The sequence below is a fragment of the Salinicola lusitanus genome, assembly GCF_003206045.1.
Classification (GTDB): domain Bacteria; phylum Pseudomonadota; class Gammaproteobacteria; order Pseudomonadales; family Halomonadaceae; genus Salinicola; species Salinicola lusitanus.
In genome coordinates this window covers 1-55884 of record NZ_PZJM01000010.1, presented here as the reverse complement: position 1 = coordinate 55884, position 55884 = coordinate 1, and the positions used below count along the sequence as shown (strand labels likewise).

Annotated in this window: 57 protein-coding genes (1 of these 57 only partly in view); 29 read left to right on the top strand and 28 right to left on the bottom strand. The window is 65.2% G+C overall.

Going from position 1 to position 55884, the window contains the following annotated elements; all coding sequences use genetic code 11:
- From pyrH to rpsB, 3 genes are all read right to left on the bottom strand, one after another.
- A protein-coding gene (gene pyrH, locus DOM45_RS16260; RefSeq protein ID WP_110602227.1) for a UMP kinase crosses the window boundary here: on the bottom strand, positions 1–9 show its 5' end (the start). The gene continues 747 nt to the left of window position 1, outside the view; 9 of the gene's 756 nt are visible here — the first part of the coding sequence; it begins with the start codon at positions 7–9; its stop codon lies off the left edge, out of view.
- Positions 10–163: 154 nt separating this feature from the next.
- A complete protein-coding gene (gene tsf / locus DOM45_RS16255; RefSeq protein ID WP_110602226.1) occupies positions 164–1033 on the bottom strand; it encodes a translation elongation factor Ts in 870 nt (289 codons plus the stop codon).
- A 168-nt stretch (positions 1034–1201) separates the two neighbouring features.
- A complete protein-coding gene (rpsB, locus tag DOM45_RS16250) occupies positions 1202–1933 on the bottom strand; it encodes a 30S ribosomal protein S2 (RefSeq protein ID WP_110602225.1) in 732 nt (243 codons plus the stop codon).
- Between the two features lie 522 nt (positions 1934–2455).
- On the opposite strand from rpsB, the gene map reads away from it, so the two are divergent.
- Both map and DOM45_RS16240 read left to right on the top strand, forming a co-directional pair.
- Positions 2456–3247: a type I methionyl aminopeptidase gene (map, locus tag DOM45_RS16245; RefSeq protein ID WP_110602224.1), complete on the top strand. Its 792-nt coding sequence runs from the start codon at positions 2456–2458 to the stop codon at positions 3245–3247.
- A gap of 42 nt (positions 3248–3289) precedes the next feature.
- Positions 3290–5965 (top strand): [protein-PII] uridylyltransferase, encoded by a 2676-nt coding sequence (locus DOM45_RS16240; protein WP_110602222.1) that lies wholly within the window; start codon positions 3290–3292, stop codon positions 5963–5965.
- A gap of 27 nt (positions 5966–5992) precedes the next feature.
- Here the strand turns inward: DOM45_RS16240 and copM are convergent, their stop codons facing one another.
- Positions 5993–6391 (bottom strand): CopM family metallochaperone, encoded by a 399-nt coding sequence (gene copM / locus DOM45_RS20420; protein WP_110602221.1) that lies wholly within the window; start codon positions 6389–6391, stop codon positions 5993–5995.
- A gap of 214 nt (positions 6392–6605) precedes the next feature.
- On the opposite strand from copM, the gene DOM45_RS16230 reads away from it, so the two are divergent.
- The 5 genes from DOM45_RS16230 to DOM45_RS16210 all read left to right on the top strand — a co-directional run bounded on the left by DOM45_RS16230 (position 6606) and on the right by DOM45_RS16210 (position 10634).
- Positions 6606–6965 carry an ArsC family reductase gene (locus tag DOM45_RS16230; protein ID WP_110602219.1) on the top strand — a complete coding sequence of 120 codons (360 nt, stop codon included), beginning with the start codon at positions 6606–6608 and terminating at the stop codon, positions 6963–6965.
- A gap of 69 nt (positions 6966–7034) precedes the next feature.
- On the top strand, positions 7035–8060 hold the full coding sequence (dapD, locus tag DOM45_RS16225) for a 2,3,4,5-tetrahydropyridine-2,6-dicarboxylate N-succinyltransferase (RefSeq protein ID WP_110602218.1): 1026 nt from the start codon (positions 7035–7037) through the stop codon (positions 8058–8060).
- 31 nt (positions 8061–8091) lie between these two features.
- Positions 8092–9273, top strand: a complete 1182-nt coding sequence (gene dapE / locus DOM45_RS16220) for a succinyl-diaminopimelate desuccinylase (protein ID WP_110602217.1) — start codon at positions 8092–8094, stop codon at positions 9271–9273.
- Positions 9257–9649 (top strand): hypothetical protein, encoded by a 393-nt coding sequence (locus tag DOM45_RS16215; protein WP_110602215.1) that lies wholly within the window; start codon positions 9257–9259, stop codon positions 9647–9649. Before dapE ends, DOM45_RS16215 begins: the two co-directional genes overlap by 17 nt.
- Before the next feature lie 49 nt (positions 9650–9698).
- Entirely contained in the window at positions 9699–10634 is a 936-nt protein-coding gene (locus tag DOM45_RS16210; RefSeq protein WP_110602214.1) for a cation diffusion facilitator family transporter, read from the top strand.
- Between the two features lie 63 nt (positions 10635–10697).
- Here DOM45_RS16210 and DOM45_RS20415 read toward each other — a convergent pair whose 3' ends face one another.
- Positions 10698–11180: a cold-shock protein gene (locus DOM45_RS20415; protein WP_110602212.1), complete on the bottom strand. Its 483-nt coding sequence runs from the start codon at positions 11178–11180 to the stop codon at positions 10698–10700.
- Positions 11181–11299: 119 nt separating this feature from the next.
- Here DOM45_RS20415 and DOM45_RS16200 point away from each other — a divergent pair, with 119 nt between their 5' ends.
- Positions 11300–11578, top strand: coding sequence for a SlyX family protein (locus DOM45_RS16200; RefSeq protein ID WP_110602210.1), 279 nt, complete (start codon positions 11300–11302; stop codon positions 11576–11578).
- A gap of 196 nt (positions 11579–11774) precedes the next feature.
- Here the strand turns inward: DOM45_RS16200 and trxB are convergent, their stop codons facing one another.
- The 3 genes from trxB to DOM45_RS16185 form a co-directional block, all read right to left on the bottom strand.
- The gene (gene trxB, locus DOM45_RS16195) at positions 11775–12725 is read right to left on the bottom strand and encodes a thioredoxin-disulfide reductase (protein ID WP_110602209.1); all 951 of its coding nucleotides are present in this window, start codon (positions 12723–12725) and stop codon (positions 11775–11777) included.
- Between the two features lie 162 nt (positions 12726–12887).
- A complete protein-coding gene (locus DOM45_RS16190) occupies positions 12888–13490 on the bottom strand; it encodes a peroxiredoxin (protein ID WP_110602207.1) in 603 nt (200 codons plus the stop codon).
- A 149-nt stretch (positions 13491–13639) separates the two neighbouring features.
- Positions 13640–13846 (bottom strand): zinc ribbon domain-containing protein, encoded by a 207-nt coding sequence (locus DOM45_RS16185; RefSeq protein WP_110602206.1) that lies wholly within the window; start codon positions 13844–13846, stop codon positions 13640–13642.
- Between the two features lie 392 nt (positions 13847–14238).
- Between DOM45_RS16185 and acnA the strand changes: the two genes are divergently transcribed.
- Positions 14239–17001, top strand: coding sequence for an aconitate hydratase AcnA (acnA, locus tag DOM45_RS16180; protein ID WP_110602204.1), 2763 nt, complete (start codon positions 14239–14241; stop codon positions 16999–17001).
- A 448-nt stretch (positions 17002–17449) separates the two neighbouring features.
- Here acnA and DOM45_RS16175 read toward each other — a convergent pair whose 3' ends face one another.
- The 4 genes from DOM45_RS16175 to ald all read right to left on the bottom strand — a co-directional run bounded on the left by DOM45_RS16175 (position 17450) and on the right by ald (position 23234).
- The gene (locus DOM45_RS16175) at positions 17450–19132 is read right to left on the bottom strand and encodes an NAD-dependent malic enzyme (RefSeq protein WP_110602203.1); all 1683 of its coding nucleotides are present in this window, start codon (positions 19130–19132) and stop codon (positions 17450–17452) included.
- A 278-nt stretch (positions 19133–19410) separates the two neighbouring features.
- Entirely contained in the window at positions 19411–20625 is a 1215-nt protein-coding gene (locus DOM45_RS16170) for a YeeE/YedE family protein (protein WP_110602202.1), read from the bottom strand.
- A 142-nt stretch (positions 20626–20767) separates the two neighbouring features.
- On the bottom strand, positions 20768–21781 hold the full coding sequence (locus tag DOM45_RS16165) for a tryptophan--tRNA ligase (RefSeq protein WP_110602200.1): 1014 nt from the start codon (positions 21779–21781) through the stop codon (positions 20768–20770).
- A 334-nt stretch (positions 21782–22115) separates the two neighbouring features.
- Entirely contained in the window at positions 22116–23234 is a 1119-nt protein-coding gene (ald, locus tag DOM45_RS16160) for an alanine dehydrogenase (RefSeq protein WP_110602199.1), read from the bottom strand.
- Positions 23235–23638: 404 nt separating this feature from the next.
- Between ald and DOM45_RS16155 the strand changes: the two genes are divergently transcribed.
- From DOM45_RS16155 to DOM45_RS16145, 3 genes are read left to right on the top strand one after another with little or no spacing between them, the layout of a single operon-like run.
- The gene (locus DOM45_RS16155) at positions 23639–25030 is read left to right on the top strand and encodes an amidase (protein ID WP_110602198.1); all 1392 of its coding nucleotides are present in this window, start codon (positions 23639–23641) and stop codon (positions 25028–25030) included.
- 53 nt (positions 25031–25083) lie between these two features.
- A complete protein-coding gene (locus tag DOM45_RS16150; RefSeq protein WP_110602196.1) occupies positions 25084–25365 on the top strand; it encodes a hypothetical protein in 282 nt (93 codons plus the stop codon).
- Complete coding sequence (locus DOM45_RS16145; protein ID WP_110602195.1) at positions 25358–26875, top strand: sodium:solute symporter family protein; 1518 nt, start codon at positions 25358–25360, stop codon at positions 26873–26875. The genes DOM45_RS16150 and DOM45_RS16145 overlap by 8 nt, the downstream gene beginning before the upstream one ends.
- Before the next feature lie 72 nt (positions 26876–26947).
- Here the strand turns inward: DOM45_RS16145 and DOM45_RS16140 are convergent, their stop codons facing one another.
- The 7 genes from DOM45_RS16140 to radC form a co-directional block, all read right to left on the bottom strand.
- Positions 26948–27388: an acyl-CoA thioesterase gene (locus DOM45_RS16140; RefSeq protein WP_110602193.1), complete on the bottom strand. Its 441-nt coding sequence runs from the start codon at positions 27386–27388 to the stop codon at positions 26948–26950.
- A gap of 49 nt (positions 27389–27437) precedes the next feature.
- Entirely contained in the window at positions 27438–27767 is a 330-nt protein-coding gene (locus DOM45_RS16135) for a putative signal transducing protein (RefSeq protein WP_110602192.1), read from the bottom strand.
- A gap of 27 nt (positions 27768–27794) precedes the next feature.
- A complete protein-coding gene (locus DOM45_RS16130; RefSeq protein ID WP_110602307.1) occupies positions 27795–28985 on the bottom strand; it encodes a class I SAM-dependent rRNA methyltransferase in 1191 nt (396 codons plus the stop codon).
- A gap of 230 nt (positions 28986–29215) precedes the next feature.
- On the bottom strand, positions 29216–30031 hold the full coding sequence (gene mutM, locus DOM45_RS16125; protein WP_110602190.1) for a bifunctional DNA-formamidopyrimidine glycosylase/DNA-(apurinic or apyrimidinic site) lyase: 816 nt from the start codon (positions 30029–30031) through the stop codon (positions 29216–29218).
- A gap of 124 nt (positions 30032–30155) precedes the next feature.
- Entirely contained in the window at positions 30156–30311 is a 156-nt protein-coding gene (gene rpmG, locus DOM45_RS16120; RefSeq protein ID WP_035472447.1) for a 50S ribosomal protein L33, read from the bottom strand.
- A gap of 11 nt (positions 30312–30322) precedes the next feature.
- Entirely contained in the window at positions 30323–30559 is a 237-nt protein-coding gene (rpmB, locus tag DOM45_RS16115; protein ID WP_110602189.1) for a 50S ribosomal protein L28, read from the bottom strand.
- A 308-nt stretch (positions 30560–30867) separates the two neighbouring features.
- Positions 30868–31542, bottom strand: a complete 675-nt coding sequence (gene radC / locus DOM45_RS16110) for a RadC family protein (RefSeq protein WP_110602187.1) — start codon at positions 31540–31542, stop codon at positions 30868–30870.
- 258 nt (positions 31543–31800) lie between these two features.
- Here radC and DOM45_RS16105 point away from each other — a divergent pair, with 258 nt between their 5' ends.
- The 15 genes from DOM45_RS16105 (at position 31801) to slmA (ending at position 46729) form a co-directional block, all read left to right on the top strand.
- The gene (locus DOM45_RS16105; RefSeq protein ID WP_110602185.1) at positions 31801–32505 is read left to right on the top strand and encodes a GntR family transcriptional regulator; all 705 of its coding nucleotides are present in this window, start codon (positions 31801–31803) and stop codon (positions 32503–32505) included.
- Positions 32506–32534: 29 nt separating this feature from the next.
- Entirely contained in the window at positions 32535–33746 is a 1212-nt protein-coding gene (manD, locus tag DOM45_RS16100) for a D-mannonate dehydratase ManD (RefSeq protein WP_110602184.1), read from the top strand.
- A 57-nt stretch (positions 33747–33803) separates the two neighbouring features.
- On the top strand, positions 33804–34826 hold the full coding sequence (locus DOM45_RS16095) for a Zn-dependent oxidoreductase (RefSeq protein WP_110602182.1): 1023 nt from the start codon (positions 33804–33806) through the stop codon (positions 34824–34826).
- A 100-nt stretch (positions 34827–34926) separates the two neighbouring features.
- The gene (locus DOM45_RS16090; RefSeq protein WP_110602180.1) at positions 34927–35910 is read left to right on the top strand and encodes a TRAP transporter substrate-binding protein; all 984 of its coding nucleotides are present in this window, start codon (positions 34927–34929) and stop codon (positions 35908–35910) included.
- A gap of 79 nt (positions 35911–35989) precedes the next feature.
- Positions 35990–36565: a TRAP transporter small permease gene (locus DOM45_RS16085; protein ID WP_110602178.1), complete on the top strand. Its 576-nt coding sequence runs from the start codon at positions 35990–35992 to the stop codon at positions 36563–36565.
- Positions 36565–37845, top strand: a complete 1281-nt coding sequence (locus DOM45_RS16080) for a TRAP transporter large permease (protein ID WP_110602176.1) — start codon at positions 36565–36567, stop codon at positions 37843–37845. Before DOM45_RS16085 ends, DOM45_RS16080 begins: the two co-directional genes overlap by 1 nt.
- Positions 37846–37849: 4 nt before the next feature.
- Positions 37850–39337 carry a mannitol dehydrogenase family protein gene (locus tag DOM45_RS16075; RefSeq protein ID WP_110602174.1) on the top strand — a complete coding sequence of 496 codons (1488 nt, stop codon included), beginning with the start codon at positions 37850–37852 and terminating at the stop codon, positions 39335–39337.
- A gap of 2 nt (positions 39338–39339) precedes the next feature.
- A complete protein-coding gene (uxuA, locus tag DOM45_RS16070) occupies positions 39340–40512 on the top strand; it encodes a mannonate dehydratase (RefSeq protein ID WP_110602172.1) in 1173 nt (390 codons plus the stop codon).
- Between the two features lie 98 nt (positions 40513–40610).
- Positions 40611–41006, top strand: a complete 396-nt coding sequence (locus DOM45_RS16065; protein ID WP_157958456.1) for a hypothetical protein — start codon at positions 40611–40613, stop codon at positions 41004–41006.
- 105 nt (positions 41007–41111) lie between these two features.
- Positions 41112–42371 carry a bifunctional phosphopantothenoylcysteine decarboxylase/phosphopantothenate--cysteine ligase CoaBC gene (gene coaBC / locus DOM45_RS16060; protein ID WP_110602167.1) on the top strand — a complete coding sequence of 420 codons (1260 nt, stop codon included), beginning with the start codon at positions 41112–41114 and terminating at the stop codon, positions 42369–42371.
- Between the two features lie 83 nt (positions 42372–42454).
- Positions 42455–42931, top strand: a complete 477-nt coding sequence (gene dut, locus DOM45_RS16055; protein ID WP_110602165.1) for a dUTP diphosphatase — start codon at positions 42455–42457, stop codon at positions 42929–42931.
- 45 nt (positions 42932–42976) lie between these two features.
- Positions 42977–43528 (top strand): YaeQ family protein, encoded by a 552-nt coding sequence (locus DOM45_RS16050; protein ID WP_110602163.1) that lies wholly within the window; start codon positions 42977–42979, stop codon positions 43526–43528.
- Positions 43529–43571: 43 nt separating this feature from the next.
- The gene (locus tag DOM45_RS16045; protein WP_110602161.1) at positions 43572–44990 is read left to right on the top strand and encodes a phosphomannomutase/phosphoglucomutase; all 1419 of its coding nucleotides are present in this window, start codon (positions 43572–43574) and stop codon (positions 44988–44990) included.
- Between the two features lie 92 nt (positions 44991–45082).
- Positions 45083–45985: an acetylglutamate kinase gene (gene argB, locus DOM45_RS16040; RefSeq protein WP_110602158.1), complete on the top strand. Its 903-nt coding sequence runs from the start codon at positions 45083–45085 to the stop codon at positions 45983–45985.
- Between the two features lie 123 nt (positions 45986–46108).
- The gene (gene slmA / locus DOM45_RS16035; RefSeq protein WP_110602156.1) at positions 46109–46729 is read left to right on the top strand and encodes a nucleoid occlusion factor SlmA; all 621 of its coding nucleotides are present in this window, start codon (positions 46109–46111) and stop codon (positions 46727–46729) included.
- 125 nt (positions 46730–46854) lie between these two features.
- Here the strand turns inward: slmA and rpoH are convergent, their stop codons facing one another.
- The 4 genes from rpoH to ftsY all read right to left on the bottom strand — a co-directional run bounded on the left by rpoH (position 46855) and on the right by ftsY (position 51101).
- A complete protein-coding gene (gene rpoH, locus DOM45_RS16030) occupies positions 46855–47721 on the bottom strand; it encodes an RNA polymerase sigma factor RpoH (RefSeq protein ID WP_110602154.1) in 867 nt (288 codons plus the stop codon).
- 259 nt (positions 47722–47980) lie between these two features.
- Entirely contained in the window at positions 47981–48961 is a 981-nt protein-coding gene (gene ftsX, locus DOM45_RS16025) for a permease-like cell division protein FtsX (RefSeq protein WP_110602152.1), read from the bottom strand.
- Positions 48958–49626, bottom strand: coding sequence for a cell division ATP-binding protein FtsE (ftsE, locus tag DOM45_RS16020; RefSeq protein WP_110602150.1), 669 nt, complete (start codon positions 49624–49626; stop codon positions 48958–48960). Before ftsE ends, ftsX begins: the two co-directional genes overlap by 4 nt.
- Positions 49623–51101 carry a signal recognition particle-docking protein FtsY gene (gene ftsY, locus DOM45_RS16015; protein WP_110602148.1) on the bottom strand — a complete coding sequence of 493 codons (1479 nt, stop codon included), beginning with the start codon at positions 51099–51101 and terminating at the stop codon, positions 49623–49625. Before ftsY ends, ftsE begins: the two co-directional genes overlap by 4 nt.
- Before the next feature lie 128 nt (positions 51102–51229).
- On the opposite strand from ftsY, the gene rsmD reads away from it, so the two are divergent.
- Positions 51230–51862, top strand: a complete 633-nt coding sequence (rsmD, locus tag DOM45_RS16010; protein WP_110602146.1) for a 16S rRNA (guanine(966)-N(2))-methyltransferase RsmD — start codon at positions 51230–51232, stop codon at positions 51860–51862.
- Positions 51863–51972: 110 nt separating this feature from the next.
- Entirely contained in the window at positions 51973–52176 is a 204-nt protein-coding gene (locus tag DOM45_RS16005; RefSeq protein WP_110602144.1) for a cell division protein ZapB, read from the top strand.
- A gap of 130 nt (positions 52177–52306) precedes the next feature.
- Here DOM45_RS16005 and DOM45_RS16000 read toward each other — a convergent pair whose 3' ends face one another.
- The 5 genes from DOM45_RS16000 to DOM45_RS15980 form a co-directional block, all read right to left on the bottom strand.
- Positions 52307–52801 carry a GNAT family N-acetyltransferase gene (locus DOM45_RS16000; RefSeq protein ID WP_110602142.1) on the bottom strand — a complete coding sequence of 165 codons (495 nt, stop codon included), beginning with the start codon at positions 52799–52801 and terminating at the stop codon, positions 52307–52309.
- 55 nt (positions 52802–52856) lie between these two features.
- Positions 52857–53723, bottom strand: a complete 867-nt coding sequence (locus DOM45_RS15995) for a hypothetical protein (RefSeq protein WP_110602140.1) — start codon at positions 53721–53723, stop codon at positions 52857–52859.
- A complete protein-coding gene (locus tag DOM45_RS15990; protein ID WP_110602138.1) occupies positions 53720–54031 on the bottom strand; it encodes a BolA family protein in 312 nt (103 codons plus the stop codon). Before DOM45_RS15990 ends, DOM45_RS15995 begins: the two co-directional genes overlap by 4 nt.
- A 71-nt stretch (positions 54032–54102) precedes the next feature.
- Positions 54103–55491 carry an MFS transporter gene (locus DOM45_RS15985; RefSeq protein ID WP_110602136.1) on the bottom strand — a complete coding sequence of 463 codons (1389 nt, stop codon included), beginning with the start codon at positions 55489–55491 and terminating at the stop codon, positions 54103–54105.
- 46 nt (positions 55492–55537) lie between these two features.
- On the bottom strand, positions 55538–55884 hold a 347-nt coding region (locus DOM45_RS15980), incomplete at its 5' end, for a hypothetical protein (RefSeq protein WP_110602134.1).

Sequence of the window (55884 nt, the reverse complement as noted above, 5' to 3'; positions counted from 1 at the left end):
TTCAGGCATGACGCTCTCTCCTGGTTTGACGAGTCGGATTCGGCAGGTGGCAGACGATCTTCTCATCCGCCGGATACGCGATGGCGTGCGCTTTCGCGCACGCCATCAGAGGGATCGGCCACAGGCATGAGCCCCGAGCACGGTCCCAGGCACTATCGGAAACTCAGCTACGGCGAGCCTGTTCCATCACTTCCTTGGCGAAATCGACCTCTTCCTTCTCGATGCCCTCACCAACCTCGAAGCGCGTGAAGCCAACCACTTCGCCGCCTGCCGTCTTGGCGTACTCGGCAACGGTCTGGTTCGGATCCTTGACGAAAGGCTGTTCGGTCAGGCTGTTCTCCGCCAGGTACTTCTTGAGGCGACCCTGGACCATCTTCTCGGCGATCTGCTCTGGCTTGCCGGCCATGTCCGGCTGGGCCAGGATGATCGCCTTCTCGCTGTCGAGCTGGGCCTGCGGCATATCTTCAGGACGCGCGACGACCGGGTTGATCGCGGCCACGTGCATGGAGACATCCTTGGCCACTTCCGGGTTGCCGCCCTTGAGCACGCTCAATACACCGATACGATCGCCATGGACGTAGGCACCCACGACGCCGCCTTCCGGTGCATCGACGACGACCGCGCGACGCACGGAGATGTTCTCGCCGATCTTCTGCACCAGCTGGTTGCGCGCATCTTCCAACTCGCCGTCCATGATGGCCGCGACGTCTTCGGACTTGGTCTCGAATACCTTGGCCAGCACCTTGGCGGCGAAGCTCTTGAAGTTGTCGTCACGGGAGACGAAGTCGGTCTCCGAGTTGACTTCCAGCATCGCGGCGTAGCTGCCGTCTTCGGCGACGCGGGTCAGGATCGCGCCTTCGGCGGCCGTCCGGCCCGCTTTCTTGGCGGCCTTCAGACCGGAGTTCTTGCGCAGATCCTCGATCGCGCGATCGATGTCACCGTCGGCTTCGGTCAGTGCCTTCTTGCATTCCATCATGCCGAGACCGGTACGCTCACGCAGTTCCTTGACTAGAGAAGCGCTGATAGCTGCCATGTTCTACCCCTGAGAATCGCTGTTTCGTCTGACGAACGACGCCACGAGAGCGTCGCTCCGGGTGTAAAAAGGGGGCTATGGAGCCCCCTTGTGTCTGCGCCGATACCGGCGAACCGACTGCCGCCCTGCGGGAGCATGCTCAGCGCAGACTCGATGCCGTTTTCTCGATTACTGAGCGGCTTCGCTGGTCTCGCTCACCTCGACGAACTCGTCGGGACGACCTTCCTTCGCCTTGCCGCAGGCGTCGGCGATCGCCTGCACATAGATCTGGATGGCGCGAATGGAGTCGTCGTTGCCCGGGATGACGTAATCGACGCCGTCCGGGTTGGAGTTGGTGTCGACGACACCGATCACCGGAATGCCGAGCTTGTTGGCTTCGTTGATCGCGATGCGCTCATGATCGACGTCGATCACGAACAGTGCGTCGGGCAGACCGCCCATCTCCTTGATACCGCCGATGGAGCGCTCGAGCTTGTCCTGCTCACGAGTCGCCATCAGCACTTCTTTCTTGGTCAGCTTCTCGAACGTACCATCTTCGCGCATGGTCTCGAGTTCGCGCAGACGCTTGATCGACTGGCGGATGGTCTTGTAGTTGGTCAGCATGCCGCCCAGCCAGCGATGGTTGACGAACGGCTGACCAACGCGATTGGCTTCTTCCTTGATGATCTTGCTGGCGGAACGCTTGGTGCCGACGAACAGGATCTTGTTGTTGGAAGAGGCCATCTTCTCGACGATGCTCGTCGCTTCCAGCAGTGCCGGCAGCGTATGCTCGAGGTTGATGATGTGGATCTTGTTACGTGCACCGAAGATGTACTGCCCCATCTTCGGGTTCCAGTAACGGGTCTGGTGACCGAAGTGTGCGCCTGCCTTGAGCAGATCGCGCATGTTGACTTGTGCCATGATGACTCCTGAAGAATCGGGTTAGGCCTCCACACACCCCATGGATCCGACCGCTCGGCTAGACCGTCGCGGCACCCGGGACCATGTGTCGGTGCGTGTGTGTTTTTGATGACGCGACCTTCGTTCGAAGGTCGTCGCCGCTACTGACTCGACCACCCTGGCGACAGCGTAGAGATGCCTGCCGGGAGCCAGATCGGCCATCTTTGCCGGAACCGGTAGACGGGCAATTGCAGTCGAGCGCGCGGATTTATACCATAGAACGCAGGCAAGATGAAGTCGCCGGTCGTCTAAGGAAGCGCTGAATGAATCGGCGAGCGGGATGGACCACTGGGCGAACGGAGCACGGAAACCGGAGCCTGCGGGGTATAGTGAGGATTCCGATCGGACCGGCACCGCCCAGCGCAGTGATTCGCCCGCGCCACCATTCATGCAGTGTTTCCCTGAAGCCCGGCAACACCGGGGACAGCCGACCGCTGCCCGAGACACGCCATCGCCCCTATCGACCCCCCATTGCGAGAGCGCATGAACATTCCACGCAAGACGCCCGACGAGATCGAAAAAATGCGCGAAGCCGGCCGCCAGGCCGCTGCAGTATTCGAGATGATCATCCCGCACGTGCAGGTCGGCGTTTCCACCGGCGAGCTCGACCGCCTGTGTCACGACTTCATCGTCAAGGAACTGGGTTCCACCCCGGCCCCCCTGGACTACCACGGCTTCCCCAAGTCGATCTGCACCTCGATCAATCATGTGGTCTGCCACGGCATTCCCGACTTCGACAAGAAGCTCAAGAGTGGCGACATCATGAACATCGACATCACCGTGAAGACCGCCGACGGTTACCACGGCGACAGCAGCATGATGTTCGTGCTCGGCGACACCATTCAAGGGGAGCGCCTGAGCCGGGTCACCCAGGAGAGCCTGTATAAAGGTATCGCCGAAGTGAAACCGGGCGCCAGGCTGTCGACCATCGCCCGGGTGATCCAGAACCATGCCGAAAAGGCTGGCTACTCCGTGGTCCGGGATTTCTGCGGTCACGGTATCGGCGCAGGCTTCCACGAGGAGCCGCAGGTCCTGCATTATGACGGCTACGCACCGGAAGCCGATGCCGAACTCGCCGAAGGCATGTGCCTGACCATCGAGCCGATGCTCAACGCCGGCGGCTACCGTACCAAGGTGTTGAAGGACGGGTGGACGGCAGTGACCAAGGACAAGAGCCTGTCGGCACAGTGGGAACACACCCTGCTGGTCACCGCTTCCGGCGTTGAGGTCCTGACGGCCCGCTCCGATGAAGACTTCGGCTTCCTGACGGACTGATCGTCGCCTGCCCGCCGCCCCACCTCCGGAGACGCCCGTCGCATGCTGCTGCATCACTACCGTTTTCAACCCGACGAAACACTGTTCGATGCAGCGGCCTTCCGTGAGGCGCTGGCATGCGACTCCCAACCCGTCGCGCTGTTCAAGCTGGCGCTGAAGACGATCCGCGAGCGCCTCGACGAGCGTTTCCGCGCTGGCGCCGATGTTCGCGACCTGGTGTACGGCCGCGCCTGGTGCCTGGACCGGTTGCTCGAGATCGCCTGGGAGCGGTTCGAGTGGCCGGACGACAACGTCGCCCTGCTGGCCGTTGGCGGTTACGGCCGCGGAGAGCTGCACCCTTATTCCGATATCGACCTGCTGCTGCTGCTCGGTACGGACGACGACACGCCCTATCGCGAGTCACTGACCGGCTTCATTACCCTGCTGTGGGATATCGGTCTCGAGGTCGGGCAGAGCGTGCGCTCGCTCAATGACTGCGAGCGGGAAGCCCGAAGCGACATCACGGTCATCACCAACCTGCTGGAGACCCGTACCCTGGCGGGCCCGGAGACGCTGCGTAGCGCCATGCGGGAGCGCCTCTCCACCCACCACATGTGGTCATCGGCAGCGTTCTTCGAGGGCAAGTGGCAGGAGCAGATCGCCCGCCACTACAAGCACAACAACTCCGAGTATCACCTCGAGCCCAACCTCAAGAGCGCGCCGGGCGGCCTGCGCGACATCCAGATGATCGGCTGGGTGGCGAAACGCCATTTCGGTCCACTGCGTTACGAGGATGTCGTCGCGCAAGGCTTCATGAACGATGCCGAGTTGCGGATCCTGAGCCAGGGCCAGGCGTTCCTGTGGCAGGTGCGCTACGCCCTGCACATGATCGCCGGACGCGCCGAGGATCGCATGCTGTTCGACCACCAGCGCGCCCTGGCCAAGCTGTTCGGCTACACCGACACCCCACAGCGACTGGCCGTCGAGCAGTTCATGAAGGCCTACTACCGCCACGTCACCGCCCTGGCCGGACTGAACGACATGCTGCTGCAGCATTTCGACGAAGTGATTCTCCACGCCGGCGAGGCGCTCGAGGTCAAGCCGATCAATGCGCGCTTCGAAAGCCGGGGCGGCTATATCCAGCTTCGCCACCCCAACGTCTTCCTGCGGCGCCCCGGCGCGCTGTTGGAACTGTTTCTGCTGATGGCCCAGCATCCGGAGATCGAGGGCGTCCGGGCCGATACCATCCGTCAGATTCGCGACCACCGTCACTTGATCGACGACGCTTTCCGCGACGATCTGCGCCACCAGAGCCTGTTCATGGAACTGCTGCGCAGCGGCGGCGACGTTCCCACCCAGCTGACCCGCATGAATCGATACGGGGTGCTGGGCAAGTACCTGCCCGAGTTCGGCGAGGCCGTCGGCCTGATGCAGCACGATCTCTTCCACATCTATACCGTCGACGCGCATACCCTGCGCCTGCTCAGCTTCCTGCAGCGTTTTCGCGAGGAGCGGGACACCGACGAATATACCGTCGCCATCGATGTGATCCAGAAGCTGCCCAAGCTCGAACTGCTGTGGATTACCGGGCTCTATCACGACATCGGCAAGGGGCGCGGTGGCGATCACTCGGAGCTCGGCGCCATCGATGCCGCCGAGTTCTGCCGCCGCCATGCCTTGTCGAGCTGGGACACGCAACTGGTGGCCTGGCTAGTGGAACACCACCTGCTGATGTCGAAGACGGCACAGAAACGCGACATCTCCGATCCGGACGTGATCCACGCCTTCGCCCGAACCGTGCGCGACGAGACTCATCTCGACTATCTCTACGTGCTCACCGTCGCCGATATCAGCGCCACCAACCCGACGTTATGGAACGGCTGGCGCGCCTCGCTGATGCGCCAGCTCTACACCGAGACCCGCCGAGTGCTGCGTCGAGGGCTCGACAACACCGTCGACCGACAGGGCTGGGTCAGCGAGACCCGAGAGGAGGCGCTGGGACTGCTGCGGACCGTCGGCGCCGACGTGACCCGCGTCACGGAACTCTGGCAGACCTTCGGCGAGGACTACTTCCTGCAGTACACGCCCAGCGAGATCGTCTGGCAGACCCAGGGCATTCTCGCCCACCACGACGATCACCTGCCTCTGGTCCTGGTCAGCGCCCCCAGCGAGGACATGACCGAGGGTGGCACCAAGCTGTTCATTCATACGCGCTCGGCCGACGACCTGTTCGCCGCGACGGCGGCCGCCATCGAACAGCTAGGCCTGTCGATCCACGACGCTCGAATCGCCACCTCGAGCGACGACTGGACGCTCAACACCTTCATCCTGCTCGATGACGATGACGACGCCATCCGCGACCCTGCGCGGCTGGAGACGATCCGCCGGCACCTGGTCGAGGAGCTCGACGACCCCGACGACTATCCGCAGATCGTCAGCCGCCATACGCCCCGGCAACTGAAACACTTCCGGGTGCCGGTCGAGGTGATCATCGAGCAGGACCCCGCCAACGCACGCACCTCGCTGGAGCTGATCGCCCCCGACCGCCCGGGGCTGCTGGCTCGGGTCGGCCGCATCTTCATGGAGCAGAACATCGCACTGTCGACGGCCAAGATCGCCACCCTCGGCGAGCGGGTCGAGGATGTATTCTTCATCACCGACAAGCACGGCCGGCCGCTGACCGACCCCGAGGCCCAGGCACGACTGCGCGCGCGTCTTTACGAAGTCCTGGACGTTTAGCGCCCGATTCGCCGGAACCAGACCGCCTCAATCGACCGGTGCGGGGTTGGCTTTCAGCCATGCCCGCATCTGTTCGATCTCCGCCTGCTGGGCCTCGATGATCTTCTGGGCCAGCGCTCGCATCTCCGGATCCTTGCCATAGGCGAGCTCGACCTCGGCCATCGCGACGGCCCCCCTGTGATGGGCCAGCATGCCGGTGGCAAAATCGATATCCGGGTCGCCGCTGTTCGCCAGCTCCATGTTGTGCTGCATGCGGGTTGCCGCCTCACGGTAGGCATCGCTGGCCTCGCTGGATTGGGCGGACGATTCGGAACGGGCCCGATGATCGCCATGGCCATCGCTCTGCGGCTGAGCCAGACCACTGGCGGCGAAAGCCAGCGAGCCGGCGGCTACGATACCGATCGACCAGCACTTCGAAATCATCATTCGCTGTTTCTCCCCGGGAAAAACCTGACGCTAGCACCCTGGCGTTACCCATAGGTCAAGCGCGATCCGGGATGCTCGACTGCCGCTCCATCGGCACCAGTCGGCCCAGGCCCCGAACGACACGAGAGTGACGCCCCAGCGGCGCGGTTTGAGCCGCCGTCCGTGGGCGCCTATAATCTGCCGCTTCTCCGGCAGCGCCCGACAGGCCAGCGACATGACCATCACCGTTTACGGCATCAAGACCTGCGACACTTGCCGCAAGGCCCGCCGCCGGCTCGACGAGCTGGGCATCTCGTATCGTTACCACGACCTCCGCGAGGATGGGCTCGGGCCGCAGCGACTGGATACCTTTCTGGCCAATGCCGACTGGCAGACGCTGTTGAACACCCGCAGTACCAGCTGGCGGCAGCTCGATGCCGCGGACCGGGAGCCGCTGGACGCCGAGCGGGCTCGCGAACTGATGCTGGCCAATCCGACATTGATCAAGCGTCCGCTACTGCAGCGCACCGACCCTGCAGGCCAAGATACCCTGATTGTCGGTTTCGACCCTGCCCGCTACGCGACACTGGCCTAGCGGGCGAGGTCGCACCGGCCCCACGATCTTCCACGACACCCTTTCACCGAACACGATGAGGAACCTGCGATGTTGAGCTTCGCGCTAGGAATCGGTACCCAGAACAGCCAGGGCGACTGGCTCGAAGTCTACTATCCGGCGCCGCTGCATCAGCCCGCCGCCGACCTCGCCGCCGCCGCGCGCCAGGCCCTGGGTGCCGATGCCAGCGAGGAAGTCGTCAGTTTCCTGCCGGAGCACGCAGCCGGCCTCGCCGAAGCGCTGCGGGCCGCCGGCGCCGCCGATCAGGCCGACCTCGCCGAGACGTTCGTCGATGCCAAGCGCCCCCTGGTTGCGGTGTTCCTGGACGAAGACCATGCGCCGGCCAGCGTGCCGGAGGTCTATCTCAAGCTGCATCTGCTCTCCCATAGGCTGATCAAGCCCCACGGCACCCAGCTCGACGGCATGTTCGGCCTGCTCAGGAATATCGCCTGGACCAATGAGGGCGCCATCGACGTCGAGGAACTTCCCGCGCGTCGCCTCAAGGCCCGCCTGGCCGGACGCCCGCTCTCGGTGGACTGCGTCGACAAGTTCCCCAAGATGACCGACTACGTCGTGCCCAAGGGGATCCGGATCGGCGATACCGCCCGCGTACGCCTCGGCGCCCATCTGGGCGAAGGCACCACGGTCATGCACGAGGGTTTCTGCAACTTCAACGCCGGCACCGAAGGCCCCGGCATGGTCGAGGGACGTATCTCGGCCGGCGTCTTCGTCGGCAAGGGCTCCGACCTGGGTGCCGGCTGCTCCACCATGGGTACGCTCTCCGGCGGCGGCAACGTGGTGATCAGAATCGGCGAGAACTGCCTGATCGGCGCCAATGCCGGCCTGGGCATCCCGCTGGGCGACCGCTGCACCGTCGAAGCCGGCCTCTATGTCACCGCGGGCTCCAAGGTCACCGTCCTGGACGACCAGGGCGAAGCCGTCCAGACCGTGGCCGCGCGGGAACTCGCCGGCCAGGACGATCTGCTGTTCATTCGTCACTCGGTGACCGGGCGCCTGGAGTGCCGCACCAACAAGAGCGCCGTCGCCCTCAATGAATCGCTGCACGCTCACAATTGATCCGGCCCGACCGGCTGCCCTGGAGATCCGCATGCCCCAAGCGTCAATGACGACCGCGCCCTCCGACACGCTGACGCTGGCACTGGAGCTGCTCAAGCGACCGTCGGTGACGCCGGACGATCACGGCTGCCAGGCGCTGATGATCGACCGCCTGGAACGCATCGGCTTCCAGGTCGAACGGATGTCGATCGGTGGCATCGACAACTTCTGGGCCACCCGGGGCCAGCACGGCCCGATGCTCGCCTTTGCCGGCCATACCGACGTGGTGCCCAGCGGACCGGAGAGCGAGTGGCAGTACCCGCCATTCGAGCCGCGCATCGATGAGGCCGGTTTTCTCTGCGGACGCGGGGCCGCCGACATGAAAGGCAGCCTGGCGTCGATGGTGACGGCCGTCGAGCGCTTCGTCGCCGCCCATCCGGACCACCACGGCAGAATCGCGTTCCTGATCACCGCCGACGAGGAAGGCCCGGCGGTGCACGGCACCCGGGCCGTGGTGGAGCGACTGCGCGAGCGTCACGAGCCGCTGGACTACTGCATCGTCGGCGAGCCCTCCTCCACCAGCCATCTGGGCGACGTGATCAAGAACGGCCGCCGCGGATCGCTGGGCGGGGTGCTGCGGGTGCGCGGCATTCAGGGCCACGTGGCCTATCCACAACTGGCCCGCAACCCGATTCACCAGGCGCTGCCCGTGCTTTCCGAACTGGTCGACGAGCCCTGGGATGCCGGCAACGACTTCTTCCCGGCGACCAGCTTCCAGATCTCCAACCTGCATGCAGGAACCGGTGCCACCAATGTCGTTCCCGGCGAACTGGAGGTGACCTTCAACTTTCGCTACTCCAGCGAGGTCACGCAGCTCCAGTTACGCGAACGGGTCGAGCGGAAACTGGCCGCCCACGGGCTCGATTATCAGCTCGACTGGACCCTCAACGGCGAACCTTTCCTGACCGCGGAGGGGGAGCTCCTCGAGGCGGCGCGGCGTGCCTGCGAGGCGATCACCGGCCATCGGCCGGCGCTTTCCACCTCCGGCGGCACGTCGGACGGGCGCTTCATTGCTACACTGGGCACGCAGGTGATCGAGCTGGGCCCTGTCAATGCCACCATCCACCAGGTCAACGAACGCATCCGTGCCGACGACCTCGATACCCTGAGCCGCATCTACGAGACGACACTCGAGCGGCTGTTCGCCAGAGGAACCCATGGAGCGTTTTCCTGATATCGAAATCTATCTGGCCGTCGCCGACGTCGAGGCCATCACCCGATGGCTGCGGCAAACCCTCGGCGACGATGACCTGACCCTGGACCGGGCCGGCAAGGGGATCTGGCGCGGCAGGACCGCTGGCGCCGAGCGAGGTATCGGCATCATGCTGGTCGAACGCGCCGCCGATGGTTACGCCAGCCTGTGGTTCGACTGCGACGCCACGCCCTGGCCTCGCGACACCGACTGCGCCCGCGACGCCGCTCGCGAGCTGGGCTGCGAGGCCCGCTGTTCGCTGGGTGGCTGGCAACCCGGTGACGATCCCGACCGATTCTGGCAGGTAACGCCGGACGGTCACGAGCACACCATAGAGTGGCCCGACTCGGGCCGCTAACCACGCCGTCGCCGCCGGAACGCGGCCGGTCCGACAGGGAGTCACCTACATGGCGGAATCCAAGCCAGTCATCTATGCCGCCATGGGCGGCAATCTGCTCATTGCGGTCACCAAGTTCGTCGCGGCCGCGATCACCGGCAGCTCCGCCATGCTCTCCGAGGGCATCCACTCGGTCGTGGACACCGGCAACCAGATTCTGCTGCTGCTGGGCATGAAGCGGGCCAAGCGACCACCGAGCCCTCAGTTTCCGTTCGGTCACGGCAAGGAGATCTACTTCTGGAGCTTCGTGGTCGCGCTGCTGATCTTCGCGATCGGCTCCGGGGTCTCGCTCTACGAAGGTGTGATCCATGTCCTGCACCCCGAACCGATCGAGTCGCCGCTGGTCAACTACATCGTGCTCGGCCTGGGTATCCTGTTCGAGGGCGCCTCATGGGCATTCGCGCTCAACGAGTTTCGCAAGACCAAGGGCAAGTGGGGCTACGTCGAAGCGGTACAGCGCGGCAAGGATCCTTCCATGTTCGTGGTGATCTTCGAGGACTCCGCAGCGCTGCTCGGCCTGATGGTCGCGCTCGCCGGGGTTGCCCTGTCGCAGTGGACCGGCATCCTGCTGTTCGATGGCATCGCTTCGATCATCATCGGGCTGCTGCTCGGCGGCACGGCCATCTGGCTGGCCATGGAGACCAAGAGCCTGCTGATCGGGGAAAGCGCCAACCAGCACGTGGTCGAGAGCATTCGCCAGCTGGCGGGAGATGCCGATGGCGTCGAAGGCGTCAACGAAGTCCTGACCATGCATATGGGGCCCAACTTCATCCTGGTCAATCTCAGCGTTCGCTTTGCTCGCGGCGCCACGGCGGAGCGCATCGAGCGTGCCATCGCCAAGCTCGACCGGGAGATCAAGCAGGCCCACGATGGCGTCAAGCGGGTATTCGTCGAGGCCGAGGCGCGCGCGGGAGTCGACGAGACGCCATCGGCCTCCGGGGCGTGAGCAGGAAACGAAAAACCCCCGGAGGCGAGCCTCCGGGGGTTTCGGGCACTCCAGCCGCGGCGGTCAGGTGATGACGGTCACGTCGTCTGCCTGCAGTCCGCGGTCATTCTCGATCACGTGGTAACGCACCTTCTGCCCTTCGGCGAGCGTCCGGTGGCCCTTGCCCCGAATCGCCCGAAAGTGCACGAACACGTCCTCACCGTCGGCCCGCGTGATGAAGCCATAGCCCTTGTTGACATTGAACCATTTGACTTCACCCAGCTCGCGATCGTCGTTCTCCACGTCCGCCAGCATGGCAGCCGTGACCGCCCGCGGGGTCGCTGGCGCCAGCAGCGCCATGGCCAGCGTGCCCAGCCAAAGCACGATGAAGACGGCGATCACCGTCGCCCCATACATCGCCGAGACACCTTCCACGTTTAAGAACCAGGTCAGGTCGGTGGCCAGCATGCTGCTGATCAGCGTGATCAAAAGACCGATCAGCAATGGCGAGGGTATCGAGAGGAGTAGACTGATCAGCGTACAACGCAAAATTACCTTGCTATTCATGGATTCTCATATCTCTGGACGTCGGAACAAGGAAAACGTACCGCGCCTTCTCAACAACGCGGAAACGGTCTTCATACCCAATATCGTTAATCGACTTTCACTAACTAAAGGTGCCGTGAATGGAAGATGACACACAGCGTCGGCAGTCTAGCACGGTCGAGACGCGCTCGCGTACGACCTCGGAAGCTCGCCTCGATGCGCTCGAGAGCCGCTTGACGTTTCAGGAAGATTGGCTGGAAACCCTCGACCGCCTGGTGAGACAGCAGGCGACCGAGCTCGAGCGGCTCGGCCGCGTCAACGCCCTGATGCGCGAGCGACTCAGCGAACAGCGCCAGGCCATCGACGAGCTGGGCGGCGAGGTGCCAGGCCCCGAGGACGAGCTGCCGCCGCACTATTGAGCCAAGCTAAGCCGCGAGCCGCGAGCCGCGAGCCGCGAGCCGCGAGCCGCGAAAATCAGGATGCTGCAGCCCTGAACGCAACATGCCAGCGACGATATCGTCGCTGGCATGTTGCGTTCAGAGCTCTTGCCCTTTCTTGCCGCTTATCTCTTCCAGGCGCGCAGCGACGCTCGTCCCGCTTCGGGCGACGCTCGACTTAGAGCTCGTCCAGAAACCGCTCCGCATCCAGCGCCGCCATGCAGCCGCTGCCGGCGGAGGTAATGGCCTGACGATAGACATGGTCCATGACGTCGCCGGCCGCGAACACGCCAGGCACACTGGTCGCCGTGGCATTGCCCTCCAGACCGGACTGGACACGGATATAACCGTTGGCCATATCGAGCTGGCCCTCGAAAATTCCGGTGTTGGGGGTATGACCGATGGCGATGAAGACACCCATGGCATCGAGCTGCTTGGTCTCGCCCGTCAACGTGGATCGGAGTTGCGCCCCGGTGACCCCGCTGCCGTCGCCCAGCACCTCGTCAAGGGTATGATTCCACTCGATCGCCATGTTGCCGTTCTCGACCTTCTCGAACAGGCGATCCTGCAGAATCTTCTCGCCGCGAAGGCTGTCGCGCCGGTGCACCAGTGTCACCTTCGAGGCGATATTGGAGAGATACAGCGCCTCTTCCATCGCCGTATTGCCGCCACCGACCACGACGACGTGCTGGTTGCGATAGAAGAAGCCGTCGCAGGTCGCGCAGGCCGACACGCCCTGCCCCATGAACTGCTGCTCGGAAGGGAGACCCAGATAGCGGGCGCTGGCGCCGGTGGCGATGATCAGCGCGTCGCAGGTATAGGTGCCATTGTCGCCCTTGAGGGTGAACGGCTTCTCGCGCAGCTCGACCTCGTTGATGTGGTCGAACAGCACTTCGGTCTGAAAGCGCTCGGCATGCTTGCGCATGCGCTCCATCAACTCCGGCCCCTGCACCCCTTCATCGTCGCCGGGCCAGTTGTCCACGTCGGTGGTCGTCGTCAACTGGCCACCGGCCTGCATGCCGGTGATCAGCAACGGCCTGAGGTTCGCCCGCGCGGCATAGACCGCGGCCGTGTAGCCTGCCGGCCCGGAGCCCAGAATAATCAGACGTTCGTGACGCGCGTCGCTCATGACTACCTCGATTCAGATCAACGATTCGGTTGGCGTGTACTGCTATTCGACACCCTGTGGCATGTCCCGAACCCGAGCCATGCCACAGGACACCGCGGTAGGCGGGCATGATACCAGAAACGACAAAGGCGGCCCGACGGGCCGCCTCTAAAATCATGCCGCTTATAGGTTGCCGGCGTAGGTGCCCAGGTACTTGGCCACGCCTTCGGCAGTGTCCTTCATACCTTCCTGGCCCTCTTCCCAGCCCGCCGGGCAGACTTCGCCGTGGGTCTGGTGGTACTTGAGTGCCTTGACCATGCGCAGCATCTCGTCGACGTTGCGGCCCAGCGGCAGGTTGTTGACCGTCTGGTGCTGGACGACGCCGTCTTCATCGATCAGGAAGGAAGCGCGCAGGGCGACACCGGCTTCCGGATGCTCGATGCCGTAGGCCTGGCAGATCTCGTGCTTGACGTCGGCCACGACCGGGAAGCCGACTTCACCGATGCCGCCCGCGTCCGGCGAGGTCTTGCGCCAGGCGTGGTGCGTGTACTGGGAATCGATGGAAGCACCGATCACCTCGACGCCGAGTTCCTTGAACTTCGCCAGACGATTGTCATGGGCGATGATTTCGGACGGGCAGACGAAGGTGAAGTCCAGCGGCCAGAAGAACAGCACGCGCAGCTTGCCGTTGCTGTCGGACAGCCGGAAGTCGTCCTTGATGGAACCGTCCGGCATCACGGCGGCAGTTTCGAAATCCGGGGCTTGGCGTCCTACGAGTACGCTCATTGGCATCTCCTGTGTTGAGTCGTTATGTGATGGCAAATTGTGAAGTGGCTAGACTAAAGATTAACCACCGATGGGCCAATTTGATTGGCGCAATGAATCATATAGCAATTGACTATCAAATCTTGCGGCGCTCGCTATCGAGCCGAGACCTACACCACGTCGTCGTCGCTGGCCAGCGTCACCCCTTCCAGCTCTCCGGAGAGCGTTGTCTCCACCACGACATGGATCGGCTGGCAGCAGATGGCGCAATCCTCCCAGGTGTCGTAACCGCCTGCGCTCAGATCCAGCAACAAGGAAAAGGGGGCATCGCAGTACGGACAGTGAACGGGCCAATCGACGAGCGAATCCTGTGGCATGGGTCATCTCCAGCCTTACGCTTGACCTGCAGAGTGTCTCTCCACCAACTACGCTGAAGTTGGTGACGATCGGATGCGCTTTCAAGGCCGCACCGGACGATAGTCGTGAAGCATCCAATTGAAAATGCATGTTATCGTGCCCATGATGATTGTCGACAACCTGTTCGTCCGGCAGTCGCGGGGTCGATGCCGACGACTATCGGGTCTCTCGCGAGACCAGTTTCAGTGCGGCAGCGAGGCCCAGGCAAATTCAGACACAAGAGCGGTGTAAAGACACCCCATCGAAAGGCGGTCGACAGCCGGGAACGCTGTCGGATCGTAGCTAAGGAACCTGACAGGCTGGCTGGCGCCGATCATCGAGGCCAGCCGCCGCCATGAGGAGGATAACCCTGATGTCTACCGACCCGAGTCACACGCTAGCGACGCTCGACGTCAACGGCACGACGTTTCACTACTACAGTCTGCCCAAGGCGGCCGAAACGCTCGGCAACATCGACAAGTTGCCGATGACGCTCAAGGTCCTGCTGGAAAACCAGCTGCGCTACGCCGACGATGCCACCGTGGCCGAAGAGGATATCCAGGCGCTGGCCGACTGGCTCAAGGAGGGCAAATCGACCCGTGAAATCGGCTATCGCCCGGCGCGGGTCCTGATGCAGGACTTCACCGGCGTCCCCGGCGTGGTCGATCTGGCCGCCATGCGCGATGCCGTCAAGAAGCTTGGCGCCAAGGCAGAGCGGATCAATCCGCTGTCGCCGGTGGATCTGGTCATCGACCACTCCGTCATGGTCGACCATTTCGGCGATGCGTCCGCGTTCAAGGACAATGTCGCCATGGAGATGGAACGCAACCTGGAGCGCTACGAGTTCCTGCGCTGGGGTCAGAAGGCGTTCGACAATTTCCGTGTCGTGCCGCCGGGTACCGGTATCTGCCACCAGGTCAACCTGGAGTATCTCGGCAAGACGGTATGGACCAAGGAGGTCGACGGCAAGACCTACGCCTTCCCCGATACGCTGGTCGGCACCGACTCCCACACCACCATGATCAACGGCCTGGGCATTCTCGGCTGGGGCGTCGGCGGCATCGAAGCCGAAGCTGCCATGCTTGGCCAGCCGGTATCGATGCTGATCCCCGAGGTGGTCGGCTTCAAGCTGACCGGCAAGCTCAAGGAAGGCATCACTGCCACCGACCTGGTGTTGACCGTCACCCAGATGCTGCGCAAGAAAGGCGTGGTGGGCAAGTTCGTCGAATTCTACGGCGACGGCCTCGACGACCTGCCGCTGGCGGATCGCGCCACCATCGCCAACATGGCACCGGAATACGGCGCCACCTGCGGCTTCTTCCCGGTCGACGACGAGACGCTCAACTACCTGCGCCTGACCGGTCGCGACGAAGATCAGATCGCGCTGGTCAAGGCCTACAGCCAGGCCCAGGGACTCTGGCGCGAGCCGGGTGCGGAGCCGACGTTCACCGACTCGCTGGCACTGGACATGGATGAAGTCGAAGCCTCGCTGGCCGGCCCCAAGCGGCCTCAGGACCGGGTCGCGCTCGCCGACATGAAGTCGACCTTCGAATCCCTGATGGCCGGCGAGCAGCCGGATGCCTCCCACGAAGAGAAGGCCAAGTGGACCGGTGAAGGCGGCGATACTGCCATCGGTGCGCCGCCCGCCGACGGCGAGGCCTACACCAGCGGCGCGGATTACCGCACCGGCGACAGCCAGGAGGTGACCTACGAGGACGAGACCTTCTCGCTCAACCATGGCGCGGTAGTGATCGCCGCGATCACCTCCTGCACCAACACCTCCAACCCCAGCGTGATGATGGCCGCCGGCCTGCTGGCGCGGAAAGCCAAGGCAAAAGGGCTGACCACCAAGCCGTGGGTCAAGACCTCGCTGGCCCCCGGCTCCAAGGTGGTCACAGACTATCTGGCCGCGGGCGGCGTGCAGGACGACCTCGACGCGCTCGGCTTCAACCTGGTGGGCTACGGCTGCACGACCTGTATCGGCAACTCCGGGCCGCTTCCCGAGCCGATCGAGAAAGCGGTCAACGACGGCGATCTCACCGTCGCCTCGGTGCTCTCCGGCAACCGCAACTTCGAAGGCCGCGTGCACCCGCTGGTCAAGACCAACTGGCTCGCCTCACCGCCCCTGGTCGTCGCCTACGCCCTGGCCGGCAACGTGCGCAAGGATCTGTCGAAGGAGCCCCTGGGCAAGGATCAGGACGGCAACGACGTCTACCTCAAGGACATCTGGCCCTCCCAGGCCGAGATCGCCGAGGCGGTGGAGAAGGTCAAGACCGAGATGTACCGCAAGGAGTACGCCGAGGTGTTCGACGGCGACGAGGCCTGGCAGTCGATCGAGTTCCCGGAGAGCGAGGTCTACGCCTGGTCCAAGGACTCCACCTACATCCAGCACCCGCCGTTCTTCGAGGGGATGGACAAGGAGCCGAAGCCGGTCGAAGACGTCAAGAATGCCCGCGTGCTGGCCAAGCTGGGCGATTCCGTCACCACCGACCACATCTCGCCGGCCGGCTCGATCAAGCCGGACAGTCCCGCCGGCAAGTATCTGCAGGAGCACGGCGTCGCGGTGAAGGACTTCAACTCCTACGGTTCGCGTCGCGGCAACCACGAGGTGATGATGCGCGGCACCTTCGCCAACGTGCGTATCCGCAACGAGATGCTGGAGAACGTCGAGGGCGGCTACACCCGGCACGTGCCCAGCGGCGAGCAGATGTCGATCTACGACGCGGCGATGAAGTATGCCGAGGACGACACCCCGCTGGTGGTGATCGCCGGCAAGGAGTACGGCACCGGCTCCTCCCGTGACTGGGCGGCCAAGGGCACGCGGCTGCTTGGCGTCCGCGCGGTCATCACCGAATCCTACGAACGTATCCACCGCTCCAACCTGATCGGCATGGGCGTGCTGCCGCTGCAGTTCCCCGAGGGTGAAAGTCGCGAGACGCTGGGGCTCACCGGCGACGAGACCATCTCGATCGAAGGGCTGGCGGATCTGACCCCGGGCGCCAGCGTCAAGGTGACCATCGAAAGCGACAAGGGCGAGAAGAAGATCGACGCCCTGTGCCGTATCGACACCGCCAACGAACTGGAGTACTACCGCCACGGCGGCATCCTCCACTACGTCCTGCGCAGCATGCTGTAAGCGCGCAACGCGTCGTTTGAATGGCGTTGCACGCCATCAGCGAAGCCCCACCGATCGGTGGGGCTTTTTCGTGGATCCTGTGCCAAACGGACGAGGCGACTCATTCCATCTCCTCGTATTTACCACTGACCGGGCACCAACCTCCCTTCTGCTCATGGTCGTGAGGGGCAAGCCCCTCACACTCCCCTTCTTGACGCAGCGCAATGGCGAAACCCTGAACGCAGTCACGCTGAATTCGGGTCGGCGCAAAAGGGCATCCTGCCCAACGCGCCTCTTGCGACATCCATGTCGCAAGACCCGATTCATCGCTCCCGCGTTCAGCGCTATCGCGGAGGCGTCGAAGGCTGCCACCTCTCGAGCGTGGAGAGAAATATCCATCAACGAACAAGCCCCGCTCTCGGGCGGGGCTTGTTCGTAGCTCGTAGCTCGTAGCTCGTAGCTCACGACATCAGATCGAACGCCGACGATACTGCCGATAGCGCGGATACCAGAAGTGGCCATGGATCGCGTCCCACAGCACTGCGTCGCTGGAGGAGAGCGCGACACCATCCTGCTGGGCCTGCTTGCCGACGGCGAAGGCGATCAACTGGCTGATCTCGCGAATGTCGCCCAGCGCCGGCAGCAGCGCCCCCTCGCCGGTCTTGACGATCGGCGCGCTGTCGGCGAGCGCATTGGAGGCCGCCATCAGCATGTTGTCGGTGACACGCGTCGCATTGGCGGCGATCACGCCAAGGCCGATGCCCGGGAAGATATAGGAGTTGTTGCACTGGGCGATGGGGATCGTGCGACCGTCGATCTCCACCGGCGGGAACGGACTCCCCGTCGCCACCATCGCCTGTCCGTTGGTCCACTCCAGCACGTCCTGCGGAACCGCCTCGACCTTGGACGTGGGGTTGGAGAGCGGCATGACCAGCGGGTTCTCGCAGTTGGCGTTGAGCGTCTTGATCACCTCCTCGGTGAACAGACCGCGCTGTCCGGAGACGCCGATCAGGATGGTCGGCTTGGCGTTGCGGACCACGTCGAGCAGCAGGCGGGTATCGCTGTCGAAGCGCAACTCGGCGGGATCGTGGGCGAGCCGCTGCTGGAAGCCGTGCAGCCCCTCCATGTCGGTGGTCAGCAGGCCATCCTTGTCGACCATGAAGATGCGTTTTCTGGCATCGGCTTCCGATAGCCCCTCGCGCGTCATCGCAATCACGATCTGCTCGGCGATGCCGCAGCCGGCGGACCCGGCGCCGGCGAAGGTGATCGTCTGCTCGCTGAGCTTGGCGTTCTTGGCCTTGCACGAGGCCAGCAACGTCGCCACGCAGACCGAGGCGGTGCCCTGGATATCGTCGTTGAAACAGCAGAGTTCGTCCCGATAACGCTCCAGCAGCGGCATCGCGTTGGTCAGCGCGAAATCCTCGAACTGCAGCAGCACGTTAGGCCAGCGAGCCTTCAGCGACTCCATGAACAGGGTGATGAACTCGGCATACTCGTCCGGCGACACACGCTTGTGGCGCCAGCCCATGTACATCGGATCGTCGAGCAGCTTCTGGTTGTTGGTGCCGACATCCAGTGTGATCGGCAGCGTGTAGGCCGGGCTGATGCCGCCACAGGCGGTGTAGAGCGAAAGCTTGCCGATCGGGATGCCCATGCCGCCGATGCCCTGGTCGCCGAGGCCGAGGATGCGTTCACCGTCGGTGACCACGATCACCCGCACCTTGTCCTTGGTCGCGCTGCGCAGGATGTCGTCCATCCGATGGCGGTCGGGGTAGGAGATGAACAGGCCACGATGGTTGCGATAGATATTGGAAAACTCTTCGCACGCCTCGCCCACCGTCGGGGTGTAGATGATCGGCAGCATCTCCTCGAGATGCTCCTCCAGCAGGCGGAAGAACAACGTCTCGTTGTCGTCCTGGATCGCCCGCAGATAGATATGCTTGTCGAGGTTGTTCTGGCACAGGGTGTACTGGTGATAAGCCCGTTCGAGCTGCTCTTCGATGCTCTCGACGTTCTGCGGCAGCAGGCCCACCAGGTTGAACTCGACCCGCTCGTCACGGGTAAAGGCGCTGCCCTTGTTGAGCAGCGGCGTTTCCAGCAGCGACGGTCCGGCGTAGGGGATATAAAGCGGGCGCTTGGCGTGATCGGACATGAATCGACTCTCGCGGTAACCAACGAATGAAACGCGCCTGTCGGACGGGCGATCTCACCGGTCGTTGGTGCAGGCCCGATGGCGCATTGTCGTTATCGACCGTGCGGCTGCCACGCAACCGGACGGACGCCCCGAGCGAGCCGAAGCCGGCCGGGGGCCGACCAGTATGCCATCTGCCGCCGCCAATGGCATGTCCGCCATGGAAACCCTTACCAAAGACGTAACGGCGCACGAAAAGCCCCGCCGTAGCGGGGCTCGTCTGGTCGCTACCCGGTAGCTCAGCAGCTCGCCGCGACCGGCTTGGCCGGGCCGGGGAAGAACAGCGGGCGCAGCCGCACCCCCAGCATGTTGCCGGCGAACGCGGCCACCAGCCACAGCCAGCCGTGCAGGCTGCCGGACGCGATACCGCTGAAATAGGCGCCGATGTTGCAACCGAACGCCAGCCGCGCGCCATAGCCCAGCAGCAGCCCGCCAATCACGGCGGCCGCCACCGAGCGCAGCGGAATCCGCAGGCTCGGGGCGAAGCGCCCGGCCAGCGACGCCGCCAGGCCCGCTCCCAGGATGATGCCGATGTTCATCACCGTGGTGATATCGCTGAAGACGCTGCTGTCGAGCGAGGCGGCGCGCCCGGGGTTCTGCCAATAGCCCCAGGCGGTGACGTCGCCGCCGACAGCCTGAAACGCCTTGGCGCCCCACAGCGCGAAGGCCGAGGTAATGCCCCAGGGCCGGCCGGCCAATGACAGCGTCAGGAAGTTGAGCAGCGCCAGGCCGATCGCCCCGGCCAGGATCGGCCACGGTCCGGTCAGCCAGCGGCCCGGCCCAGGCGCCACCGATGAGGTCTGCTCCAGTTGGCCGTGACGGCGCCTCTCCATGACGACGGTCAAGGCGGCAATACCCGCAAACAGCACCAGACTGGCAGCGATCCCGCCCCCGGTACCGAAAAGATCGATCATCGAGGTGGGCTGGAACGCCGGCAGGCTCTGCCACCAGGCGAAGTGGGCGGTGCCGATCACCGAGCCGACGATGAAGAAGAGCAGCGTGATGACCATGCGGGCGTTGCCGCCACCCACGGTGAACAGCGTCCCGGATGCGCAGCCGCCGCCCAGTTGCATGCCGATGCCGAACAGGAAGGCGCCGACGATGACGGAGATACCGATGGGCGAGACGAACCCCTCGACCGGATGGCCGAACAGCGTCCCCGCTCCCAGTGCCGGGAAGAACAGCACCACCGCCAGCGCCAGCATCACCATCTGAGCGCGCAGCCCACGACCGCGGCGCTCGGTGATGAACACCCGCCACGCCGAAGTGAAGCCAAAGGAGGCATGGTAGAGCACGACGCCCAGACCGCCGCCGACCAGCATCAGCCAGCCCTGATTGCCACCGAAGGCGAGGCCGACGGCCAGCGCCCCGAGAGCAAGCAGCAGCGCGGCGATCCACGCCTTGGGCGAGAGCCGGCCGATGCCGGGCGGCGCCGTTTTCGTCAAAGTCGTCATAAAACAACCCCTTCCTTAGACTAAAATCGAATGGGCGATACTTTAGTCTTTTACTCAGGAATTCGAAAACGACGAAATGGTCTTTGAATAGACGCTTTTGTTATAGATGAATCGGCGGAAGCTTCGGGCTTCGNNTCGAAGCCTACTGGAAGCGCCCCAGCCCCACGGCCACCCGCAGCCGTTCCATCAGGACATTGGCTTCGGCGCGAGCACGCTCGGCGCCCCGCTGCAGCACCTGTTCGATATGGCCGGGGTCGTTGATCAGCGCCTCATAGCGCTCGCGCGGTTCGCGCAGCTGCGCATCGAGGTACTCGAACACCTCGTTCTTGGCCTCGCCCCAGCCGATTCCCTCGGCGTAGCGGCGACGCATGTCGGCGCTCTCCTCCGCCGTGGCGAAAGCGCTGTAGATCTGGAACAGGGTGCAGGTTTCCGGGTCCTTGGGCTCGCCGGGCTCCAGCGAGTTGGTCTTGATCTTGCGCACCAGCTTCTGCAGCTTCTTGGCCGAGACGAACAGCGGGATGGTGTTGTCGTAGCTCTTCGACATCTTGCGCCCGTCGAGCCCCCGCAGCACCTCGACCTTCTCGTCGACGATCGCCTCGGGCAGGGTGAAGTAGTCGCCCTTGTAGATATGGTTGAAGCGCCCGGCCATGTCGCGGGCCATCTCGATATGCTGGATCTGGTCGCGTCCCACCGGCACCTTGTGGGCATTGAACATCAGGATATCGGCGGCCATCAGTACCGGATAGCCGAACAGCCCCATGGTGACGCCGCGATCCGGATCGGGGACGCCGCCCTCTTCGTTCTCCGCCACCGCCGCCTTGTAGGCGTGGGAGCGGTTCATCAGCCCCTTGGCGCAGACGCAGGAGAGCAGCCAGGCGAGCTCGGGGATCTCGTGGATGTCGGACTGGCGATAGAAGATCGCGTTGTCGGTATCCAGCCCCAGCGCCAGCCAGGTGGCGGCGATCTCGAGCCGCGACTGCTGTACCCGCTGCGGGTCCTGCGCCTTGATCAGCGCATGCAGGTCGGCGAGGAAGTAGTAGGACTGGACATCGGGATTCTGGCTCTCGGCGATGGCCGGCTTGATCGCGCCGACATAGTTGCCCAGATGCGGCGTACCCGTGGTGGTGATGCCGGTAAGAACGCGTCGCTTGCTCATGAACTCTTCGAATCGCTAGGGGAAAGTGGCAGTGCGGGCAGTTTACCCTGCCACCTCCCCCAGAGCGAACACCCGCGGGAACCTCTACAGACCGATGCCGGCTGGCTGCCAGCGATGATACGACGGGGAGCGACGCAGCCCTCTTCCCGCGCCCCCCTCGAGCCGCCGGTAGCGAGAGAAGCGCCCCGCTCGGTGGCATCGTGACAGCCGCCGATGCCAGCGCCACGGGCACCGCACGCCGCGCGCCGCGCGCCATCACATGGCACAGGGTTTGTGCAGCGCTTCCCTAATTCATCGTTCTCGCCTGTCGCCCCGCCCTTGTGGGTGTTCGACCTCAGCCCTTCAGAATCTGCTCGGTTGCAACCACTTCCAGCCCGAACGCTTCGCCGACGGCGGTGTAGGTCAACTGACCGGCATGGACGTTGAGGCCGGCGCGGAAATGCGCATCATCGGCCAGGGCCTGCTTCCAGCCCTTGTCGGCCAGCGCGATCACGAACGGCAGCGTGGCGTTGGTCAACGCCTGGGTCGAGGTGCGCGCCACCGCGCCGGGCATGTTGGCGACGCAGTAGTGCACGATCCCGTCGACCACGTAACTGGGCTCGGCATGGGTCGTCGGCTTGCTGGTCTCGAAGCAGCCGCCCTGATCGATCGCCACGTCCACCAGTACGCTGCCCGGCTTCATCTCGCCGAGCATCGCTCGGGTGATCAGCTTGGGGGCGGCAGCGCCGGGGACCAGCACGGCGCCAATGATCATGTCGGACTCGCGCACCGCGACCTCCAGCGTCTCGGTGGTCGAATAGACCGTGCGAATCCGGCCCTGATAACGATGGTCGAGCACTTCCAGCCGGGGCAGCGACTTGTCGAGGATGGTCACCTCGGCACCCAGCCCCAGCGCCATGCGCGCGGCGTTCTCGCCGACCACGCCGCCGCCGATCACGGTAACCTTGGCCGGCGCCACGCCGGGCACGCCCGGCAGCAGTATGCCGGCACCGCCCTGGGCCTTCTCCAGGCTGTGGGCCCCAGCCTGGACGGCCATGCGGCCGGCGACGCGGCTCATCGGCGCCAACAGCGGCAAGCCACCCAGGCCGTCGGTGACGGTCTCGTAGGCGATGCAGGTGGCGCCGCTGTCGATCAGGCCACGGGTGAGCATCTCCTCCGCGGCCAGGTGCAGGTAAGTGAACAGCGTCTGCTCCGGGCGCAGCCGGGCGACCTCTTCCGCCTGCGGCTCCTTGACCTTGAGGATCAGCTCCGCGCTCGCCCACAGCGCATCGACGTCGGCCACGATGTCGGCGCCGGCCTCGCGATAGGCGTCGTCCGGATAGCCGGATCCAATCCCCGCCTCTGCCTGTACCCCGACCTGGTGGCCTCGCGCCACCAGTTCTCGCACGCCGCCCGGGGTCAGGGCGACGCGATATTCATGGTTCTTGATTTCCTTGGGGACGCCGATATGCATGGTCGTTGCCTCGATCTCTGGTTGTCATTGAAGGATCGCAGGAATTACAGCACAACAGCGATAAGGACGGGATAGCGCGTCAGAAAAGACGCAAATTCACTAAAATAGGGATTTTGGCAAAAAATATTCTTGAAACAAGCGTCATAAAAAGCGGATCTAACCAATCAGCACTAACACCTCCTGCCGTCGTCGCGCCGACGCGAGTTCACGCCGCGTCACCACCGAGCCGGCCGATCTGCGGATCGGCTTCATGGCATACCAATCCTGCCGGGGCGCCACCAGGCCTGGCCCGACAGACACCGGGTCGCGACAGCGCGCTGGCCAATTGGCGGTGGCGATAGTCCGCCAATACGCGGCATGCTAGGAACCGATACCCACGACAACACCAACGGGATCCTCTCACCATGAACCTCCTCGATGCATCCGCGACGACGCTGCTGGCCGGTTTTCGCGACGGTCGCTTTTCGCCCGCCGACTACGTCGCCGAGCTCATTCCCCACATTCGGGCCTGGGAACCTCACATCAACGCGCTCTATGCCTACGACGAGACGACGCTGACGACTGAGGCCGCCGAAGCCGCCAGGCGCTGGCGTACCGGTGCGCCTCTAGGCCCCCTCGACGGTATCCCGGTCACGATCAAGGAGTTGATCGCCACCCGCGGCGTGCCGATTCCGCAGGGAACCGTGGTCACCGAACTGACCCCGGCCCACGACGATGCCCCGCCATCGGCACGGCTGAGGGAGGATCGAGCCCTGATCTTCGCCAAGACGACCTGTCCCGATTTCGGCATGATGTCCTCCGGCGTCTCGACCTTCCACGGCCTGACCCGCAACCCCTGGAAGCTCGACGCCAATCCCGGCGGCTCCAGTTCCGGCGCCGGCGCGGCCGCCGCCGCCGGCCTCGGACCGCTGCATGTCGGCACCGACATTGGCGGCTCGGTGCGCCTGCCGGCCGCGTGGTGCGGTCTGGTCGGATTCAAGCCCACGCTGGGACGCATTCCCATCGACCCTTGCTATACCGGGCGCTGCGCCGGACCGATGACCCGCACGGTCGAGGACGCCGCGCTGATGATGCAAACGCTCTCCCGCACCGATCGCCGCGATCCGACCCGCCTGCCACCATCCCGGATCGACTGGATGGAGCTCTCGCTCGAGCTGTCGGGCCTCCGGCTTGGCGTGATGCTCGACGCCGGCTGCGGCCTGACCGCCGATCCCCAGCTCCTGGCGGCCGTGGAAGCCGCCGCGGCGGGGTTCGAGCGCGCCGGGGCCACGCTGGTGCCGATGGCACCGGTGATGACCCGCGAGATGCTCGACGGCCTCGACAACTTCTGGCGGGCGCGGCAGTGGAAGTCGCTGGCGGCCTTGAGCGCGTCGCAACGCGCCCGGATCTTTCCCATGATTACCCAATGGGCGGCGCGCGGCGCCGAGTTGAGCGCGGTGGATGTCGTCCACGGCTTCGAGCAGACCTTTGCCCTGCGCCGCGCCACGGAGGCCGCGTTCGACGATGTCGACGCCATACTCTCCCCGACGACGCCGGTCTACACCTTCCCCGCCGAGTACGGCCACCCCTCCAACGACCCGGAACATCCGTTCGAGCACCTGGGCTTCACGCTGCCCTGGAACATGGGCGAGCAGCCGGCACTGTCCATCAACGGCGGTTTCGGTCGCGACGGCCTGCCGCTCGGCATTCAACTGATCGCGCCACGTTTCGAGGATCACCGGGTGCTGCAGCTCGCCCGTCTCTTCGAACGGTGGCGTGGCCCGATTCGCACCTGGCCGACACCGCCACGAAGCTGAACCGGGGGCCCGTGCACGGTATCCTCGCCACTACAAGATGCTGGAGTCGTCTCATGAACCACCGCTTGATCCGCCCTGCCACGAGGAGGGGAAAGGCGCTGCTGGCCCTCTTCCTGCTGGTCATCCTGGCCGGGCTGTGGCCGGCCGTGCTGCTGGCCAACCACGCCGTGCTGATACTGGGCCTGCCGGCGCTGGCGGCCTGGTCCTGCCTGATCATCCTCGCATCGACCGGCGTGATGCTGCTGGCCAACTGGCTGCTGCCCCTGCCGACCTCGATCACTCAGGCAGACCCCACCACAGTCGCACCAGGATCGGGAGAGCGTGTCGATGAGTGAGCCGATTCCGCTGCTGATGACGCTCGCCTACGTGGCCGTGGCGCTGTGGCTTGGGATTCGTGCCCGCGGCAGCCATCGCATGGACAGTCTCGAGCAGTGGGGCGTCGCCGGACGCAGCATGGGGCCCGTGGTGATGTACCTGCTGATGGGTGCCGGCAGCATCAGCGCCTACACCTTCATGGGCGCGCCGGGCTGGGCCTGGAGCAAGGGCGTGCCGGTATTCTACGTCGTCATCTACCTGAGCTATCTGGCCCTGATCGCCTGGTACTGCGGCCCCCGGGTGTGGGCGTTCGGCGCCAGACTCGGCCACGTCACCCAGGCCCAGGCAGTGGCGGATCGCTTCGAGAGTCCGCTGCTCGGCGCGCTGACGTCACTGGTGATGTCGATCGGCGCCATGGCCTATGCCGTCCTCCAGACCATCGGCGCGGCCTACATCCTGGAAGTGATGAGCGGCGGCCTGCTGCCCTTCACGCTCAATATCTGGCTGGTGCTGGGTACCATCGCGATCTATCTGTTCATCAGCGGCCAGCGCGCCATCGGCGTGACCAACGCGTTTCAGGGCGGCCTGATGCTGATCGTGGCCTGGACGATCGGGCTCTGGGCGGCCCATCGACTGACCGGCGACTGGTGGTTCGGCGGGGTCTTCGAACGCCTGCGCGAGACCCATGTCGACTTCCTGACGCTGCCGGGCGGCCTCGGCGACATGAGTTTCGCCTTCTGGACCTCGTCGATCATCGTTTCGATGTTCTCGTTTCAGCAGCCGGTCTGGCTGCAGTGGATGAGCGCCGACTCGGCCCAGAGCATCCGCCGCAGCGCCAGTTGGCTGCCGACCTACTACTTCGTCATCCTGCCGATGGTGGTGGTCGGTTTCATCGGCATCTTCAGCCTGCCCGACCTGGAGCGCGCCGACACCGTCGCCCTGCAGCTGGCATTCCAGCAGATGCCGCCGGTACTGGTCGGTCTGCTCGGCGCCGGCACGCTGGCCGCCGCGATGTCCTCCAGCGAGCCCTACATCCACGGCACCGCGTTGACCTGGACCCGGGACGTGATCCGCCCGCTGTTCAAGCTTTCGGAGCGACGCACCGGCCAACTCGCGCGCTACCTGATCTTTCCGATCATGCTGCTGATCGTCGGCCCGGTGGCCATGCTCAATCCCGGCAACCTGATCATGATCCTGCTGGTCGGGCTCGGCTTCGCCGCCCAGATGCTGCCGGCCTTCATCGGCCTGTTCGCGTGGCCGCGGGCCACCCGAGCCGGGGTGCTGTGCGGGCTGTCGGCCGGGTTCATCGTGACCGTCCTGTTCACGGTGGTGTGGCCCAATCCGCTCGGCGTCCACGCCGGCGCCTGGGGCTTGATCGTCAACCTGCCGCTGTTCGTCGCCGTCTCCCGGGTCACGCGTCCGGCCAGCGACGCAACACTTGCGCGCTTCATGGCGATCGTCGCCCCGGGACGATCGCCATCCCGCTCAAACGGCGAGCGCGAGACAACGCCCTCGTCCGCCATCACCTGAGCCGAAGCGCCACCGGCCCCGCGCGTCGGGACGAGCGGGGCCGGTGGCGTTCCGATTCAGCGAATTGGCGCTTCAGCGATCCGCGGTGACGCAGGCGCCGCCGTAGACCTCGGCGAAACACGGCGGCATGCGTTTCGGCCGGCAGCTCTCCATATCGATGCAGACGAAGCGGGTATGTGCACGCAGCAACGTGCGGGACGTTTCGACATGGCGCAGCTGGAAGCGCCGCTCCAGCGACAGGCGGCCATCGCAGCTGACGATCCAGGTCGAGAGCTGCAAGCGGTCGCCCTCGAAGGCCGGTGCCAGATAGTCCAGTTCATGACGGTGAACGACCATGCCGCGATTGAGCGCGCGATAGTCCTCCAGCGTCAGCCCCAGCGCGCGCGAATGCGCCCAGCTGGCACGCTCGACCCAGCGCAGATACTCGGCGTTGTTGACGTGGCCGTAGTGATCGATGCTCGAGCGCTTGACATCGATATCGATCACGAAAGGCGTGGGCAGGTCCCAGTCCATGCAAACCTCCTGGGTTGAATCAGATGGCGCCGCACCGGCAGCGATGGGCTCAGCTGCGATCCGGGCGATCGCGACCGCACTGCCAGCAACGGTCGAACACACCCTCGAGGCGTTCCCCGCAGCCCTGGCAGCACCACTCGGGCAAGGCCGTGGCGGGGCCCTCGAGAGCCTCTCGAACCAGCTCGATCGCCTGCGCCTCGGCCGCGGCGGCCACCCAGACCTCGGCCTCGCACTGATCGGGTGGCAGTTCGCCCGCCCCGCCGGCCAGGGTCATGTTGCGCAACGCGGCCGCAACGCCGCCGCTCTCGATCACGTTACGAACATGACTGACCAACAAGACATTGGCGTGACGAAAGACCCGAACCTGTTCGACGCTCATGTCACCGCCATCGGATCGTCGCGCTCATCAGTTCCGGAAGACCCGCACGCCGAGCGCTTTCAGGTAAGCGGTCTCGGGAATCGACGGATGCACCGGGTGATCTCCGGCCTGGCCACCACGATAGATGATCTGACCGTGACGATCCTGGTGGCGGACCGCGCCCCGCACGCACTCGACCAGGCGCTCCTCGAACAGGTGCATGGAGCAGGAGGCCGACATCAGCAGGCCATCGCGACCCAGAAGCCGCATCGCTTCGCGATTGAGGCGCGCGTAGGCGCGCTCGCCATTGGCGAGATCCTTGCGTTTCTTGATGAATGCCGGCGGATCGAGCACCACCACATCGAACTTCTCGCCCTCGGCGCGCAGCGCCGTCATCGCTTCGAAGACGTCACCGTGGCCGACAGAGACCTGCTCGTGGAGCCCGTTGAGGGCGGCGTTCTCGGCCACCCGGTCGAGCGCCGTCTGCGACGCATCGACACACAAGACCTCGCTGGCGCCGTGCGCCGCCGCCTGGACGCCCCAGCCGCCGACGTAGCTGAACAGATCGAGCACCCGCTTGCCGGCGACCAGACCGTTGAGCCAGGCGCGGTTGGCGCGATGGTCGTAGAACCAGCCGGTCTTCTGGCCGTCCAGCACCGGCGCCACGAAACGGACACCGTTCTCCTCCAGCAGCACCTCGTCCGGCAGTTCTCCGTGAACCACCGCCACTTCGGACTCGAGCTGCTCCAGGCGACGGCCACTGGAGTCGTTCTTGAACACGATCGCTCTCGGCGAGAGCACCTTGTCGAGCGCCGCGATCACCTCGTCACGCACCGTCTCCATGCCGAGGGTGTTGAGCTGGACCACGAGCACGTCGTCGAACCGATCGACGATCAGGCCCGGCAGCAGGTCGCCCTCGCAGTGGATCAGACGATAGAACGGCTTGGCGAACAGCCGGTCGCGCAGTGCCAGCGCCTGATTGAAGCGGTGCACCAGCAGCGAGCGATCGAGCCGAACGTCGGCATCGCGGGAGACGACGCGGGCGCAGATCAGCGAGTTCGGATTGACATAGGCGACGCCCAAAGCCTTGCCGTTGGCGGCCTCGATAGTCACCTGCGCCCCCGGCTCCAGGCCCTTGAGCGGTGTGGCCTGGATATCGATCTCGTTGGAATAGAGCCACAGATGGCCCGCCTTGAGACGACGATCGGCATTCTTCTTGAGACGCAGGGTCTGGGTCACGATTGACTCCATTGGCGGGGCTCCATCGGGAAGGACAACAGCAAAAGAGATAAAAAAGCGTTTCGGGCAGTGCGATATCGAACGGAGATCCTGGCGCATTCTAACAACACCCGCGAATTCCCCAACCCTCGAACGCACATAGCGGCCAGCCACCGCGCCCGAGTTGGAAAACCAGCGAGCGGCAAGGTTCCCGCCTCGCCGGTCAAGGTGCAGACGGAGACGGCGAGCGGTCAGTTCTGGCAGATCGCACAGTACACCGTGGCACGCTGCCCCAGCACGACATGGCGCAGCTCCAGGCCGCAATGGCGGCAGGGTTGTCCCCCGCGCCCGTAGACGTTGAGGCGCTGCGCGAAGTAACCCGGTTCGCCGCTACCGCTGACGAAATCCCGCAGCGTCGTGCCACCCTGGGTGATCGCCGCCGCCAGCACCGTCTTGATCGCGTCGACGAGGCGCTCGAAACGTTCGAGCGAGACGCGCCCGGCGGCTCGGCGCGGGTCGATGCCGGCCATGAACAGCGCCTCGGTGGCGTAGATATTGCCCACGCCCACGACCACCGCGTTGTCCATGATGAAGGTCTTCACCGCGGCTCGGCGTCCTCGGGAAAGCCGGTAGAGTCGCTGGCCATCGAACGCCGGCGACAGCGGTTCCGGCCCCAGCTTCGACAGCCGGGTATCCGATTCGACGTCTCCCGCCAGCCAGTCGACGAAGCCGAAGCGGCGGGGATCGTGATAGCGCAGGATATTGCCACCCTCTACCACCACGTCGACATGGTCGTGCTTCTTGGGCTGGTCGCCGACGCGGGCGATGCGCAGGCTTCCCGACATGCCGAGATGCCACAGCAGGGTGCGCTCCGCCAGCGGCAGCAGCAGATACTTGGCGCGCCGGGAAAGCTCGCCGAACCGGGCGCCGATCAATGTCGACTCCAGATCGCCAGGAATCGGCACGCGCAGGCTACGTTGGCGCACGATGACCTCGACGATCTCCCGTCCCTCGACGTGGGGAGCGATGCCGCGGCGGGTGGTTTCGACTTCGGGGAGCTCGGGCATGCGTCTGTTCTCGCGACTCTTTCATCACAAACGGATTCACCACAAACGAGAAAACCCGGTCGAGGACCGGGTTTTCCGTACTGTCATTCCTGCGCCGGCACTTCAGCACCAGCGGAAAGCTAGATCACTTGATCTTGGCTTCCTTGTAGATGACGTGCTTGCGAACGACCGGATCGTACTTCTTGAATTCCAGCTTGTCCGGGGTGTTACGCTTGTTCTTGGCCGTGGTGTAGAAGTGGCCGGTACCGGCACTGGACACCAACTTGATCTTGTCACGCATGTCTCGACTCCTTAAAGGCTGGCGCCACGCTTGCGAATGTCGCTGAGCACCGCATCGATGCCCTTCTTGTCGATGATGCGCATGCCCTTGGAGGACAGACGCAGCTTGACGAAACGCTTCTCGGATTCGACCCAGAAACGATGCGTGTGCAGGTTCGGGACGAAACGACGACGTGTCTTGCGCTGTGAGTGCGAGACGTTGTTACCAGTCACCGGACGCTTACCGGTAACCTGACAAACTTGGGACATGGAAGCCTCCGACCACTGGCGGGTTGGGTTGTTCGGTTTATCTCGGACATTCGGTGTCGAGATCGCTTTTCGCGACTCTTCCTGCCATCTCCGAAACGCTCGAAATGGCGGGCCGTCACCGTATGCCCCGATTCAAAGGGCGTACTTTATACCAGAGCCCCCTGCTCTTCGCAACAATCGGCGCCCTTCAAGCACCGCGTCGACTGTTGCCGATACACCGCAGGAGCGGCGACCACCCGAGAACATGGCGCGGCATGTTACCCGAATCCGACCCGTCTTCCCATCCGAATCTCGAAATTGAGGCTTTCCTACAGCCATCCCCGTTCCGCGAAGGAGATCACCTCGCCATCGCCGATCACGAAGTGGTCCAGCACCCGGATATCGAACAGTGCCAGCGCCTCGCGCAGTCGCTCGGTGATCCGCCGGTCGGCGTCGCTGGGTTCGGCCACGCCGGAGGGGTGATTGTGGGCGAAGATCACCGCACCGGCATTGTGCGCCAGCGTTCGCCGGGCGACCTCTCGCGGGTAGACGGCGGCGCTGTCGAGCGTGCCCTCGGAGAGGATCTCGAAGCGGATCACCCGATGCTGGGTGTCCAGAAACAGCGCCGCGAATGCCTCATGGTCAAGATGACGCAGCTGCGCGCTCAGGAAAGTCCGCACCAGCGTCGGCGAGGTCAGTGCCGCCTCCCGCTCGAGCAGGCTGCCCAGGTGACGACGGGACAGCTCTAGCGTGGCCTGGAGCTGCACAAACTTCGCTTCGCCCAGGCCATGCTCGGCGCAGAACCGCTGGCGATCCGCTTCCAGCAACTGGCGCAGCCCACCAAAACTGCTCAGCAGATCCCGTGCCAGGTCCACCGCCGAGCGCCCCTTGACCCCGACGCGCAGAAATATCGCCAGCAACTCGGCGTCGGACAGTGCCGCCGCCCCCAGCATCAACAGTTTCTCCCGCGGCCGCTCCCCCTCCGGCCAATCGCGTATGCCCATCGCCGCGTTGTCTCCTGCGTTCGCGAAGCCGTGTTCCTTTCATAGCGCCCCGGCGCCAGCTCGTCGCTCGTCGCCCGTCGCCCGTCGCCCGTCGCTCGTAGCTCGTCGCTCGTCGCTGATTAAAAGAGACATCGGCAGAACCGGCTGGAACTGTGACGGTGACCACGTTTTCCTGCGCCCAAAGTCGAATCGTCAACGCGTCGCAAGAACTACCATACTAGTCAGACAAGACAGTCAACCGTGAACACTGGAGCGCCCTTGACCACGACGACCCTGCAGACACTCTGGAACGCCTCGGACGCCGGACACGTACGCCAGCGGCTCTACGACGTGCTGCGCCACGCCATCATCCGGCTGGTACTGGCACCGGGCCAGGCACTCTCCGAGAAGGAGATCGCCGATGCTTTCGAGGTCAGCCGCCAGCCGGTTCGCGAAGCGTTCATCCGCCTCTCCGAAGCGGGGCTGGTCGAGGTCCGCCCCCAGCGCGGCACCTTCGTGGTCAAGATTTCGCCACAAGCCGTCTACAGCGCGCGTTTCGTGCGCGAGGCAATCGAGGTGGCGGTGGCCAAGTCGGCCGCCGAACAGGGACTCTCCCGACGCGGGATGGACGATCTGCTGGAACTGGTCGAACGCCAGCGCCGGACCATCGACAGCGGCGATTACGAACGTTTCTACGTGCTCGACGAAGCCTTCCACCAGACCCTCTCCCGGGAAGCGGGGCATGAATCGGCCTGGCGCTTCACCGAGGAGGTCAAGGCGCATTTCGACCGCGTCCGATACATCAGCGTGCCCGACGGTACACCGTTGGAGACGCTGGTCGACCAGCACGCCAGCATCGTCGCGGCGATCGACGCTCGCGACCCGGAAGCCGCCGAGCGAGCCGTGCAGGCGCACCTGAGAGAGCTTCTGACCTCGCTGCCGCGCCTGATCGACCGCTTCCCCGACCTGTTCGCCACCCACTGAAGCTGCCGCCTTCCCCAGCCGGAGATTCCATGAAAATCATCGATGCCCGCGTCATCGTCACCAGTCCGGGACGCAATTTCGTCACGCTCAAGCTGATCACCGAATCCGGCACCTACGGTATCGGCGACGCCACGCTCAACGGCCGCGAAATGGCGGTTGCGGCCTATCTCGAGGAGCACGTCGTGCCGGCGCTGATCGGTCGCGATGCCAGCCGCATCGAGGACACCTGGCAATACCTCTATCGCGGCGCCTACTGGCGTCGCGGCCCGGTGACCATGAGCGCGATCGGTGCCGTCGACATGGCGCTGTGGGATATCAAGGCCAAGGCCGCCGGCATGCCGCTCTACCAGTTGCTGGGCGGCAAGAGCCGCGAGCGGGTGATGACCTACGCCCACTGCACCGGCAAGGACATCGACAACTGCCTGGAGGAGGTCGCCCGTCATGTCGAGCTGGGCTACAGAGCCGTCCGTGTGCAGGCTGGCGTCCCCGGCATCAAGACGATCTACGGCGTCGCCAAGCGCGAGGGCGAGCGCTACGAGCCGGCCGATTCCGAACTCCCTGCCGAGCACGTCTGGAGTACCGAGAAGTATCTCAACCACGTGCCGCAGCTGTTCGCCGCGGTGCGCGAGCGCTTCGGCCACGAGCTGCACCTGCTGCATGACGTCCACCACCGGCTGACACCCATCGAGGCCGCGCGCCTGGGCAAGGCGGTCGAGCCTTACCACCTGTTCTGGCTCGAGGACTGCGTGCCCGCCGAAAACCAGGAGAGCCTGCGCCTGATCCGCGAACACACCACCACGCCCCTGGCGATCGGCGAGGTGTTCAATTCGATCCACGACTGCCGCGAGATGATCCAGAACCAGTGGATCGACTACATCCGCACCCCGCTGACCCACGGCGGCGGGATCACCCAGTTGCGTCGGATCGCCGACCTGGCCTCGCTCTACCACGTGCGCACCGGCTTCCATGGCCCCACCGACCTGTCGCCGGTGTGTCTCGGCGCCGCGATCCACTTCGATACCTGGGTGCCCAACTTCGGCATTCAGGAGCACATGCCCCACGACCCGCTGACCGACAGCGTCTTCCCCCATGACTATCGCTTCGAGGATGGCCACTTCCTGGTCGGCGAAACGCCGGGGCATGGCGTCGATATCGACGAGGAAGCCGCGGCTCGCTATCCCTTCAAGCGTGCCAGCCTGCCGGTCAACCGGCTCGAGGACGGCACCCTGTGGCACTGGTGAACCGGACACCTGTGAGCCCGGGTCAGGGCAATCGCGACACAGTCAGGAGCGTCATCGATGCAAGCCTTTGAAGTCAGTGCCCCACATGCCTTCGCCATCGGCGATCGGCCCGCACCGAGTGCGGCCCCGGGCGAAGTGATCGTCGACGTCGCCTACGCCGGCATCTGCGGCTCGGACATGCACATCATCCACGGCGACAACGCCTTCGTGCAGTTCCCGCGGATCACCGGCCACGAGTTCGCCGGCGTCATCCGCGCCGTGGGCGATGGCGTCGACCCCGCCCGTGTCGGCGACCGTGTCTGTATCGACCCGGTCGTCAGCTGCGGCCGGTGCTATCCCTGCCGGATCGGTCGCCCCAACGTCTGCAGCGCCATGCAGGTGATCGGCGTTCACAGAAATGGCGGCTTTGCCGAACGGGTCAGCGTGCCGGCGGCCAACGCCCACCGTATTCCCGACGATCTCGATCTCGATGCCGCCGCCCTGGTCGAGCCCTATTCGATCGCCGCCAATGTGCTTTCGCGGATGGACCCTCGGCCCGGCGACCGCCTGCTGGTGATCGGTGCTGGCGTGATCGGCCTGACCGTGCTGCAGATGGCCCGCGCCCTCGGCATCGAGGAGGTGATCGTCACCGACATCCTCGACGAACGCCTCGCCACGGCCCGCGAACTGGGTGCCAGTCACACCATCAACGGACGCCGCGAAGATCTCGAACGGGCCGTGCTGGCCGCCACCGAGGGCGAGGGGATCCCGCTGATCGCCGATGCCGCCTGCATACCGGCCATGCTGCCCGCCATGCTGCGCATGGCCTGTCCCGCCGGGCGCATCGGCCTGCTGGGCTTCAGTCCGACGCCCAGCGAGCTGATTCAGCTGGAGGTGATCAAGAAGGAGCTGACACTGGTCGGCTCCCGCCTGAACAACCGCAAATTCCCGGAGGTGATCGAGCATATCGCCACGGGTCGTCTCGATCCCCGGGCGCTGATCAGTCATCGCGTTCCGCTCACCGAGATGCCCGGCGCCATCGATCTGCTCGAGAACCATCCGGAACAGGCGCGCAAGGTGCTGGTGAAAATCTCGCCTTGAACGTCCGCTCGAGTCCGCCACCCATGCCGGAACAGACCCGGAACAGCGCTGGCCCGGACGACAACACCGACGCGTATCGACGCGACAGGAGACTCACGCCATGTTGACAACGACAACCCTCAAGCATCTGCTGGCCGGCGCGGCCCTCGGGGCCACGCTACTGGGCAGCCAAGCGGCGATGGCTGCGGATTACACGCTGAAGTTCGGCCATCTGGCCAACGAGCAGAACATCTGGAACAAGGCCGCGCTGAAGTTCAAGGAGCTGGTGGAAGCCAACTCCGACGGCCGGATCGAGGTCCAGGTGTTTCCCAACGAGCAGCTCGGCAGCGAAATGGATGTGATCAACAGCATCCAGCTCGGCACCGCCGACATGACCATCACCGGCGAGAGTCTGCAGAACTGGGCGCCCAAGGCGGCGATGATGGCCGTGCCCTACCTGTTCCGTGACGCCGACCAGATGCGCAAGGCCGTGGAGGGCGACGTCGGCCAGCAGATCGAGGCGCAGATCACCGAGCGCACCGGCCTGGTGCCGCTGGCCTGGTTCGAGCGCGGCCCCCGCGAACTCACTTCCAATCGTCCGATCAAGACTCCGGACGACCTCGACGGCCTGCGCATTCGCGTACCCAACGTGCCGCTGTTCGTCGACACCTGGGAAGCGCTGGGCGCCCGCCCGACCCCGATGGCGTTCAGCGAAGTCTTCACCTCGCTGCAGCAGAACACCATCGAGGCCCAGGAGAACCCGCTCAGCCTGATCGAAAGCGCCAGCTTCAACGAGGTGCAGAAGTACGTCGACATGACCGACCACGTGCGTAGCTGGATCTATGTAGTGATCGGCAAGCAGAAGCTCGAGTCGATGCCGGGCGATCTGCAGACCGTGGTGAAAGATGCCGCCAGCGAGATGCAGTCCTACGAGGAGACGCTGTTCGTCGAGGATCAGAAGCGTCTCGAACAGGCGCTCAAGGACAAGGGCATGACGTTCGTCGAGGTGGATCAGGCGGCCTTCGCCAAGAAAGCCGAGCCTGCCGTGCTCGACGCCCTGAACGACGAACAGAAGGCGCTCTACAAGGCCATCCAGGCGCTGTAATCCCCTGCGGGTTACGAGCCCATGTACTCGGGGGCAGCGCGCTCGCCGCCCCCGCTTTTCATCTCGTCGGGAGACCGCCATGTCGCAACCACAGACGGAGATTCACCAGGAGATTCAGGAAAACCTCGAGACACTGACCCGCGTGCCGCGACTGGGTGGCCCCATTGGCCGCCTGGCCAACGCCCTCGACCGCGTTCTGCTGACACTGGCCGTCATCGCGCTGGTGGGCCTGTCGCTGACCGTGCTGCTGCAGGTCGCCTCGCGTCTGTTCCTGCCCATCACGCTCTCCTGGACCGAAGAACTGACCCGCTACCTTTTCATCTACATGGTGGCGATGGGTGCCGGCGTGGTGCAGCACCGTCATCGCCACGTCAACGTAGAGCTGTTCCACGGCTGGCTCGGTTTCCGTGGTCGGGCTGCCTACCTGGCGCTGGTCTCGGCAATCACGTTCGCCTTCACGCTGATGGTGCTACCCAACGCCTGGCAGTTCGCCCAGATCGGTGCGTTTCAGACCTCGCCGACGCTGCGCATCCCCATGCTCTACATCTTTTTCTCGTCGGTGGTGCTGTTCGCCACGCTGCTGCTCTACAGCCTGATCGGTCTCGCCGAGGGCATCATCGCCATGGTTCGTGGTGAACGCCAGGAGGCGCCCTGATGGAAATCGCCGTTCTCTTCACCACCTTTCTGATCCTGCTGCTGATCGGTCTGCCGATCGCCTTCTGTCTCGGCGTGTCGTCACTCGCCTACCTGATGCTTGGCGGTATTTCGCTGACCATCGTGCCGCAGCGCATGTTTTCCGGCATCGACTCCTTCGTGCTGCTCTGCATTCCCGGCTTCGTGATGGCCGGCAACCTGATGAACGTGGGCAATATCACCCAGCATATCGTGCGCTTCTCCAACGCCCTGGTCGGCCACATTCGCGGCGGCCTGGGCCTGGCCAACGTCGGCGGTTCGATGATCTTCAGCGGCATCTCCGGTACCGCCGTGGCGGATGCCGCCAGCATCGGCTCGGTAATGATTCCGGGGATGTCGAAAGCTGGCTACGACAAGCCGTTCGCCGCCGCCGTGACCGCCGCCTCCTCCACCATCGGCCCGATCATCCCGCCCAGCGTGCCGATGATCATCGTCGGTTCGCTCTCCGGCATCTCCGTCGGCCGCATGTTCCTCGCCGGGGCGCTGCCCGGTCTGCTGCTGGGCGTGGCGATGATGATCACCGCCTACTGGCTGGCGGTGCGGCGCGGCTATCCCAAGGAGAAGCGCGCCACCTTCAGGGAGCTGATCAAGGAGGGCCGCAGCGCGTTCTGGGCGCTGCTGATGACCTTCATCATTCTCTACGGCATCATCGGCGGCCTGTTCACCCCGACCGAAGCGTCGATCGTCGCCAGTCTCTACGCACTGCTGGTGGGCACTTTCGTCTACAAGGGCATCAACTGGCGCAACCTGGGCGGGATCCTGTCCGACACCGTCATCACCTCGGCCTCGCTGATGCTGCTCGTCGGCCTGGCCAACCTGTTCGGCTGGATCCTGACCAGCCAGCAGATCCCGCAGATGCTCGCCGATGCGATTCTCAGCATCAGCAGCAACCCGATCGTGGTCATCCTGATCCTCAACCTGATCCTGCTGTTCGTCGGCGCCTTCATGGAGACCATCGCCGCGCTGATCATCCTGTTCCCGGCCCTGCTTGGCGTGGCGACGGGGGTCGGCATGGACCCGATCCACTTCGGCGTGATGGCGGTACTCAACCTGATGATCGGCCTGACCACGCCACCGGTGGGCGTCTGCCTGTTCGTGGTCTCGAGCATCGGCAAGCTGCCCATGCTGCGGGTGGCGAAAGCCATCGTGCCGTTCCTGATCTGCAACCTGATCGTGCTGATGCTGGTATCGTTCGTGCCGGCGCTGTCACTGTGGCTGCCCAACCTGCTGATGGGGAAATAGCCTCATGACCGCAGCCGACATCAACATCGAGCGTAAGCCGAGCCGACGCCCCCCGAGCGGGATCGGCATCGTCCACCTGGGCCTGGGGGCCTTTCACCGCGCCCATCAGGCGGTCTACCTGCAACGACACCTCGACCGAACCGGTGCGGATGACTGGGGCATCTGCAGCGCCAATATCCGCGCCAATCGCACCCTGGTCGAGCAACTGCGCGACGGCGACTGCCGCTATCACGTGGCCGAATTCAGCGACAGCGAGCATGTCACGCTGCGGGAAGTCACCGCCCTCCGTGAAGCGCTCTACGCGGGCCCGGACGGCCCGGACCGGGAGGCGCTGCTGGCGCGGATGAGCGATCCCGCCGTGCACATCGTCACCCTCACGGTGACCGAAAAGGGCTACTTCCTCAGCCCGGCCAGCGGCGAGTTGCTGACCGACGCGCCAGCGATCGCCCACGACATCGCCCATCCCGAATCGCCGGATACCGCACCGGGCATGCTGTTGGAGGCACTGGCGCGACGCCGCTCGGCAGGCGTCCCACCGTTCACGGTGCTCTGTTGCGACAACATGCCCCACAACGGCTGGCGCACGCGGCGTGCGGTGATCTCGCTGGCCCGGCATCGCGATGGCGAACTGGCAGAATGGATCGACGCCAGCGTCGCCTTCCCCTCGAGCATGGTCGACCGCATCGTGCCGGCGATGACCGACGCGGACCGGACGCGCCTGGCCGGACTGGGTATCGACGACCCTGCCGCCGTGGTGTGCGAGACCTTCAGCCAGTGGGTGGTCGAGGATGACTTCCCGCTGGGCCGGCCGGACTGGGAGGCCGAAGGCGTCGAGATGGTCGCCGATGTCGCGCCGTTCGAAACCATGAAACTGCGCCTGCTCAACGGCGCCCACTCGCTGCTCGCCTATCTTGGCGCGCTGGCCGGCATCGAGACGGTCGATGCCGCCGTTGCGCGCCCGGCGTTTCGCGGGTTGCTCCGGCACTACTGGCAGCAGGAAGCGATCCCGACACTCTCACTGCCGGCGGGGAGTGATGTCGCTGCCTACACCGACAGCCTGCTGGCCCGCTTCGCCAACGATAGCCTGCACCATCGGCTGCAGCAGATCGCCATGGACGGTTCGCAGAAGCTGCCCCAGCGCTGGCTGGCCGGTGGTGTCGAACGAATGACTGCCGGCGACGAGATCAGTGCGACCGCACTGGGCGTGGCCGGCTGGATTCGCTATACCGCGGGCACCGATCTCAACGGCCAGCCGCATCCGGTGGACGACCCCATGGCAGAGACGTTCGCGACGCTCCACCGTCGTCACGGCGACGACCCCGCCGCGCTGACCGACGCCTTTCTCGCCCTCGATGCCGTGTTTCCCGTGGCGATGCGCAACGACCGGCCGTTCTCCCGGCAGATCCTCGCGGCACTGGCGCGACTGGAAAACGACGGCGTGGAGTCCGCCATTGCCGCCTTGACCCTCAACGCTTCTGATCGGGACGCTTGATCATGGAACATACCTGGCGCTGGTTCGGCCCGGCCGACCCCATCACCCTCGGCGAGATTCGCCAAGCCGGCGCGACCGGCATCGTCACCGCACTGCATGACATTCCCAATGGCGAGGTGTGGCCGGTGGACGCGATCGCCGCGCGCAAGCAAACGATCGAAGCCGCCGGGTTAGTCTGGTCGGTGGTGGAGAGCGTGCCGGTTCATGAAGCGATCAAGCAGGGGCTGCCGGAGGCCGAGCGCTATATCGAGAGTTATCGCCGGACGCTGGCCAATCTCGGCGAATGCGGTATCGATGTGGTCTGCTACAACTTCATGCCGATCCTCGACTGGACCCGCACCGACCTCGCCTGGCCGTTGCCGCACGGCGGGACCGCGCTGCGTTTCGACCAGACGGCCTTCGCGGCCTTCGATCTGTTTCTGCTCGAGCGCGAGGGTGCACACGCGGATTACGGCGACGCCGAGCGAGAAGCGGCCAGAGCCTACCTCGACACGCTCGATGCCGCGGCACGAACGCGCCTGATCGATACCGTCATCGCCGGGCTGCCCGGCACCGAGGAGCACTACACCCTCGAAGACTTTCGCCACGCCCTTGCCGCCTACCGTGGCATAGACGCCGAACGCTTGCGCGCCAATCTGGCAGCGTTTCTACGCGCCATCGTGCCCGCGGCAGAGCAAGCCGGGGTGCGCCTGGCGATTCATCCGGACGATCCGCCCCGGGAACTGCTGGGACTGCCGCGCGTCGTCTCCACCGCCGAGGACGCCCAGTTCGTGCTCGACAGCGCGCCCAGCACCGCCAACGGCCTGACCTTCTGCACCGGCTCCTACGGCGTTCGCGAGGAGAACGATCTCGTCGCCATGGCGGAACGCTTCGCGCCTTACATCCACTTCGTGCATCTGCGCGCTACCCGGCGCGAAGCCGACCCGCTCAGTTTCCACGAGGCCGAGCACCTGGACGGCGATGTCGACATGGTCGGGGTGATCGTCGAGCTGGTTCGCGAACAGCGTCGGCGCCAGCGTGACGGCGGTCCACGTCTGCCCATGCGCCCCGATCACGGCCACCACCTGCTCGACGATCTCCACCGCGAAACCCGCCCCGGCTACCCGCTGATCGGCCGGCTCAAGGGGCTGGCCGAACTGCGCGGGGTGGAACTTGCGATAGCGCGGCTCTGTTGATGACCCAACGCATCTCCTTCGCGCCTTTCCACGTAAGCTCCTCAGTACGGCAGACTCGTACGACCACCATTCACGCAACAGCGCGGGGTTCATGAACCATGCCGATCAAGACATCACCGGTCCCTCCCACGGCTCGAATATTGCCGATCCTCTGGCTGGCGACCACGCTGGCGGCGCTCGCCTTCGCGGCCACGGCAACCGCCGCCGAGGGCGAGCGACTCAGCGGCGACGAGATCCAGCAGCAGGTCTGGGGGCATCGCGTCCAGGGCGCCATGGCGAGCGGCCAGCAGTACGACGAAGTCTATCGCCAGGACGGCAAGATCGAGGGCGATGGCTATACCGGCCAGGCCACGATCGTCGACGATCGCATGTGCTTCGACTACGGCGATGGTCAACCGACCTGCTACGGCGTCCGCCAGGACGGTGACGAGAGCATCGAGTGGCTTGACGGCGACGAGGTCGTCGGTGAAGGCGAGCTCAGCAACGCCGAGTGATCGCCACGGGCGGCCGCTGCAACGGCGGTCGCCACTTCCAGCGCACCATTACGCAACCCGCGACCGCAGTGGTATGGTAACGACCGAACCATCAGGACAGATCCCATGTCGCTACCGATTGGTCCGGGATTGGCCGGAACCCGCATCCTGCTCGGCATCAGCGCCGGCATCGCCGCCTACAAGAGCGCCCATCTCGCCCGCTTGTTGAAGAAGACCGGCGCCGAAGTCCGCGTGGTCATGACCGAAGGCGCGCAGGCTTTCATCACCCCGCTGACGCTGCAGGCACTCACCGGCGAGCCGGTGCGGACATCGCTGCTGGATCCGGAAGCCGAAGCCGGCATGGGCCACATCGAGCTGGCGAAATGGGCGGATGTCATCCTGATCGCCCCCGCCACCGCCGACCTGATGGCGCGGCTGGCCCACGGTCACGCCGACGACCTGCTGACCACCCTCTGCCTCGCCACCGAAGCCCGCTGCCTGATGGCGCCGGCCATGAACCAGGCGATGTGGCGTCATCCGGCCACCCTGGCCAATGCCGACCGGCTGCAGCAGCTGGGCTGGGCGCTGCTGGGCCCCGACGCCGGCGACCAGGCCTGTGGCGACGTCGGCCTCGGCCGCATGCTCGAGCCGGAAACCATTCTCGCCCGGCTGCTGGGCGAACTTGAACCGGGCCAGGAAGCGGCGTCACGGGTGATGCCCGTGCACCGGGATCTGGACGGCAAGCGCGTGGTCATCACCGCTGGACCCACCCGCGAAGCCCTGGACCCGGTGCGTTATCTCTCCAACCACAGCTCCGGCAAGATGGGCTACGCCCTGGCCGCGGCCTGCGCCGAGCGTGGCGCCAGCGTCACGCTGGTCAGCGGCCCGGTGACGCTCTCGACGCCGCCCGGTGTCGAACGGATCGAGGTGACCTCGGCTGTCGAGATGCTGACCGCGGTCGAATCCTGCATGCCGTGCGACCTGTTCATCGGCTGTGCCGCGGTGGCCGACTACCGCGCCGCCGCCGTCAGCGAACACAAGTTGAAGAAGACGGGAGACGCCGGCGGGCTGACCCTCGAGCTGGTGCGCAATCCGGATATCGTCGCCACGATCGCGGCGCGGGCGGACCGACCGTTCACGGTCGGCTTTGCCGCCGAGACCCAGTCGTTGGAGACACACGCCGACAGCAAGCTCGAACGCAAGCGCCTGGACCTGATCGTCGCCAACGATGTCTCCCTCGAGGGTATCGGCTTCGGCGGCGACGACAATGCCGCCACGCTGCTGTGGCGGGAGCGGGAGCGGACCCGGCACCACGCGTTGCCGCGTCAGCCCAAGACGGCACTGGCCAACGCCATCGTCGATCACATCGCCGATCGCCTGCGCTAACGCATCCGGTCCGCCTCCCAGCGGTGGTAAGCTGAGCGGCTTGCTCGTCATCTCACTTCATGCACCCTCAGGAACGACGCTTCATGTCACACAGCACTGCGCCCGCCAGACCCAAGCTCTCGGTCAAGATTCTCGATGAGCGGGTACACGACTACCCGCTGCCCCACTACGCCACCACAGGCAGCGCCGGCATGGACCTGCGCGCATTGCTCGACGACGCGTTGACGCTGGCGCCCGGCGACACGGCCCTGGTCCGCACCGGCCTGGCCATCCACATCGGTGACCCGGGCCTGGCCGGCGTCGTCCTGCCGCGTTCCGGCCTCGGCCACAAGCACGGTATCGTGCTCGGCAATCTGGTCGGGCTGATCGATTCGGACTACCAGGGCGAGTTGATGATCTCGGTCTGGAACCGCGGTCAGGAGACGTTCGTGCTCGAGCCCGGCGAGCGGCTGGCGCAGTACGTGCTGGTGCCGGTGGTCCAGGCCGAGCTCGACATCGTCGAGGAGTTCGTCGCCACCGAGCGCGCCGGCGGCGGGTTCGGTCACTCCGGCCGGCAGTGAATCGTCTTCCGCCTCCCATAGCCGTTCTCTGCAAGGACATGTCACGTGGCGCTAAGCGCAACCATCTATAAAGCGAAACTCAACGTTAGCGATCTGGATCGCCACTACTATGGCGATCATGCGCTGACCGTGGCCTGCCACCCGTCCGAGACGGCGACGCGACTGATGGTGCGCCTGCTGGCATTCATCGACAATGCGCACGCCATCGGCGCTGACAACGATCTCGCCATGACGCGCGGCCTGAGCAGCGAGGACGAGCCGGATCTCTGGCTCAAGGCACCGGATGGGCGAATCCTGTTGTGGATAGAGCTGGGCGAGCCGTCGCTGAAGCGCATCAAGCAGGGCCTTTCCCGGGCGGAACGGGTAGTGGTCTATCCCTACGCCCCGCGCAGTGCGGCACAGTGGTGGAAGAAGCTCGAAAGCGATGTTCTGGCCCTGCCCCGGGTGACGGTCTGGAGCCCGCCGCCGGAACCGCTGGCGGCGCTGACCGCGCTCGTCGACCGCAACCTGAGCCTCGACGCCACCCGGATGGAAGGCGAATGGCTGATGACCGACGGCCAGGTTTCGGTGGCGCTGGAGTTCGAGCGCTGGGCATGAATCTCGCGTCGAAGCCGTTCGCGAAACAAAGGAAGATTGAAACATGACGACGAATGAGCAGCCCGGCGCCGACGTGCCGGCCTCGATCTTCAGGGCCTACGACATTCGCGGTATCGTCGACGAGACGTTGACCGAGGAGACCGTGGAATGGATCGGTCGCGCGGTGGGTAGCGAAGCGGCGGCGAGGGGGCAGCAGACGGTGATCGTCGCCCGTGATGGCCGCCACTCCGGCCCTCGCCTCCAGGCGGCGCTGATCCGCGGCCTGCGCGCCGCCGGCAGGGACGTGATCGATATCGGCCGCGTGCCGACCCCGGTCCTCTACTTCGCCACCGCGACGCTGGACGAGAGCCGTAGCGGCGTGATGGTGACCGGCAGCCATAATCCGCCTGACTACAACGGCTTCAAGATCGTGCTCGACGGCGTCGCCATCTCCGGCGAGGCGATCACGGGCCTGCTCGCGCGCATCCGCAGCGGCGAGTTGAGCGAGGGCGAAGGCTCGCTGGAGCAGCGCGATATCGGCGAGAGTTATCTTCAGCGCATTCTGGGTGACGTCTCCCTCGACCCGTCCGGGATCGGACGTCCGCTCAAGGTGGTAGTGGATTGCGGCAACGGCGTCGCCGGCGAACTGGGGCCCAGGCTGATCGAGGCGCTGGGGGCGGAGACCGTTCCCCTGTTTGCCGAGATCGACGGCGACTTTCCCAACCATCACCCCGACCCCGGCAAGCCGGAGAACCTTGTCGACCTGATCGCCAAGGTTCGGGAGACCGGTGCCGATGTGGGGCTGGCTTTCGACGGCGATGGCGATCGCCTGGGCGTGGTCACGCCGGCCGGCGAGATGATCTACCCGGACCGGCTGATGATGGCATTCGCCACCGACCTGCTAAAGCGAGATCCTGGCGCGCGTATCGTCTTCGACGTCAAGTGCACCGGCAATCTGGCCCAGATCATCGAGCGGGCCGGGGGCGAGCCCGAGATGTGGCGCACCGGCCACTCGCTGATCAAGGCACGCATGAAGGAGACCGGCGCGCAGCTGGGCGGCGAGATGAGCGGCCATATCTTCTTCGCCGAACGCTGGTACGGCTTCGACGACGGACTCTATGCCGCCGCCCGGCTGCTGGAAATTCTGTCGCGCCAGACGGTGGATGCCGACCGCTACTTCAGCGCGTTTCCCCAGGACGTCAGCACTCCGGAGCTGAATGCCCCGGTGACCGACGAGGAGAAGTTCGCGATCGTCGAGCGACTGGCCGAGAATGGCGACTTCGGTCAGGATGGCATCAAGACGACGCTGGACGGCATTCGCGTCGACTACCCCGATGGCTGGGGGCTCTGCCGGGCCTCCAACACCACGCCGATGCTGGTCCTGCGATTCGAAGGCAAGGACCAAGCGGCACTGGCGCGTATCCAGCAGCGGTTCGGCGCCGCAGTGCTCGCGGTGGCGCCGCACGTCGAACTGCCGTTCTGAGATCACGGCGCACGAGACATACGCAACAACAGGGAACGCGCCGCCGGTGCCGGTAGGCTCACGGTGCACAGACAGTGGAGAGATAACGCCTCATGAACGAGAGCCCGCGCGACCCGCGCCAGGTGGTCGAGATCCTGTCGGAGGCGCTGCCCTACATCCAGCGCTATTCGGGCAAGACGGTGGTGGTCAAGTATGGCGGCAACGCCATGACCGAGGACAAGCTGATCGACTCCTTCGCCCGCGACATGGTGTTGATGAAGGAGGTCGGCATCAACCCGGTGGTGGTGCACGGCGGCGGCCCGCAGATCGGCCAGTTGCTGGCACGGCTCAACATCGAATCGCGCTTCGTCAACGGCATGCGCGTGACCGATGCCGAAACCATGGACGTGGTCGAGATGGTGCTGGGCGGACTGGTCAACAAGAACATCGTGACCCAGATCAATCAGTGTGGCGGCAAGGCGATCGGCCTGACCGGCAAGGACAACGCCCAGATCCGGGCGCGCCAGCTCAAGGTCGAACAGTACAATCCGGCACTGGCCGAACCCGAGATCATCGATATCGGCCATGTCGGCGAGGTCGAGCACATCTCCACCGACCTGATCGAGATGCTCTCGAAGGCCGACTACATCCCGGTGATCGCGCCGATCGGGGTCGATCGCGAAGGCCATAGCTACAACATCAACGCCGATCTGGTCGCCGGCAAGGTGGCGGAGGCGCTCAAGGCCGAAAAGCTGATGCTGCTGACCAACGTCGCGGGGCTGCAGGATGCCCAGGGCAACGTCATGACCGGCCTCTCGACCGAACAGGTCGACGCCTTGATTGCCGACGGGACGATCTACGGCGGCATGCTGCCGAAGATCCGCTGCGCGCTGGATGCCGTCAAGGGCGGTGTCGACAGCGCTGTCATCGTGGATGGCCGCGTTGTCCATTCGACCCTGCTGGAGATCTTCACCGATGCCGGGGTCGGCACCCAGATCACCGATCATCGGGACTGAACCCGACAAGAGCCTCTTTTCATACATCGCGGGCGTGGAGGGCCCGCCCGGGTGCCAGACAGTCGACGCGCACCCGGGACGCTCCAGGAAGGAGCCTCGACGAGACAACCGATAAGAATCGCCATGACGCAGGCAACCCCCCAACTCTCCCGCCGTGAGCAGATCCTCCAGGCACTGGCACTGATGCTCGAGGAGGACAGCGGCAAGCGTATCACCACCGCCGCCCTGGCCCGCCAGGTCGGCGTCAGCGAGGCGGCGCTGTACCGCCACTTCCCGAGCAAGGCGCGCATGTTCGAGGGACTGATCGAGTTCATCGAAGCCAGCCTGTTCGAGCGCATCCGGCGCATCCTCGACGACGAGCCGTCGGCCCTCGCCCGCTGCGAGACGATCGTCCAGCTCGTGCTCGCCTTCGCCGAGAAGAACCCGGGCCTCAGCCGGCTGATGGACGGCGATGTCCTGACGGGCGAGACCGCCCGACTGCGCACCCGCATGTCGCAACTGTTCGAGCGGCTCGAGACCCAGTTGAAGCAGATCCTGCGCGAGGCGGAACTGCGCGAGGGGCTGCGCCCGCAACTGCCGGTCTCCGCCGCCGCCAACCTGCTTTCGGCCTTCGTCGAGGGTCGGATCAGCCAGTACGTGCGCAGCGATTTCCGCCACCGCCCCACCGTCCATTGGGAGGACCAGTGGCGTCTTCTGGGCGGCGGGCTGCTGACCACAACGACCCACCAGACGACGTCCGTCTAGGGCGAGTCCGGGGTGCCCAAACGCAAAAAGCCCGGNNCCGGGCTTTTTGCGTCTCTGCCTGAAGCGATGTACCACTCAGGCCTGTCTAGGGCTCGCCGCCCACATTCATCAGCCGCAGGGGTGGCTTACGCCGCGATGGTGTCGCCGAGCTGCTGCTTGATCTTCTTCATCGCATTCTTCTCGAGCTGACGGATGCGCTCGGCGGAAACGCCGTAGACATCGGCCAGATCGTGCAGCGTGGACTTGTGCTCCGAGAGCCAGCGCCGCTGCAGGATGTCGCGGGAGCGGTCGTCCAGCTCGCTCAGCGCTTCCCGCAGGCGACGCGTGTAATCGGCCTCCCAGTCGTCCGCTTCGAGCTGAGCCGCCGGGTCGAAGCTATGATCCTCGAGATACTGGGCCGGCGCCTGGTAGCTCTGCTCGTCGTCGTCGCCCGGCGAGGCGTCGAAGCCGGCGTCATAGGAAGCCAGCCGACCCTCCATCTCGCGCACCACCTTGGGCTTGACGTCGAGATCCTTGGCGATGGCATCGACTTCGTCGTTGTTCAACCAGGCCAGGCGCTTCTTGGCGCTGCGCAGGTTGAAGAACAGCTTGCGCTGGGCCTTGGTGGTGGCGATCTTGACGATACGCCAGTTGCGCAGCACGTATTCGTGGATCTCCGCCTTGATCCAGTGCACGGCGAACGACACCAGACGAACGCCCTGATACGGATCGAACCGCTTGACCGCCTTCATCAGGCCGACGTTGCCTTCCTGAATCAGGTCCGCCTGGGGCAGACCGTAGCCTGAGTAGCTGCGGGCGATGTGAACGACGAAGCGAAGGTGAGACATGATCAGACGGCGGGCCGACTCGAGATCGTCCTCCTCGTGCAGCCGCACGGCAAGGTCGTGCTCCTCGTCCGCCGTCAGTACGGGAATGCCATTGACGGCCTGGATATAGCCGTTGAGATCGTGCCCCGGGGAGAGATTCCCGATGGATTGAAGACTGGTGCTCATGTGCGTTGTCTCCATGGTTGACGACGTGTCAATGGGGAGAGCCTGTCGGCTCGATCCACCGGAAAGCACGCCGCAACAGGTTGTTCTGCCTGTTTGCGAGGATACCTGATGAGACCCTCAATCTAGACAAAAGTTCAAGATGTTCGCCAGCCTCGATGACTCGAAAACCCAGCGTCGCCTGGTGGTGGCCCAGCATCCTGGGTGACCTTCTTACCCTATTTCGCCCACCTTGACCAGTTTTCGGGCCTCTGCTTCCAACCTAGCGCGGCTTGATGTCCGCCAGATGACGCCCGACGGCCAGCCACGCGCCCAGCCAGCCCAATAGTGTACTAAAAAGCAGCAGAAAAGCCGAATGAGTGGTGCCCAGGGAGGGCAGAGCGAACTGGGCACCGTAGCTCTCCGCCAGCGCCGCGACGGGTGATGCCAGCCAGTTGCCCCCGACGATCAGCATGACCAACGCCAGGACCCCGCCACCCAGGCCGTACCAGGCGCCGCTATAGAGGAACGGGCGTCGCACGAACGCGTGGGTGGCGCCGATCAGGGTCACTACCTCGATCTCCTGACGCCGACTCTCCACCGCCAGCCTGACCGTGTTGCCGACCACCAGCAGGACACCCAGGCCGAACAGCAGCGCCAGTGCCAGCGCGACACGTTGGCCGACCGCCGCCAGTTGCTGAAGCCGATCCAGCCACGCCAGGTCGAGGCGAACCTCGTCGACGCCGTCGAGCGTCTGCAGACGCTGGCTCAGCGACTGCACGGCGGCGGGATCGGTATCGTCGGGAGTCACCACGACGCTCGCCGGCAGCGGATTGGTGTCGAGCTGGGAGAGCGCATCCTCGACCCCCAGCGTCTGCTGGAACTCCGCCAGCCCCTCGGCCGCCGTCACCAGGCGAGTCCCCGCAACGCCGCTCTGCTCGCCGACTTCGGCCGCCAGGCTCATGGCCCGGGATTCATCGACGTCGGCGTCGAAATAGACCGTCAACGTGGCACTCTCGTCCAGCTCGGCATCGACCAGGCGCGCACTGTCCAGGGCCAGCCATAACCCCGCGGGCAGGATCAACGCAATGGCGATCGCGAGCATGGTCAGCAAGGTCGATATCGGGCGCCTGACCAGACGCAGGGCACTGTCGCTCATCATGGCCCGGTGATGCCGCAGCCAGGCCCGGCCGCCGCCGGACGATCGACGCGTGGGCTTCTGGGCACCGCGCCGGGAGGGGCCGGTGGATTGGCGCTCGCTCATGCCGCCTCCCCATCGCCGACGAGCCGGCCATCCCGCAACTTCAGCACTCGGTGGCGCAACCGGGCGATGAGGGCGAGATCGTGGCTCGCCACCAGCACCGTGGTACCGATGCGATTGAAATCCTCGAACAGCCGCATGATGTCGGCGGAGAGCTGGGGGTCGAGGTTGCCGGTGGGCTCGTCGGCCAGCAGCAACGCCGGTTTGTTGACCACCGCGCGCGCAATACCCACGCGCTGCTGCTCGCCGGTAGAGAGCTCGATCGGCAGCGCTCGCTCACGATGCAGCAGCCCGACCTTGTCCAGCGCGGCCCGCACGCGCCTGCCGGCATCGATGGGCTCGACGCCCTGAATGGTCAACGGCAGCGCGACATTGGCGAAGATATCGCGATCGAACAGCAGTTGATGATCCTGGAAGACGACGCCGATCTGGCGCCGGTAGTAGGGAACCTGACTGATATGCAACCGATCCAGATCGTGGCCGGCGACCAGCACCCGGCCACGCGAGGGGCGCTCGAGGCGCATGATCAGCCGCAGCAGCGAGCTCTTGCCGGCACCGGAGTGGCCGGTGAGGAAAAGCATCTCGCCGCGCTCGACCCGGAAATTGATATCGGCCAGCGCCTCGAAACGACCACCGTAGCGCTTGCCGACGTGCTCGAACGCGATCATGAGTCGGCGTCGCCGTCCCGTCCGAACAGCGCCTTGACGAACGTCTGGGCGTCGAACGGGCGCAGATCCTCCAGCGACTCGCCGACGCCGATGAAACGAATCGGCGTTCCCATCTTCTTGGCCAGGGCAAAGATGATGCCGCCCTTGGCGGTGCCGTCGAGCTTGGTCAGGGTGATGCCGGTCACCGGAATCGCCTCGTCGAACGTCGTCGCCTGGGAGATCGCGTTCTGTCCCGTTCCCGCGTCGAGCACCAGCATCACTTCATGGGGAGCGCTGGCGTCGAGCTTGGCCATGACCCGCTGCACCTTCTTGAGCTCTTCCATCAGATGGCTCTTGTTGTGCAGGCGACCGGCGGTATCGGCAATCAACACATCGACCTTGCGCGCGCGCGCAGCGGCGACCGCATCGTAGATGACCGAGGCACTGTCGGCGCCGGTATGCTGGGCGATCACCGGTACCCGGTTACGCTCGCCCCAGACCTTGAGCTGCTCCACCGCTGCGGCGCGGAAGGTATCGCCGGCGGCCAGCATCACGCTGCGCCCCTCGTTCTGGAAACGCTGGGTCAGCTTGCCGATGGTCGTGGTCTTGCCGACGCCGTTGACGCCGACCATCAGGATCACGAACGGACCCTCGCCTTTGGCCGGCAGTTGCAGCGGCTGGGAAACCGGTTCGAGCAAGGCCGCCAGCTCCTCCTGAAGCGCGCGATACAAGGCGTCGGCGTCGGCCAGCTCCTTGCGCGATACCCGACCGGTCAAACGCTCGATGATCTCGCTGGTGGCCTCGATGCCCACGTCCGCCAGCAGCAGTTGGGTCTCGAGGTCCTCCATCAGCTCATCGTCGATCTGCTTCTTGCCCAGCAGCAGGTCGGCAATGCCGTCGGTCAGGTTGGCACGCGTACGCCCGAGGCCGGCACGCACACGCGAGAGCCAGCCGCCCTTGGGCTTCTCCTTCGGTGCCGGCGGACTCGGCTCTACCGCGGTCTCCATGGAGGGCACTGGGGTCACGTCGGTCGCCAGATCGGCCTCGCGGGTACCATCCGCGGGGTACTCCTGCAGGGCCGATCGCGGAGACTCAGGGTCCAGCGGCTGAGCCAGCGACTCCTCGGCGGCCGTTGTCTCGACCGGCGAGGGTTGATAGTCCACCGGCACCGGTCGATCGGGAGATTCGGTCTCGACGGCCGACGCCGTGGCAGGGACTGCGGTTGCCACCGTCGACGAGTCCGCTGACTCCTGCGAGGGGGAGGCCTCGACGTTCCCGGAATCTGTCTCCCCGGCGGCGGACGGGCCCTCTCGTTCGGCCGGCGGCTGCGGTTCACCGGCACCGGTGGAACGTTCGCCTTCGACGTCTCCTTCCCGGTCTTCGACCACGCCAGCTTCCGGGTTCTCTTGTTCTGACGCCGCCTCGGCCCGTTCCGACTCGCGCCGGCGTGCCTCTTCTTCCTGCTGCTTTTTACGACTCTTGAATAGTCCGAACATGGATGGCTTCACTGCTGAAAAGCCGTGCTCGCGCCACTTACCAGCGTCGATCGTCACGGCTTCGGAGAATATCGTTATCGAGGGCTCATCCTATCACCGCGAGTGTTGCGGGGGTACAATTGCGCGCCATGAATCGACGCCGCCCACGCCGGGTTTCCGACAGCGCTCGCTCGCGCCAGCCCTCTCAAGCCACCTCTCGCGGTGGCCGTGGCCAGTTGCGCCTGATAGGCGGCGAGTTTCGTCGCCGCAAGCTGCCGATACCGGACAGCCCCGGCCTGCGCCCGACGCCGGACCGGGTGCGCGAAACCCTGTTCAACTGGCTGGCTTTCGATATTGCCGGACGGCAGGTACTGGACCTCTACGCGGGCACCGGCGCACTCGGCCTGGAAGCGTTGTCGCGAGGGGCGGCCCGGGCCACGTTCGTCGAATCCACCGCCCCGGTGGCCAAGGTGCTGGAAGCGAATGTCGCGACGCTGGGCGCCGCCGGAGACGTCGTCGGCATCCCCGTCGAACGGTTCCTGGCGACGACGCCCAGCAGGTTCGACCTCGTCTTCCTCGACCCCCCTTTCCGCCAGGGGCTGGCCGCACAAACCTGCCTCGACCTGGAAATGGGCGGTTGGCTGGCGTCCGATGCGGTCATCTATGTCGAGACGGAACACGAGCTCGTCTGGTCCCCGCCGGCATCTTGGCAACTTCATCGCGAAATCGTGGCGGGAGACAGTCATGGGCGACTTTTCAGACGTCAACCCGACGCCGGCTGACGTCGCCACTTCGAGACGCTTGTCGTCGGCCTCGGCGCCACGTAGGCTGCGGCCATCGAACCAGCGGCCATACCTCGGGAACGAGTCACGAACTTTCAAGGAGAGTAGAGATGAACGGTGAAATCTTCGCCAAACTGGAACAGAAGATTCAGGATGCCGTCGACAGCATCGAGATGCTGAAGATGGAGAATGAAGAGCTCAAGGCGGAGAACGCGCGCTTCCAGCAGGAGCGTGAGGAGTGGGAACAGCGCCTCGGAGGGCTGCTGGACAAGCTGCAGTCGCTTGACAGCGCCTCCACCAGCGACAACGGCTGAGACGGCGGCACGGGGCGACCTGCTCAGGCCGTCCCGTGCGGCAGCCAGCCCACCGCGGCCTCGCTTTTCACTCCCCCGGGTCCCTGCCAAGTCACCCTCGCGTTCGGCCGGGCGTCCTCGATCGATCGCGTCAGACCAGGTCCCGCGACATCAGCAGCGCATCTTCTCCACGTCCATCGTCACGACGGTAGTAACCGCGACGCTGGCCGTCGATCCTGAAGCCGGCACGCTCGTACAGTCGCCGCGCCGCCAGGTTCGATTCCCGCAGCTCGAGCAGCAGGCGCTCGGCCCCCTGGGCACGGGCGCATCGCATGACCCACCCCAGCATCTTCCATGCCAGACCTTGGCGTCGCGCATCGGGCAGCACGCAGATCGACTGTAGCTCGGCGTCAAATGGCAGATAGGCCAGGATGGCGACGGCCCACAGTGTGCTGTCTTCGGCCGATCGAATGCCCCAGACCGCGTAGCCGTCGTCCCTCAACGCCGCCTCCAGCAGCGCTTCCGACCAGGCGTCATCGTTGGCCCGGCGCTCGAACGCCATCAACACCGGCAGGTCGTCGGCGTCGAGCCGAACCGGAATGGCCCCGCCAGTGAAGGCCTCGGGATGAAAAGCGTCGATGGACATGGGCATGACTCGAGGAGGATCGTTCAAGCGCTCCGGCACCGGCGGGCGGGAGCTGCTATTCGGGAGAGTCCAGGCCCTGGCGCCAGGCGCTTCCCGCCGCCTGCAGCAGGGACCAGCACTCGCGCTTGGCATTGGCCGAGCTCAGCAGGTCGTCGGGGTGCGGCAGGCGGTGGCAGGCCCAATCGCCCTCGTCCCCCGAATCGCTCAGCAGCGACGACCAGACCTCATCGCCGACGGCGATGGCACCGTCGATTCTCATACCGTGGCGACGCGCCTGCCCAGCGCAGAAGACCAGGATACCTTCACGCGCCTCATCGGCGGGATCGGTGGCCTGCAGGTCCATCAACGGCCAGGTCAGACGCGACAGCGGCGCCCCACCGGCGGGCATGCTGGCGCTCTGCAGCATCTGTCCCAGCAGCGCCTGGCCCGCGGCGGAGATCGGCCGCTCGCCGGGAAGCAGCAGCCACCAGCGCTCACCGATGACCGAGAGCGACAAGGTGAACCGAAGCGGCTCGGCGGCGGGCGCAGCATCCTCGGCAACGTCCACGGGAGCCTGCCCGGTCCCGGAGACCGTTGGCGCCGAAGAAACCGCCGCGTCGGAATCGGCGGTGCGGTCGGGAGAAGACGGCGGCGACTCGACCCGGGGCGCGTCTTCCCCGAGCAGGGCCCTGGCGCGCGACAGCGGTGCCGCGGTCTGTTGCGTCGGCGACGCATCGGCGGCGGGCCGATCGCGCTCGACCGGTCGTGCCGGCGTTTCCAGCAACGCCTGCAGCCGCTGCCCCGGCGCCGGTTTTTCCGGTTCGGCCGCGGCTTCCCATTCGACCTGCTCGGTCGGCTTGGCGTTGACGAAGCGATACCGCGAGGCCCAGGTGGAGATCCCCATGGCCTCGAGGTACTGCAGCCGCTGCGGATCGCCGATCACTGGCCGCCCCCGCCGCGACAGTGGGGCGAATCCGGACGTACGCCGCCACGGGTCGACCACTGTTGCGGCGTGTAGAGATGCAGTGCCAGCGCATGGACGGGGCCGGCGAGTTCATCAGCGAGCAGGCTGTAGATCAACTGGTGGCGCTTGACCGGCATCAGCCCGGCGAATCGCTCCGAGACCAGCGTCACCTTGAAGTGAGTTTCGGAATCCGGTGGCACATGATGCATGTGGCTCTCGTTCTCGACCGTCATCTCGACCGGCTCGAGCGTCGCGAGTTTCTCTTCGATACGTGCCTGAACACTCATGACAGTTCCTCCTGAACCAACCGGACCATTGTAACGCCTTGCTCGGGGGTTGGGTGAGCCTCGAGCAGGGCTCAGCGCCGAAGTCCCTTGGCGGCCATCGGCGTACGATAGAGACTCAAAGCCAGTGCGATCGCCACCGATGCACACCCCACCCAGAGCGACAGCGTGAGCGAACCGAACGAGAGACCGAGGATCAGCCCGACCAAGGCCGTGCCCAGCGACTGCCCGAAGGTGCGCACCGAGGCCAGCACGCCAGAGGCGTTGGCGCTGAGATCGACCGACACGCTGCCGATCATCTCGCGATTGTTGGGCGCCTGGAACAGGCCGTAACCCACCCCGCAGAGCGCGGTGCGCCAGATCACGTCGAGGTAGCTCGAGTCGGCGCCAAGGCCAGTCAATGCCAGCATGCCGAGCAGGAACAAGCCCAGGCCGGTCGAGCTGATCAGCGCCGGGTTGCCCTTGTCCGCCAGGCGCCCTGCCAGCGGCCCGATGATCATGATCACCAGCGGCCAGGGCGTGAACAGCACTGCCGACATGATCGGCGAGACGCCCATGACGGTCTGGTAGAGAAATGGCAGCCCCACGAACGCCACGCCCTGGGCCAGGAATGCGAACATCGACACCACCGCCGCGAACGAGAAGCGCGGCTCGACGAACAGTGCCAACGGCACCAGCGGCTTGGCGACATGGCGCTGGCGATAGACGAATCCCACCAGGCAGATCACGCTGACAGCCAGCGTCGCCAGGGCCAGCACGCCCCCCTTCCCGTGGCCGAACTGATCCAGCGCGAAGACGCTGCCACTGAGCATGACGATCGACATCAGCGCGCCCCAGATATCGATCCGCCCCGGAATCGCCTTCTCCCGCGGCAAGGCGCGAACCCCCAGCGTCAGCGCCAGCAGACCGATCGGCACGTTGATCGCGAACAGCCACGGCCAGCTCGCCAGGTGCAGGATCAGCCCCCCCAGCGACGGCCCTGCAGCAATGCCGAAAGCCACCGTCAGCGCGCTCAGTCCGATCGCCGAGCCCAGCAGACGGGTAGGAAAAATGATGCGGTAGAGCGATGGCCCGATGCTCAACATCGCAGCGGCGCCGATCGCCTGCAGCCCCCGCATCACCAGCAGGAATTCGAACGAACGGGACAGCGCACAGCCCAGGGATGCCACGGTGAAGACCGCCAGCCCGCCAATATAGAGCCGGTGACGACCGATGCGTCGGCTCACCGCGGCGAAGGTCAGCAGAAGCGCCGCCGTCACCAGCTGATAGACGTTGGCGATCCAGATCGATTCGGCGCCGCTGATCGCCAGCTCCTTGGCCAGCGTGGGAAGGGCAATGTTGACGATACCGTTGTCCAGCACCGCCATCTGGGTGCCAGTGATCATCGCCAGCAGCGCCAGCTTGCGTTCACGTCCGGGAAGACCGTCGTCCCCCGGCCGCTCCTCGAACAGCCGCTTCAGCATGGGCTGCAGAAGCGCGGAGCATCGCCCTCGAGTAACATCCGCAACCTCACTCCTCGTCGGTCTCCATCAGCAGTTCGTCGTCGACTTCGGAGGTCTCCAGCTCGGCCTCGTCGTCGAGGTCCACCGCCAGATAACTGTGTTCCAGGGTGAGAAAGGTCTCGAACAGCGCCCAGTCCAGGCTCTCCGGCCACTGGCGCTCATCTTCCTCCCACGCTCGCAGCTCGGTCTCGAGGATGTCGTAGTAGCGCTCTCCGACATAGGCCTGCAGGGCTTCCGGCGTATCCATCTCGGGGATGAGATAGACGGTATTCTCGCCAGCGATGTCTTCGAGCGTCAGGTCGTCTTCACCGACCATCGGCTCCAACGAGTTGACCCAGTCGACGAACGCCTGGG

Coding starts and splice junctions, on each gene's coding strand:
- tsf (WP_110602226.1), bottom strand. CDS start 1,033: ATGGCAGCTATCAGCGCTTCTCTAGTCAAGGAACTGCGTGAGCGTACC.
- rpsB (WP_110602225.1), bottom strand. CDS start 1,933: ATGGCACAAGTCAACATGCGCGATCTGCTCAAGGCAGGCGCACACTTC.
- map (WP_110602224.1), top strand. CDS start 2,456: ATGAACATTCCACGCAAGACGCCCGACGAGATCGAAAAAATGCGCGAA.
- DOM45_RS16240 (WP_110602222.1), top strand. CDS start 3,290: ATGCTGCTGCATCACTACCGTTTTCAACCCGACGAAACACTGTTCGAT.
- copM (WP_110602221.1), bottom strand. CDS start 6,391: ATGATGATTTCGAAGTGCTGGTCGATCGGTATCGTAGCCGCCGGCTCG.
- DOM45_RS16230 (WP_110602219.1), top strand. CDS start 6,606: ATGACCATCACCGTTTACGGCATCAAGACCTGCGACACTTGCCGCAAG.
- dapD (WP_110602218.1), top strand. CDS start 7,035: ATGTTGAGCTTCGCGCTAGGAATCGGTACCCAGAACAGCCAGGGCGAC.
- dapE (WP_110602217.1), top strand. CDS start 8,092: ATGCCCCAAGCGTCAATGACGACCGCGCCCTCCGACACGCTGACGCTG.
- DOM45_RS16215 (WP_110602215.1), top strand. CDS start 9,257: ATGGAGCGTTTTCCTGATATCGAAATCTATCTGGCCGTCGCCGACGTC.
- DOM45_RS16210 (WP_110602214.1), top strand. CDS start 9,699: ATGGCGGAATCCAAGCCAGTCATCTATGCCGCCATGGGCGGCAATCTG.
- DOM45_RS20415 (WP_110602212.1), bottom strand. CDS start 11,180: ATGAATAGCAAGGTAATTTTGCGTTGTACGCTGATCAGTCTACTCCTC.
- DOM45_RS16200 (WP_110602210.1), top strand. CDS start 11,300: ATGGAAGATGACACACAGCGTCGGCAGTCTAGCACGGTCGAGACGCGC.
- trxB (WP_110602209.1), bottom strand. CDS start 12,725: ATGAGCGACGCGCGTCACGAACGTCTGATTATTCTGGGCTCCGGGCCG.
- DOM45_RS16190 (WP_110602207.1), bottom strand. CDS start 13,490: ATGAGCGTACTCGTAGGACGCCAAGCCCCGGATTTCGAAACTGCCGCC.
- DOM45_RS16185 (WP_110602206.1), bottom strand. CDS start 13,846: ATGCCACAGGATTCGCTCGTCGATTGGCCCGTTCACTGTCCGTACTGC.
- acnA (WP_110602204.1), top strand. CDS start 14,239: ATGTCTACCGACCCGAGTCACACGCTAGCGACGCTCGACGTCAACGGC.
- DOM45_RS16175 (WP_110602203.1), bottom strand. CDS start 19,132: ATGTCCGATCACGCCAAGCGCCCGCTTTATATCCCCTACGCCGGACCG.
- DOM45_RS16170 (WP_110602202.1), bottom strand. CDS start 20,625: ATGACGACTTTGACGAAAACGGCGCCGCCCGGCATCGGCCGGCTCTCG.
- DOM45_RS16165 (WP_110602200.1), bottom strand. CDS start 21,781: ATGAGCAAGCGACGCGTTCTTACCGGCATCACCACCACGGGTACGCCG.
- ald (WP_110602199.1), bottom strand. CDS start 23,234: ATGCATATCGGCGTCCCCAAGGAAATCAAGAACCATGAATATCGCGTC.
- DOM45_RS16155 (WP_110602198.1), top strand. CDS start 23,639: ATGAACCTCCTCGATGCATCCGCGACGACGCTGCTGGCCGGTTTTCGC.
- DOM45_RS16150 (WP_110602196.1), top strand. CDS start 25,084: ATGAACCACCGCTTGATCCGCCCTGCCACGAGGAGGGGAAAGGCGCTG.
- DOM45_RS16145 (WP_110602195.1), top strand. CDS start 25,358: ATGAGTGAGCCGATTCCGCTGCTGATGACGCTCGCCTACGTGGCCGTG.
- DOM45_RS16140 (WP_110602193.1), bottom strand. CDS start 27,388: ATGGACTGGGACCTGCCCACGCCTTTCGTGATCGATATCGATGTCAAG.
- DOM45_RS16135 (WP_110602192.1), bottom strand. CDS start 27,767: ATGAGCGTCGAACAGGTTCGGGTCTTTCGTCACGCCAATGTCTTGTTG.
- mutM (WP_110602190.1), bottom strand. CDS start 30,031: ATGCCCGAGCTCCCCGAAGTCGAAACCACCCGCCGCGGCATCGCTCCC.
- rpmG (WP_035472447.1), bottom strand. CDS start 30,311: ATGCGTGACAAGATCAAGTTGGTGTCCAGTGCCGGTACCGGCCACTTC.
- rpmB (WP_110602189.1), bottom strand. CDS start 30,559: ATGTCCCAAGTTTGTCAGGTTACCGGTAAGCGTCCGGTGACTGGTAAC.
- radC (WP_110602187.1), bottom strand. CDS start 31,542: ATGGGCATACGCGATTGGCCGGAGGGGGAGCGGCCGCGGGAGAAACTG.
- manD (WP_110602184.1), top strand. CDS start 32,535: ATGAAAATCATCGATGCCCGCGTCATCGTCACCAGTCCGGGACGCAAT.
- DOM45_RS16095 (WP_110602182.1), top strand. CDS start 33,804: ATGCAAGCCTTTGAAGTCAGTGCCCCACATGCCTTCGCCATCGGCGAT.
- DOM45_RS16090 (WP_110602180.1), top strand. CDS start 34,927: ATGTTGACAACGACAACCCTCAAGCATCTGCTGGCCGGCGCGGCCCTC.
- DOM45_RS16085 (WP_110602178.1), top strand. CDS start 35,990: ATGTCGCAACCACAGACGGAGATTCACCAGGAGATTCAGGAAAACCTC.
- DOM45_RS16080 (WP_110602176.1), top strand. CDS start 36,565: ATGGAAATCGCCGTTCTCTTCACCACCTTTCTGATCCTGCTGCTGATC.
- DOM45_RS16075 (WP_110602174.1), top strand. CDS start 37,850: ATGACCGCAGCCGACATCAACATCGAGCGTAAGCCGAGCCGACGCCCC.
- uxuA (WP_110602172.1), top strand. CDS start 39,340: ATGGAACATACCTGGCGCTGGTTCGGCCCGGCCGACCCCATCACCCTC.
- DOM45_RS16065 (WP_157958456.1), top strand. CDS start 40,611: ATGCCGATCAAGACATCACCGGTCCCTCCCACGGCTCGAATATTGCCG.
- coaBC (WP_110602167.1), top strand. CDS start 41,112: ATGTCGCTACCGATTGGTCCGGGATTGGCCGGAACCCGCATCCTGCTC.
- dut (WP_110602165.1), top strand. CDS start 42,455: ATGTCACACAGCACTGCGCCCGCCAGACCCAAGCTCTCGGTCAAGATT.
- DOM45_RS16045 (WP_110602161.1), top strand. CDS start 43,572: ATGACGACGAATGAGCAGCCCGGCGCCGACGTGCCGGCCTCGATCTTC.
- argB (WP_110602158.1), top strand. CDS start 45,083: ATGAACGAGAGCCCGCGCGACCCGCGCCAGGTGGTCGAGATCCTGTCG.
- slmA (WP_110602156.1), top strand. CDS start 46,109: ATGACGCAGGCAACCCCCCAACTCTCCCGCCGTGAGCAGATCCTCCAG.
- rpoH (WP_110602154.1), bottom strand. CDS start 47,721: ATGAGCACCAGTCTTCAATCCATCGGGAATCTCTCCCCGGGGCACGAT.
- ftsX (WP_110602152.1), bottom strand. CDS start 48,961: ATGAGCGAGCGCCAATCCACCGGCCCCTCCCGGCGCGGTGCCCAGAAG.
- ftsE (WP_110602150.1), bottom strand. CDS start 49,626: ATGATCGCGTTCGAGCACGTCGGCAAGCGCTACGGTGGTCGTTTCGAG.
- ftsY (WP_110602148.1), bottom strand. CDS start 51,101: ATGTTCGGACTATTCAAGAGTCGTAAAAAGCAGCAGGAAGAAGAGGCA.
- rsmD (WP_110602146.1), top strand. CDS start 51,230: ATGAATCGACGCCGCCCACGCCGGGTTTCCGACAGCGCTCGCTCGCGC.
- DOM45_RS16005 (WP_110602144.1), top strand. CDS start 51,973: ATGAACGGTGAAATCTTCGCCAAACTGGAACAGAAGATTCAGGATGCC.
- DOM45_RS16000 (WP_110602142.1), bottom strand. CDS start 52,801: ATGTCCATCGACGCTTTTCATCCCGAGGCCTTCACTGGCGGGGCCATT.
- DOM45_RS15990 (WP_110602138.1), bottom strand. CDS start 54,031: ATGAGTGTTCAGGCACGTATCGAAGAGAAACTCGCGACGCTCGAGCCG.
- DOM45_RS15985 (WP_110602136.1), bottom strand. CDS start 55,491: ATGCTGAAGCGGCTGTTCGAGGAGCGGCCGGGGGACGACGGTCTTCCC.